Genomic DNA, 56,896 nt, shown 5'->3' with positions numbered 1-56,896 from the left:
TATCCCTACAACCGGAAATATAACGATGCCAAAATCCCTTTCAATTCGATCAAGTTTGTTGGTGTTATTGTCTCTGCTGACGTTTCTTCTGTTGCTGACCGGCAGTATGGGGCTTTATGCCGCCACCCGCGTTATTAACTCTTTGGTTTATCACGGTATTATGAGTGCTGCCATGTTGGCTGCCATTGCGTTGCTGGCGGTCATTTGGTTTATGCTGCGAAATAAGTTTCTTAAACCCCTGGATAACATTATTGAACAGCTGGAACGTCTGGCGACAGGCGATTTGTCGCCTGTTAGCACGTTATCGGCCAGCGCTGAATTCAACCGCCTTAACGCTGCGATGGATGAAATGCGCCATGCGTTGGGTGATTCTGTGCAGCGTGTGCGTGAAGCCAGCTCGCAAATTGATGTTGGCAGTCGTGAATTGAGCGCAGGCAACCAGCATTTGGCGCAACGTACAGAATCCACCGCCACGTCGCTGGAACAGACCGCTGCCAGTATGGAAGAACTCACCGCGACCGTGAAACAGAACGCGGAAAACGCAGAGCAGGCGCATCAGCTGGCAAAATCGGTATCGGATACCGCCGATCGGGGCAGTGAGATGGTGTGCTATGTAATTGAAAAAATGCGCGATATTTCCGGCAGCTCCAGCCGAATTGCCGATATTCTCAGTGTGATTGACGGTATTGCTTTCCAGACCAATATCCTGGCACTCAATGCCTCCGTTGAAGCGGCGCGCGCGGGTGAGCAAGGCCGTGGTTTTGCGGTGGTAGCAGGGGAAGTACGCAATCTTGCCAGCCGTAGCGCCGAGGCGGCAAAAGAGATCCGTACATTGATCAGCGATTCCCATACGCATGTGGGTGAGGGAAGTGAATTGGCGCAACAGGCGGGGGAGACCATGGATGAAATCGCGACCGAGGTTATGCGTATGACCAAGCTGATGCGTGAAATTGCCAGCGCGTCTCAGGAGCAGAGCCGTGGGATTGAGCAGGTGAATATTGCGGTGAGTCAGATGGATGAAACGGCGCAGCAGAACGCGGCGTTGGTACAGCAGTCTTCAGCGGCTACCCGCTCGTTGGAAGAGCAGTCTTCAGCGCTAATCGAAGCCATGGCCGTATTTAAGCTACAGACAGCCTAACCGAACGTAGGATTTTGTAGGCCGGATAAAGGCGTTTACGCCGCCATCCGGCAATATCACCGCATCGTGCCGGATGACGCTTCGCTTATCCGGCCTACAACGCGTTATAGGCCGGGATGTTGCGCTTACGCGTCCGGGAACTCGCGGATAAAGCGCTCTACATCGTCGACCATATGGTCATTACCGACGAAGAAGGAGCGACGCTGGTGTAGGCTTTCTGGGGTGATATCCAGAATACGGTCTTTACCATCGCTTGCCTTGCCGCCCGCTTGCTCGGCCAGGAAGGCCATCGGGTTGCATTCGTACAGTAGACGCAGTTTCCCTTGCGGGTGGCTGGCGGTGCTTGGGTACAGATAGATCCCACCTTTCAGCAGGTTGCGATGGAAATCGGCAACCAGAGAGCCAATGTAGCGCGAGGTATACGGGCGCTGAGTGGCCTTATCTTCTTCCTGGCAGAATTTAATGTATTTCTTCACGCCGTTCGGGAATTTGATGTAGTTGCCTTCGTTAATGGAGTAAGTGCTCCCCTTGGCCGGGAAGCGCATACGTTCCTGGCTGAGGCAAAATACGCCCAGAGAAGGATCGTAGGTGAAGGCGTGTACGCCACAACCGGTGGTGTACACCAGCATGGTGGATGAACCATAAACAACGTAACCTGCAGCAACCTGTTTGTTGCCCGGCTGCAGGAAATCCTCTTCCGTGACCGGTGTGCCGACAGGGGTTACGCGGCGGTAAATAGAGAAAATCGTACCGACAGAGACGTTTACATCGATGTTGGATGAGCCATCCAGTGGATCCATTAGCACAACGTATTTTGCGTGTTCACAGCCTTCAAAGACGACGATTTCATCTTCTTCTTCTGAGGCAATACCCGCCACGATGTCGCGCGCCTTCAGTGCAGCTTTCAGTTTTTCGTTTGCGAACAGATCGAGTTTTTGTTGCACCTCTCCCTGCACGTTCTCTGCACCGCTGGCACCCAGGATATCGACCAGACCGGCCTTATTGATATCGCGGTGGATGATCTTGGCGCCCAGCTTTATTGCCGACAACAAAGCAGTGAGTTCACCGGTAGCATGAGAAAACTCGTGCTGCTTTTCGACAATAAATTCACCTAACGTTTTCATAACACTTTCCCTGCAATTTATGTGGAGTAAAGCGACCGCAACAATATTAACAAATATTTCAGCTATCGCGCTCAGGTGAATCGCGCCAGCAAACTACGGAATATCCTGAAATGCGTTTCTCAGTTGCCAGACATGTGCGTAAAATGGCCCCCAGATTAAAAAAGGATAGTGACGTATGCGCATTCATATTTTGGGAATTTGTGGCACTTTCATGGGCGGTCTGGCGATGCTGGCACGCTCGCTCGGTCATGAAGTAACGGGTTCGGACGCCAATGTGTATCCGCCGATGAGCACCTTACTTGAGAAACAAGGTATTGATCTGATTCAGGGTTATGATGCCAGCCAGCTCGACCCACAACCGGACCTGGTGATCATCGGTAATGCGATGACCCGTGGTAATCCCTGCGTGGAAGCGGTGCTGGAGAAGAACATTCCATACATGTCTGGTCCGCAATGGCTGCATGACTTTGTGTTGCGCGATCGCTGGGTACTGGCGGTAGCGGGGACGCACGGTAAAACGACTACGGCGGGAATGGCAACCTGGATCCTCGAGGCCTGTGGTTATAAACCGGGATTCGTGATCGGCGGCGTGCCGGGTAACTTTGAAGTTTCCGCGCGTCTGGGTGAAAGCAACTTTTTCGTGATTGAAGCGGACGAGTACGACTGCGCCTTCTTTGATAAGCGTTCCAAATTTGTGCATTACTGCCCGCGAACCCTGATCCTCAACAACCTTGAGTTCGATCACGCGGACATCTTTGACGATCTGAAAGCGATTCAGAAACAGTTCCATCACCTGGTGCGCATCGTGCCGGGTCAGGGACGCATCATCTACCCGGAAAACGACATCAATCTGAAACAGACGATGGCGATGGGATGCTGGAGCGAACAGGAGCTGGTGGGCGAGCAGGGTCACTGGCAGGCGAAAAAACTGACCACCGATGCTTCCGAGTGGGAAGTGTGGCTGGACGGTGAAAAAGTGGGTGAAGTTAAGTGGGGCCTGGTAGGCGAACACAACATGCACAATGGCCTGATGGCGATTGCGGCAGCCCGTCACGTGGGGGTGCTGCCAGCCGATGCGGCGAATGCGCTAGGCTCGTTCATTAACGCTCGTCGTCGACTTGAACTGCGTGGTGAAGCGCACGGCGTGACGGTATATGACGATTTTGCCCACCACCCAACCGCAATTCTGGCAACGCTTGCGGCGCTGCGCGGGAAAGTGGGCGGCACGGCACGCATTATTGCGGTGCTGGAACCTCGCTCTAACACCATGAAAATGGGACTGTGCAAAGACGATCTCGCACCATCATTAGGCCGCGCGGACGAAGTATTCCTGCTGCAACCACCGCATATTCCGTGGCAGGTAGCGGAAGTCGCTGAAGCCTGTGTCCAGCCAGCTCACTGGAGTGGTGATGTGGATGCGCTGGCGGATATGGTAGTGAAAACCGCACAACCCGGCGATCATATCCTGGTAATGAGCAACGGTGGTTTTGGCGGTATTCATCAAAAACTGCTGGATGGTCTGGCGAAGAAAGCTCAGGCAGAAGAAGAGTAAAAAAATGCCCGGTGGCGCTACGCTTACCGGGCCTACAACGGATAGTAGGCCGGATAAGGTGTTTGCACCGCCATCCGGCACTTTCGGCGGACGAAGAGGTTAGGCCTCGTTTTCCGCCAGTTCACGCAGATACTGGAAGATCTGACGTGCTGATTTCGGCGGCTTGTTGCCTTCTTTCTCTTTCTTCGCATTACGAACCAGAGAGCGAAGCTGCTGGCGATCGGCGGTTGGCCACAGGTTCAGCACTTCTTCTACGGCATCATCACCTTCGACGATCAGGCGATCGCGCAGTTGCTCAAGCTTGTGAAACAGTACAACCTGTTGGTTGTGGCGGTTTTTCAGCTTGTCCAGTGCCTGGCGGATTGGATCGACATCGCGCTGGCGCAACATCTTACCAATGAGCTGCAGCTGGCGGCGGCGTCCTTCCATCTTAATACGCTGGGCCAACTCAATGGCGGCACGTAAATCCGCATCGAGCGGGATTTTATCCAGCGCGTTTTTCCCCAGTTCGACCAGTTCCACACCCAGGCGTTTTAACTCCTCGGCGTCACGTTTAATTTCACTTTTACTGACCCAGATAATTTCATCGTCTTCGTCTTCGATGTCATCACCGGGAACGTCGTCGAGCCAGTCTTCGGGCTGCTTAGTCATGTCAGGCTCCTTAAAAAAAGAGGCTAATGTTACCAGTTAAGATGCGCACTGAAAAACGGTTCTCTGTTAGACTTCAGAGAAACTCTCTCTACATTATGGCATTTGCGATGAAAGTAATCTCACAAGTTGAAGCGCAGCGTAAGATTCTGGAAGAAGCGGTCTCGACAGCACTGGAATTAGCGTCAGGTCAGTCGGATGGCGCGGAAGTCGCTGTAAGCAAGACCACGGGTATTAGCGTCAGCACCCGTTATGGTGAAGTGGAGAACGTAGAATTCAATAGCGATGGTGCGCTGGGGATTACGGTTTATCACCAGAACCGTAAGGGCAGCGCATCGTCCACCGATTTAAGCCCACAGGCGATTGCGCGCACCGTGCAGGCCGCGCTGGATATCGCCCGTTACACTTCACCGGATCCGTGTGCAGGCGTGGCTGATAAAGACCTGCTGGCCTTTGATGCACCCGATTTAGACCTGTTCCATCCGGCGGAAGTCACGCCTGATGAAGCTATCGAACTGGCGGCGCGCGCTGAACAGGCAGCGTTGCAGGCGGACAAACGCATCACCAATACCGAAGGCGGCAGCTTTAACAGCCACTATGGCATCAAAGTGTTTGGTAACAGCCATGGCATGTTGCAGGGTTACTGCTCTACGCGTCACTCTCTTTCCAGCTGCGTGATCGCTGAAGAAAATGGTGATATGGAACGCGATTATGCCTACACCATTGGCCGTGCGATGGGCGATCTGCAAACGCCGGAATGGGTGGGGGCCGACTGTGCTCGCCGCACGTTATCGCGCCTGTCGCCGCGTAAGCTCTCCACCATGAAAGCACCTGTTATTTTTGCCAACGAAGTGGCGACCGGGCTGTTTGGACACCTCGTTGGCGCCATTGCGGGTGGCTCGGTGTACCGCAAATCCACGTTCCTGCTGGATTCGCTGGGCAAACAAATTCTGCCGGAATGGCTGACCATTGAAGAACATCCGCACCTGCTGAAAGGGTTGGCCTCTTCGCCATTTGACAGCGAAGGCGTGCGTACGGAACGCCGTGACATTATTAAAGATGGCGTGCTGACCCAGTGGCTGCTGACCAACTACTCTGCGCGTAAGCTGGGGCTGAAGAGCACCGGCCATGCGGGCGGAATTCACAACTGGCGAATTCCGGGGCAGGGACTAAGCTTCGAGCAGTTGCTCAAAGAGATGGGCACCGGCCTGGTGGTGACTGAGCTGATGGGGCAGGGCGTGAGCGGTATTACCGGAGATTACTCGCGCGGCGCGGCGGGCTTCTGGGTTGAAAATGGCGAAATTCAGTACCCGGTGAGCGAAATTACCATCGCCGGTAACTTAAAAGATATGTGGCGAAATATCGTCACCGTCGGTAATGATATTGAAACCCGCAGCAATATACAGTGTGGTTCGGTACTGTTGCCGGAGATGAAGATCGCCGGGCAGTAATACCCGTCATACTTCAAGCTGCAGCTCGAATGATTTAGGGTATCTGGCGTTATTTTTTAATAATAAAAAGGAAGTGAGCAATGCGTAAACACCTGTTAGCGATCGTCGCGGCTTCAACGCTGGTTCTTGGTTCTTCTGCCTTTGCAGCCGATCTTGAAGACGACATGGGGATCCTCAACGACAACCTGAAGATCGTTGAAAAAACGGATAACGCGACCGAGTTAAAAGACGCGTTAACGAAAATGCGTACAGCTGCGCTGGATGCACAGAAAGGAACACCACCGAAGCTGGAAAGCAAATCCCCTGATAGCCCGGAGATGAAAGATTTCCGCCACGGTTTTGACACGCTGATCGGCCAGATCGACGGTGCGCTGAAACTGGCGAATGAAGGTAAAGTCTCAGAGGCGAAAGCCGCAGCGGAAGAGCTGAAAACCACCCGCAACGCTTACCACAAGAAGTATCGTTAATTTATGTATCCGGCCTGCGCAACCGTAGGCCGGATAAGACGCGACAGCGTCGCCCTCCGGCACCACTCTCACCCATAAGCAAACGTTATCCCCATCACATTATTTAACTTTTAACGCCAACCCGTTTTTCCTGCTGCTTGCGGTTTCCCTGCTATCTCGTGCGATCTCCATCACGTTATCCAAGGGGAAAATAACCAATCCCGCCCTTTTTGCGGCACAGATCACTGTCGCTGCGTCCGTTTCCACTTCGAAGTGGAAAACAACTCGCTACAAACTTTTAACCTCCACCGCTACTTTACCCTCAGAGCCATTAGTGGGGTAAGACGAGTGATTAACGGAGCTGTAATGAATGACATGGGGGAATCGGTGGAACTGGCCGACCGCATGCTGGCGCAGGTGTATGCCTTGCTGCGTAAACGCCACATTATTCCCAACGCAGTACAGGAACAGATGCTGACATCGCACGTTCGCGCCATGGCGCACCGCTCGGTCACGGGTGAACCGCTACCTGAAGTCGATGCCAGCTTATTTGATGAAATATCTGCCGAATCAATGGCGCTTGCCCGCGACGTCGTCGCCGAGTTTGGCAATCTTCCTGAGGAAGAGGCCTGGCTGCTGTCGGTGCACTTCGAAGTCGCGAAAGACAACCTTTAAGGAGCAAAAGATGGAACAGATTACCGTAGTGATTGGCGATCGTCTGGGTAAAGGCCAGAAAGTGGCAGCAGGTGTTGAGAAAGCAGGCGGCCGTGCGGTTGTGGTACCGGGCGTTGCCGCTGATATGAAGCTGGGCGATGTGATGAAAGCGGAAAATGCCACCTTTGGCATCTCGTTTTGCGGCAGCGGCGGCGCGGGGGCTATCACTGCACAGACCAAATACGGCTACAAGGCGAAATATGGAATGCGCTCAGTTGAAGAGGGCGTGACCGCCATCAACGAAGGTTGCAACGTGCTGGGGTTCGGCTTTATGGACAAAGAAGAGCTCGGCGAGCGCCTGGTACAGGCGTGGCAAAAGAAATACGGCGCTTAAGTATGAAAGAGCAATTCACCACCACGGTGAGAGTCACTGGCAAGGGCGAAGCCAAAGCGCGCGCCTTTGCCGATGCCCTGAACCACGTTCAGGCTGCGGTGATGAAAGCATCGCCGCATATCTTACTGCGTATTGAGCCACAGGATGTGCAGGTCGTTCAAGCGCGTGAAACGGTGCGCAAAGAGGCGTTTTTATTCCTCTTTCTACGCCGGGAAAGACGCACTTTCAGCGTGGAGCTGGATGTGACTGTCAACGTGACTGCCATCAATCTCGACAAGGTGGATTTCGTTACGCAACGCTGATTCTCTATTAAAAGGCATAATTATGTTCCTGATAATATTAATAAAATCGCTCATCATCGGCGCGCTGGTTGGCGTCGGTGTCGGCGCTGGGGCTGCACGCATGTTTCATGCGCCTACCACTCAAGGGATGGGCGCATTTCGTACCCTTGGGGAACTGAATTCCTGTGAAGGGGATCCGGCTTCTCACTTCTCGTTCGGCCTGGGCTTCTTCTTTAACGCCTGGGCTTCTTCCGTTGCGGCGGGGGCGTTCACTCAGGACGTTGACCACCGCATCATCCCCAACTGGGGTGCCGCCGCGCTGATGATCAAAAATCGCAACGTCGGTGAAACGCTGCACGATCCTAAACGCATGGCGATTGCTTGTGGCGTCATTGGCATGATCGTTGTGACGTTCCTGAACCTTACCGCATCATCCGTACCCGAAGCATTGCAGGTTACCGCCGTTAAGGTGCTGGTTCCCGCAGCCAACCTGCTAGTTAACACGGTAATGCCGGTGATCTTCTGGCTGGCGGCGATCGATGCCGGTAAAAAATCTGGCTTCTGGGCGACCGTTTTCGGTGGTGCAGCACAGCTGATTATGGGTAACGCCGTTCCGGGTCTGGTCCTCGGTATCCTGATTGGTAAAGGTGTTGAAGAGAGCGGCTGGAACCACGTCACCAAAGTGATGATGGTGGCTATCGTCGCGCTGTTCGTCCTGAGCGGCTTCTTCCGCGGCTTCGATATGAAGATGATCGAATCTTTCCATCTGACCGTGCCTAACTGGCTGGAACTGATCCACAACTCGCTCAGCGGCAAATAACGGAGGCCATCATGGAACAAAATAAAGGTTTTTGGTTTGCCGACTGGTCGTTCCCGATCTTCGTTGGCCTGCTCTCTTCTGGCGTCTTTGCCGGAACGCACATGTACTACCTGTATGGCATTGGTGCATTCAACGAAGTGGCATTCGTGGCGATGCTTAAAGCGGGAATGGATACCGGCTCCTACGGCGCGGTAGCGGCTTTTGGTGCAAGCTTCCTGTTTGCCCGCATCATTGAAGGGTCTCTGGTGGGGATTCTGGACATCGGCGGGGCGATTCAGACCGGTGTTGGGTTAGGCGTTCCGGCGCTGCTACTGGGGGCGGGCATTATTTTCCCGGTCGCCAATTTTGCCGCCTCACTGGTCACCGGTCTGGTGATTGGTCTGGCGATTGGCTACATCATCATTCTGGCGCGTAAGTTCACCATCAATCAGAGCGACTCGACCTACGGGGCTGACGTGATGATGGGGGCCGGCAACGCCTCCGGCCGCTTCCTTGGGCCGTTGATTATCCTCAGTGCCATGACGGCCTCTATTCCTATCGGGATCGGCTCTCTGGCGGGCGCACTGCTGTTTTACCTGTGGCAGAAACCAATCACCGGCGGTGCGATCCTTGGGGCGATGATCCTCGGTTCCATCTTCCCGATTGCCATTAGTTGATGGTGTGCCGTTGTAGGCCGGATAAGGCGCAGCCGCCATCCGGAAATGACGCCTGATGGCGCTGCGCTTATCAGGCCTACACGACCGCCCCCATTTCAACAGGAGAGAGAGACATGTTTGATTTACTCCTGCGCCATGCGCGTCTGGTTGACGATACGGTGAGTGATATTGCGCTAAAGGACGGCAAAATTGCGGCGCTGGGCGACATTGATAGCCCGGCGGCAAACATCATCGACTTACGCGGCGAGTGCTACGTCAGCGCAGGCTGGATTGATTCCCACGTCCACTGTTATCCCAAATCCCCGATTTATCATGACCAACCCGACAGCGTGGGCATTGCCACCGGCGTCACTACGGTGGTGGATGCGGGCAGTACTGGCGCTGATGATATTGACGATTTTTACACGCTGACGCGCGATGCAGCCACTGAAGTTTATGCACTGCTGAATATCTCCCGCGTTGGGCTTATCGCGCAGAACGAGCTGGCTAACATGGCCAATATCGACGCCGATGCGGTGCAGCAGGCGGTGAAACGCCACCCCGATTTTATCGTGGGTCTGAAGGCGCGCATGAGCAGCAGCGTGGTCGGTGAAAATGGCATTACACCGCTGGATCGGGCTAAAGCGATGCAGGCGCAGAACGGTGACCTGCCGCTGATGGTGCACATCGGCAATAACCCCCCGGATCTGGATGAGATTGCCGAACGCCTGATGGCGGGCGACATCATCACCCACTGCTACAACGGTAAGCCAAACCGCATTCTGACACCGGAAGGTGAGCTGCGTGCATCGGTGACACGGGCGATTTCGCGCGGGGTTCGTCTGGACGTTGGGCACGGTACAGCCAGCCTCAGCTTTGCGGTGGCGAAACGCGCTATTGAGTTGGGTATTCTGCCGCACACCATCAGTTCCGATATTTACTGTCGCAACCGTATCAGCGGCCCGGTGTATTCCCTGGCGAATGTGATGTCGAAGTTTCTCGCTATCGGCATGTCACTGCCGCAGGTTATTGAATGCGTAACCGCCAATGCGGCCGATGGTCTGCGGCTGAAAAACAAGGGCCGACTGCAGGTGGGGCTGGATGCCGATCTGACCCTCTTTGCGTTGAAACGCCAGCCAGGCGTGCTGGTAGATGCCGAAAACGACAGCCTGCAGGCTGAACAACTGCTGGTGCCGCTTGCCGCAATACGTGCGGGTAAGGGCTATATGACCGAACAAGGGAGCGCGGAACATGCCTTCAATTTTTGAGAAGTACCATTTAAAACAGGTGATTAATACATCCGGTCGCATGACGGCACTGGGTGTCTCCACGCCACGACCGGAAGTGGTTCAGGCTGCGATGGCGGGGATGAATCAATACTTCGAAATGAAAGATCTGGTCAATAAGACAGGTGAGTACATTGCGAAGTTACTGGATGTGGAAGGGGCAACCGTCGTTTCCTGTGCCTCGGCAGGGATTGCCCAGTCGGTGGCGGCGGTGTTGGTTAAAGACAGTGACTGGCTATTGGAAAACCTGCACGTGACGCCTGTCGATAACAACGAAATCGTGCTACCCAAAGGCCACAACGTTAACTTCGGCGCTCCGGTTGGCGCGATGGTGGCGCTCGGCGGCGGTAAGTTAGTGGAAGCGGGCTATGCCAACGAATGCTCGGCGGCGCAGCTGGCTGCGGCTATTACACCGCGCACGGCGGCCATTCTGTATATCAAATCTCACCACTGTGTACAGAAAAGCATGCTCAGCGTAGAGCAGGCTGCGGTGGTCGCTCGCACGCATAACCTACCGTTGATCGTCGATGCGGCGGCGGAAGAGGATTTGCAATGTTACTACCGTGTCGGCGCGGACCTGGTCATTTACAGCGGTGCGAAGGCGATCGAAGGGCCAACCAGCGGTCTGGTGATTGGCAAAACGCAGTATGTTGAATGGGTCAAACGCCAGACGGCGGGCATTGGCCGGGCAATGAAGGTCGGCAAAGAAGGCATCCTCGGTTTGACCTGTGCTATCGAACTGTACCTAAGCGCGCAGAAAGAGAGCGGCGCAGAGATGGTAGAAAAAATGACGCCGTTTATAGAGGCGTTGAATGCCCTGAATGGCGTGAGCGCTCGTGTCGTGTGGGACAGTGCAGGGCGTGACATTGCACGTACAGAAATTAAGTTTGACGAAGCGGTAACCGGTATCGCCACGGGCGAACTGGTCGAGGCGCTGAAACAGGGGGAGTATGCGATTTACTTCCGTGGTTACAAAGCCAATGAAGGCATCATTGAGGCGGATGTGCGCAGCGTCGATCGTGCGCAACTGGAGATTGTGGCTCGCCGGATTGCTGAAGTGATTTCGCAGGAGAAAAAAGCATGAAATTAACCCCTAATTTTTACCGCGATCGCGTCTGTCTGAACGTGCTGGCAGGCTCCAAACAGAACGCCCGGGATATTTATGCGGCGGCGGAAGGACACGTGCTGGTTGGCGTGTTGTCAAAAAATTACCCCAACGTCGAAAGCGCGGTTGCGGATATGCGTGAATACGCGGCGCTTATTGACAATGCACTGTCTGTGGGGCTGGGGGCGGGCGATCCGAACCAGTCGGCAATGGTCAGTGAAATTTCCCGCCAGGTGCAGCCTCAGCATGTTAATCAGGTGTTTACCGGTGTGGCAACCAGCCGTGCGTTATTGGGCCAGCAGGATACGGTAGTCAATGGTCTGGTCTCGCCAACGGGGACGCCGGGCAGGGTGAAAATTTCCACCGGTCCGCTAAGCAGCCAGGCACCAGACGGCATTGTGCCGGTTGAAACCGCGATTGCTCTGCTCAAAGATATGGGCGGTAGCTCAATTAAGTACTTTCCGATGGGCGGTCTGAAATGCCGTGATGAATACATCGCGGTCGCGCAGGCCTGCGCCCGTCACGACTTCTGGCTTGAGCCTACCGGCGGTATAGACCTGGAAAATTTCGCGGAAATCCTGCAGATCGCCCTGGATGCCGGCGTGAGCAAAATCATTCCTCACATCTATAGTTCGATTATTGATAAGGTGAGTGGCGATACCCGTCCGCAGGACGTTCGCCAACTGCTGGCGATCACCCGCGCCTGCGTAGGCTAATTAACAGATGAGGAAACTGACGTGAGATTCCCCAACCAACGTTTAGCGCAGCTGTTTGACATGCTGCAAAACGAAGCGCTCCCGCAGGATGAGCTGGCGCAGCGGTTGTCGGTTTCTACACGCACCGTACGTGCGGATATCACCGCGCTAAACGCGCTGCTCACCCAGTATGGTGCGCAGTTTGTCCTCAGCCGGGGTAATGGTTATCAGCTCAAAATTGACGATCTGGCAAGTTTTCATGCCCTGCAGACGCAGCAGCCCGACACGTTGCTGCGTATCCCACGGACCAGCCAGGAGCGGGTTCACTGGCTGGTGGTTCGTTTTCTGACGTCGGCCTTTTCGCTGAAGCTGGAAGATTTGGCAGATGAATGGTTTATCAGTCGCGCGACGCTGCAAAACGATATGGCCGAAGTCCGTGAACACCTGCAACGTTATCATCTGACGCTGGAAACGCGTCCCCGGCATGGCATGAAGCTGTTCGGCAGCGAGATGGCGATCCGTGCCTGTTTGACCGATCTGCTGTGGATGCTGGCGCAGCAGGATCCGCAGCACCCATTGGTAACGGAAGAAGCATTGAACGCCGGGATCCCAGAGCAACTGCAACCCGTTTTGCAGGACATTTTTTCCCGTTTTCATATTCGACTGACCGATGAGGGCGAGCTGTTTCTGCGCTTGTACTGTGCGGTGGCTATCCGGCGGATTAGCGAAGGGTATCCACTGCCTGAATTTGCCGCTGAAGAAACTGAACAGGCGGTGTGCCTGGCGGCAAGAGAGATTGCGGGGATTTTGCACCAACTGGCAGACAAGCCGCTTTCCGTGTATGAAGAAAACTGGCTTCAGGTACACATTGCCGCCCGTCAGGTACAGGAGATTGCGCCCAGCGCCATCAATGCCGATGATGACGAAGCGCTGGTCAATTACATCCTGCGTTTTATCAACACCCAGTACAACTACAACCTGCTGAATGACCAGCAATTGCATGCCGATCTGCTGACACATATTAAGACGATGATCACCCGGGTGCGTTACCAGATAATGATCCCTAATCCGTTGCTGGAAAATATTAAACAGCACTACCCGATGGCATGGGATATGACGCTGGCCGCCGTGTCAGGTTGGGGGAAATACACGCCGTATACCATCAGTGAAAATGAGATCGGCTTTCTGGTTCTGCATATTGGCGTTGGGCTGGAACGTAGTTACAACATCGGTTACCAGCGTCAACCGCGTGTGCTGTTGGTCTGTGATGCGGGAAATGCGATGGTGCGGATGATTGAAGCGGTGCTGGCGCGTAAGTATCCGCAGATAGAGATCGTCGATACCGTAACGCTGCGCGACTACGAACAGCGGGAAAGCATTAGCGAAGATTTTGTCATCTCTACCGCGCGGGTGGGTGAAAAAGATAAGCCTGTGGTCATGATTGCGCCGTTCCCTACCGATTATCAACTGGAACAAATTGGCAAACTGGTGCTGGTCGACAGAACCCGTCCATGGATGCTGAACAAGTTTTTCGATGCCGCCCACTTTCGTATTATCGACGGCACCATGGATCAGCAGATGCTGTTCAAAACGTTATGCCAACAGTTGCAGGATGAAGGTTTTGTCGACGCGGAGTTTCTTGATTCGGTTGTTGAACGTGAGGCCATTGTCAGCACCATGTTGGGCGACAGCATTGCTCTGCCGCATGCGCTCGGCTTGCTGGCAAAGAAAACGGTGGTCTACACCATCCTTGCCCCGCAGGGTATCGCCTGGGGCGATGAAACGGCACACGTGATTTTCTTGCTCGCCATTAGCAAAAGCGAATACGAAGAAGCGATGGCCATTTACGATATTTTCGTCACCTTCCTGCGTGAACGCGCCATGACGCGGCTCTGCGCGTGTCAGAATTTTGCCGAGTTCAAAACGGTTGCGATGGAGTGCGTCAGTCGTTTTTGAGAGGTGTTATCCAGAATTCGATGTAATGCGAATGTAATGCTAGACTGCATTACACATTCGATTCTATTGGAGGCATAATGGCCACGCTGAACGTCCGTCTGGATGACAAACTCAAAAATGAGGCTTATGCCGTGCTGGAAAAACTGAACATTACGCCAACGGAAGCCGTGCGATTACTGTTCCAGTACGTCGCGGAAACGGGGCGCATGCCAGTGAAAACCGTCACTCTTAGCGACAGTGAAGATGCACTGATTCAGACAGTTCGGGAGAGGCTGTCTAGTCCGCAAAAGGGAATCAAGGTTAGTCTGGATGACTTATGAACTGGAATTCGACCCGAGGGCCTTAAAAGAGTGGCATAAGCTGGGCGATACGGTGAAGGCTCAGCTTAAGAAAAAGTTGGCTGATGTGCTATTGAACCCCAGAATTGACTCTGCCCGTTTAAACGGTCTTCCTGACTGCTATAAAATTAAGCTTAAATCGTCCGGCTATCGTCTGGTGTACCAGGTTCGGGATGAAGTTGTGATTGTGTTTGTTGTCGCGGTCGGCAAGCGAGAACATTCAGCCGTCTATCACGATGCAAACAAACGGCTTTAACGATCATCGCAAATGATGCACGACCTGATTGCTGCTACCGCGCCAGATAAGCGCCGGGTCCTTGAGATCCTGCACAAATTTGCCATCGACCAGCACGTTGATGAGATCCACCACCTGCATCTGTGCGGCGTTGAGTTCATCGAGCTTGTAACCGGTCCATACCCAGATGTCTTTCCCCGGACATTCAGCGCGAATACGCTGTACCAGTTTCAGGATATCCGGCACGTTTTGCGGATGCAGCGGATCGCCGCCGGACAGCGAAATACCCTGGCGATGAATGCGCGTGTCGTTAAGATCGGCAACGATCTTGTCTTCCATCTCTTTGGTGAATGGCAGACCGGAGTTTAACCGCCATGTGCTTTTGTTATAGCAGCCAGGGCATTCATGCACGCACCCGGAAACAAACAAGGTGCAGCGGGTGCCGGGGCCGTTAACGATATCGACGGGATAATATTGGTGGTATTGCATAGAAGATGTCCAGAAAGCATGTAGGCCGGATAAGGTGCTTGCACCTCATCCGGCAACATTGTGATGCCTGATGGCGACGCGATTGCGTCTTATCAGGCCTACGGCCTTTGCAAACGGAAATTAACCTATCTGCCCGTTACCTAAGTGCTTAACGCGGCGCTTCACTTCTTCCTGCTTACCAGCGTTAAACGGACGCGCGTCCGGGCTGCCTAAATAACCGCATACGCGGCGGGTGACCGACACGCGGGCCGCGTCGTGGTTACCACATTTCGGGCAGGTGAAGCCTTTGCTGGTGCATTCGAACTCACCAGTAAAGCCACATTCGTAGCACTCATCGATTGGCGTGTTGGTCCCGTAATACGGCACGTGCTGGTAGCTGTAATCCCACACGTCTTCCAGCGCTTTCAGGTTGTGCTGAATATTCGGGTACTCGCCGTAGCAAATGAAGCCTCCGCTTGCCAGCGGCGGGTACGGCGCTTCGAAGTCGATTTTGTCGTATGGGTTCACCTTCTTCTCTACATCAAGGTGGAAGCTGTTGGTGTAGTAACCTTTGTCGGTTACGCCTGGTACCACACCAAATTCGGCGGTATCGAGACGGCAGAAGCGGTCACACAGGTTTTCGCTTGGCGTGCTGTACAGGCTGAAACCGTAGCCGGTTTCGTCTTTCCACTGATCAACAGCCTGACGCAGACGTTCGACAATGGCGATACCTTTGGCGCGCAGCTCTTCGCTGTCGTACAGGTGCTTATCACCAAACAGCGCGTTGATGGTCTCGTGAATGCCGATGTAACCCAGAGAGATGGATGCGCGGCCATTTTTAAAGATTTCAGACACATCATCGTCCGCTTTCAGGCGAACACCGCAGGCACCTTCCATATACAGGATTGGCGCAACGCGGGCTTTCACACCTTCCAGACGCGCGATACGGGTCATCAGCGCTTTACGTGCCAGAATCAGACGGTCGTCGAGCAGTTTCCAGAAGGTGGCTTCGTCACCATGGGCTTCCAGCGCGATGCGTGGCAGGTTCAGGCTAATAACGCCAAGGTTGTTACGTCCGTCGTGAACCTGTTCGCCGTTTTCGTTTTCCCAGACACCGAGGAAGCTACGGCAGCCCATTGGGGTTTTGAACGAACCGGTGACTTTCACTACCTGATCGTAGTTCAGGATATCCGGGTACATACGCTTGCTTGCGCATTCCAGCGCCAGCTGTTTAATGTCGTAGTTTGGATCGCCAAACTTGTGGTTCAGACCGTCACGAATCGCGAATACCAGTTTCGGGAAGACGGCTGTTTTACGGTTTTTACCCAGTCCCGCGATGCGGTTACGCAGAATGGATTGCTGGATCAAGCGGGATTCCCAACTGGTCCCCAGGCCAAAACCAAAGGTGACGAATGGCGTCTGACCATTAGCGGTATGCAGGGTATTCACTTCATACTCAAGGGACTGGAATGCGTCGTAGCACTCTTTCTCGGTACGGGAATGTGCATAACCATCAGCATCCGGGATCTGCCACTCTTCAGCGGTTTTACGGTGTTTATTAAAGCTCTCGGTCACGAATGGCGCGAGGACTTCATCAATACGGTTGATCGTGGTGCCACCATAAATATGGCTGGCAACCTGCGCGATGATTTGTGCAGTGACGGCGGTCGCGGTCGAGATGGATTTTGGCGGCTCAATCTCCGCGTTACCCATCTTAAAGCCCTGTGTCAGCATACCTTTCAGGTCGATCAGCATGCAGTTAAACATCGGGAAGAACGGCGAGTAGTCGAGATCGTGATAGTGAATATCACCACGCTCGTGTGCCTGGACGACATCACGCGGCAGCAGGTGCTGGCGCGCATAATGTTTGGCGACGATACCCGCCAGCAGGTCACGCTGGGTCGGGATCACTTTGCTGTCTTTGTTGGCATTTTCATTCAGCAGAGCAGAGTTGGTTTGCTCAACCAGACCACGAATTTCCTGGTTCAGACGGCCACGTTTTTCACGCTGTATATCACGGTCGTGGCGATATTCGATGTACGCACGGGCGAGTTGTTTGTACGGACCAGACATCAGTTGGTTTTCTACCGCGGTCTGGATCTCGTTGATATCGACCTGGCTGCGCTCATTCATCTGACTGCTAACGACTTCTGCGACGGTGGCACAGTAATCTGCGTCATCGACTCCCGCTGCTTTAGCTGCACGCAGAATGGCTTCTTTGATGCGCTCTGATTTAAACGGCACTTTACAGCCATCTCGTTTCATCACATGCGGTGTCATGATCACTCCATATTTATAAGAACAGGTTATCCACAGAGGTTGGGGAAGCGGCCATGGGTTTATTCATCTATCAGGCCAATGACTTCCCGCAATCCTGACCCACTTTATCCACAATTCCACCGCTAGCCGGGGAAATGTCGTTGTAGCAATTGTAGTCGATTAATACAACATATTGGGTCGGCGTGCATTTTAAGTTCTATATGTAGTGATTTGCATCAAGGATGTTTACGATTTATTTGATGTAGCGCAAAGTAAAAACTGGAGCGTACAGATGACGGGCACTGTAGCCGATTGTAAATTGTGGCAAGAAAAATCTGATTAATTATTCAACAAAAACAGGAAGGTAAGACAGACATCTTCGGTGAAGCCCGGTAGCGCTATACGTACCGGGCTCAAAGCCAATTGCAAGCTATTTTTGCAGCCACCAGATGGCTTCAAAAGGACGTAATGTCATATCGCCTGGCTGGCTGGCGACCTCGGCGTAGTTGTGCATCATCACCTGCCAGTTTCCCTGGGTGTTGGCGGGTTGCCAGGGCTGGAAGGTGTTGCTCAGGTTGGCAATGACCAGAAGCCGTTGCCCTTGCCACTCGCGCTGATAGCACCATATGTGCGGGCTGTCAGGTAGCAGATCCTGGTAATCACCCCAGGTGAGAACCGGCTCTGCTTTACGCAATGCGATCAACTTCTGATAGGTATAGAACACAGAGTCGTCATCATTCAGCGCCGCTGCGACATTGATATCCGCTGCGTTGTCGCACAGATTGATCCATGGTTCACCCTGCGTGAAGCCTGCGTGCTTGCTGGTATCCCATTGCATCGGCGTGCGGCTATTATCACGGGATTTACTGGCCAGAATCGCCAGTAATTCGCCGGCATCGCGTCCCTGCGCATTCAGCTCAGCGAACATGTTATGGCTTTCTACGTCGCGATAATCGGTTATCTGGCGGAAGTGTGGGTTGGTCATGCCAATCTCTTCCCCCTGATAGATATAAGGCGTGCCCTGCATACCGTGCAGCACCATGGCCAGCATTTTAGCGGCAGGAACGCGGTATTTCTCTTCATCGCCGAAACGCGAAACGATACGTGGCTGATCGTGATTACACCAGAACAGCGCGTTCCAGGCGATGTTGTGCATGCCTTGCTGCCAGTGGCGGAACAGGGTTTTTAGCGCCACATAGTCGGGTTTTGCTAGCGTCCATTTCTCTCCATTGGGGTAATCCACTTTCAGATGGTGGAAGTTAAAGGTCATCGACAGCTCACTACCATCCTGGGCGGCGTATTGCTGGCAATGTTCCAGCGTAGTGGATGACATTTCTCCCACCGTCATCAGGTTGCGTGGGGTAAAGACATCGCGGTTCATCTCACGCAAAAATTCATGTGCGCGTGGACCGTCGGTATAAAAACGGCGTCCATCGCCGTCTGGATCGTTCGGGAAGTCCTGATCTTTAGAGATAAGATTCACCACGTCGAGACGCAGACCGTCCACGCCGCGATCGGCCCAGAACTCGCACACTTTTTTTAGCTCAGCGCGAACCGCCGGGTTCTCCCAGTTCAGATCGGCCTGCTCTGGGGCAAAGAGGTGCAGATAATACTGCTCGCTTTCGGCGTGCCAGCTCCAGGCACTGCCGCCAAATTTGGAGCGCCAGTTGTTCGGGCTGGCCTCTGACGTGCCATCGCGCCAGAAATAAAACTGACGATACGGGCTATTTTTATCCAGCGCTTCACGAAACCAGGCGTGCTGGGTTGAAGTATGGTTAAACACCATATCGAGAATAATGCGGATGCCACGTGCCTTCGCCTGCGCGACCAGTTCGTCAAAGTCTGCAAGCGTACCGTAGGCCGGATCGACGGACATATAGTTAGCGACGTCATAGCCGTTATCAACTTGCGGTGAAATGTAGAATGGCGTCAGCCAGATAGCATCGACCCCCAGTTTCTGCAGGTAGTCGAGACGCTGTGTTACACCGCGCAAATCACCGGTACCGCTACCGGTGGTGTCCTGAAAACTCTTGGGATAAATTTGATAGATAACGCCGTTTTGCCACCAGTGTGGAATATTCATTGCTGTTTCCTGGAGATACGATGGGGCGCAACTGCGCCCCGAAGAAAAGTCAGACAATCTGTAAGGTGCCCTGACGGTATTTACGCTGGTAGATGAACGAAGTCAGTACCATCGGGATAACAATTGAAATCACCATCGCCAGACCAAATACCTGCCAGTACGTTGGCTGGATGGAGAGGATGCCCGGCAAGCCGCCGACGCCAATGCCGTTTGCCATCACGCCGTTCAGGCCGCACAACAACCCGGCAAGGCCCGAACCAATCATCGCGCACAGCATCGGGAAGCGATATTTCAGGTTGATGCCGTACATCGCGGGTTCAGTTACCCCCAGATAGGCGGAGATCGCAGCAGGAACAGAGATTTCACGCTCATTGTGTTTACGGCTGGAGATAATGATGCCGACCACCGCAGAGGCCTGAGCGATGTTAGACAGCGCAATCAGCGGCCATACCGGTGTGCCGCCCATGCTCTGGATCATCTGCATATCGATAGCCAGCGTGGTCTGATGTACACCGGTGATCACCAGCGGGGCATACAGGAAGCCGAACAATGCTGCGCCAATCGGGGCAAAGCTGCCGGTCAGCAGATGGCGGACGGCAAACGCGACACCGTCGCCGATCATGCGGCCAAATGGACCGATAAAGGCATGGGCGAGGAATACGGCCAGGATCAGCGAACATACCGGGACGATGACCAGGTACAGATAATCCGGGACGATGCGTTTCATCCGCGTTTCAATAAAGCCGAGCGCCAGGCCCGCCAGCAGCGCCGGAATAACCTGCGCCTGGTAGCCCACTTTCTCGATACTGAACAGGCCGAAGTTCCACACTTCCGGTACCTGCTGGCCGAGCAAATAGGCGTTCATCAGTTGCGGAGAAACCAGCGTGACGCCTAGCACGATGCCGAGGATCGGCGTACCGCCCATTTTCTTCACGGCAGACCAACAAATCCCCACCGGCAGATAGAAGAAGATCGCTTCGCCAATCAGCCACAAGAAGTCGTAGAGCGTTTTGAGCGAGGGATGCATCTGCGCCAGCGTCTGACCGTTGCTCATCGGCACATCGCCGATGACGTTACGAAAACCTAAGATCAAACCACCGCTGATCAGCGCAGGGAGCAGTGGGAAGAAAATCTCCGCGAAGTGAGAAATCAGCTGCTCGTGCCACTTCATGTTCTGCCGCGCCGCTTTCTTTGCCTGCTCTTTGTCGGCACTGGCTTGTCCGGTGGTCGCCAACAGCGCCTTGTAGTAATCACCTACCTCAGTGCCAATCACCACCTGAAACTGCCCGGCGTTGGTGAAGCAGCCTTTGACCATCGGTAGCTGTTCGATCTCTTTGGGTCTAGCATTCGCGGGTTGATTCAACACAAAACGCAGGCGCGTAATGCAGTGACTCACCGTGGCGATATTGTCGCGCCCGCCAACCAGCTCTATCAGCCGGTCGATATCCGCTTGTTTTACTTTGCTCATGATGACGTGTGTTCCCCGTAGATCGGATTAGACGCTTTCGCGACGTCATCCGGCAGCTGTCTCGTTGTTGGTGCCAGAGTATATCGTCGGTGAATATTTAAAAATGGGAACGTTCCCGAAACGCAGCGAAGATCACAAATTAGTGCTCAGAAAGCGATCAGGAGAGGGTGGCAGGAATGACGATTTGCCGCAGTTCGCTGCGGCCGTTGATCTGTTCGATCAGCTGTAACGCCGCTTGCCGCCCGGCTTCAGCGTAGCCGGGATCGACGGTGATGATCTCCGGATGGAGGAATTTCATCAGCGGCGTATTACCGACGCTTGCCAGTTGCAGGTTGTCGATTCGCTGTTCCTGCAGGTATTTACTGACGCCAAGGGCAAGCGTGTCCGTTGCACAGACTAACGCGGTGGTTTCCGGCGTAATAACATCGGCGGCATGCTCATAGCCCTGCTTCATGGCAAGACCAGGCAGAGCAGCGACAGGATGCAGCTTATGTTTCTTGCAGAAGGTCAGGTAGGCCTCATGACGGCGCTTACCGGTGGTGACATCGCTATGGGGGACGCCAAGGAAACTGATATGACGATGTTCGCGATCGTACAGACGCTGCATCAGGGTATGAATGGCACCTTCGTCGTCATAACAGACGGAGGCAAAGCCTTTGGCATCCCTGGCCAGCAGTACCAGAGAGTCCTGCCAGGAGGTGAGCATGGTTTCCGTTACGCCGGTAAAACCAAACAGCACGACCCCATCAATGTTGCGACGTTTAAGCATTCCCAGATGTTCTTCTACCAGCTCAGGTGAGAACTGGCTTTCCATCATAATCGGATCGTAACCCTGCTCATAAAAGGCGGGCAGCATGGTCTGTACTGCGAGGTTTTCTGAAAGTGAGTCCAGACGTGTGACGATAATCGCCACGACTTTGTCGCTTTGCCCACGCATGGCACGTGCGGAGCGGGAAGGGGAGAAACCGTGCTGATTCATCACTGCTTCAACACGTTCACGGGTGCGTTCGCTAACGCCGCTTTCGTTGTTGAGCACGCGGGAAACCGTTGATTTCCCCACGCCGCTTAAGCGGGCGATGTCTTTAATAGTCAGCCGATTTTGCATCCTGTTTTCCCGTTGCGCACTTTTTCAGTTATACCAAAGAGAGTAACTTTACTCATGTGGAGTGCAATGGGCAAAGTCTGCTTTAAACCGTTCACCCTTCAGGCGATGTGTATACGTTTGGTTTAGTTTCCGTGCTGTATCATACCGCCATAATTGTCACAAACCTTATGGTTTTCTGCGTATAATCCGCAGCGCTTATCATTCACTTACCGGAGGCTATATGGATCCCGATCCCACCCCTCTCCCGAAATGGAGAACCCCCCTTCTCCGGTAAGCCTGTCTTCACTGTCTTACCGGAGCTGTAAGACAGTGACGTTCTGACGTCCCTGTTGTGATTTTAAAATTGCCACCAGGCAAGGCTTTGCCACGCCTGAAGGATTTACTGCGCCCGTTTATACTGGTGCAGAGGGACTGCCTATGTTCAAAAATATAACCCGCCAGCTGTTTGCCCAGCTTAACCGCCATTTGCCGCATCGTTTGGTGCATCGCGATCCGTTGCCTAATGCCCAGACCGTTGCCAGCACGCCGATCCCACCGTCACTCAGTGAACATTGCCTGAAGATGGCGCTGATGGATGAAGAGGCGCTGTGGAAAACGTTTGATGCGCATCCGGAAGGATTGAATGCCGCAGAAGTGGAGAGCGCCCGCGAAAATCATGGTGAAAACCAATTGCCGACGCAAAAGCCATCGCCGTGGTGGGTTCATCTGTGGGTCTGCTACCGCAACCCGTTTAATATTCTGCTGACTATTCTGGGCGGCATTTCTTATGCCACCGAAGATCTGTTTGCTGCGGGCGTCATCGCCTTGATGGTGTGTATCTCAACGCTGCTGAATTTTGTGCAGGAGGCGCGTTCCACCAAAGCGGCGGACGCGCTGAAAGCGATGGTCAGCAATACCGCAACCGTCCTGCGTGTCATCAACGAAAAAGGGGAGAACGGCTGGGTTGAACTGCCGATCGACCAGCTGGTTCCTGGCGATATTATTAAGCTGGCAGCCGGCGATATGATCCCGGCCGATTTACGTATCGTCCAGGCGCGCGATCTGTTTGTGGCGCAGGCTTCGCTGACCGGTGAGTCTTTGCCGGTTGAGAAAGTGGCGACAAGCCGTGACCCGCAGCAAAGCAACCCGCTGGAGTGCGATACCCTGTGTTTTATGGGCACTAATGTGGTGAGCGGAACGGCACAGGCCATTGTCATTGCCACCGGGGCGAACACCTGGTTTGGACAACTGGCAGGCCGCGTCAGCGAGCAGGAAAGCGAGCAAAATGCCTTCCAGAAAGGGATCAGCCGCGTCAGCATGTTGTTGATCCGTTTTATGCTGGTGATGGCGCCCATTGTCCTCATCATCAACGGCTACACCAAAGGTGACTGGTGGGAAGCGGCGCTGTTTGCGCTGTCTGTCGCGGTGGGGCTGACCCCGGAAATGCTGCCAATGATCGTCACCTCAACGCTGGCGCGCGGGGCGGTGAAGCTGTCCAAACAGAAGGTTATCGTCAAACACCTCGATGCCATCCAGAACTTTGGCGCGATGGATATTCTGTGCACCGATAAAACCGGTACTCTGACTCAGGATAAAATAGTGCTGGAGAATCATACCGATATCTCCGGTAAGCCCAGCGAACACGTCCTGTATTCCGCGTGGCTGAACAGCCATTATCAGACCGGGCTGAAGAATCTGCTGGATACGGCGGTTCTCGAAGGTGTGGATGAAGAATCTGCCCGTCAGCTCTCTACCCGCTGGCAGAAAATTGATGAGATCCCGTTTGATTTTGAGCGTCGTCGGATGTCGGTGGTGGTCGCTGAAGAAACCGATGTGCATCAACTGGTGTGCAAAGGCGCGTTGCAGGAGATCCTCAGTGTTTGCACCCAGGTGCGCCATAACGGGGAAATTGTCCCGCTGGATGAGAACATGCTGCGCCGGGTGAAACGCGTTACCGATACGCTGAACCGCCAGGGGCTGCGCGTGGTGGCGGTGGCGACGAAATACCTGCCTGCGCGTGAGGGCGATTACCAACGTATTGATGAGTCAGACCTGATCCTTGAAGGCTATATCGCCTTCCTCGATCCACCGAAAGAAACGACCGCACCGGCGCTGAAAGCCCTGAAAGCCAGCGGTATTACGGTGAAAATTCTCACCGGTGACAGCGAGCTGGTGGCGGCGAAAGTGTGTCATGAAGTGGGTCTGGATGCAGGTGATGTGGTTATCGGCAGCAGCATTGAAGGGTTAAGCGACGACGAGCTGGCAAAACTGGCTCAGCGTACCACGCTGTTTGCCCGCCTGACGCCAATGCACAAAGAGCGCATTGTCACACTGCTCAAGCGTGAAGGTCACGTAGTGGGTTTTATGGGCGATGGTATCAACGATGCCCCGGCGTTGCGCGCGGCAGACATTGGTATTTCTGTTGATGGTGCGGTTGATATTGCGCGTGAAGCGGCAGACATCATCCTGCTGGAAAAGAGCCTGATGGTGCTGGAAGAAGGGGTGATCGAAGGGCGTCGTACCTTCTCGAACATGTTGAAGTACATCAAAATGACGGCCAGTTCCAACTTTGGCAACGTGTTTAGCGTGCTGGTGGCGAGCGCATTTCTGCCGTTCCTGCCGATGTTGCCGCTGCACTTACTGATTCAGAACCTGCTGTATGATGTATCCCAGGTGGCGATCCCGTTTGATAACGTTGATGAAGAGCAGATTAAAAAGCCGCAGCGCTGGAACCCTGCCGAGCTGGGACGCTTTATGATTTTCTTTGGACCGATCAGCTCTATCTTCGACATTCTGACATTTTGCCTGATGTGGTTCGTTTTCCATGCCAATACGCCAGAACATCAGACGTTGTTCCAGTCAGGCTGGTTCGTGGTCGGTCTGTTGTCGCAAACGCTGATTGTGCATATGATCCGTACCCGTCGTGTGCCGTTCATCCAGAGCCGCGCCGCATGGCCGTTGATGCTGATGACGCTGGTCGTGATGGTGGTGGGCATTGCGTTACCGTTCTCGCCATTGGCCAGCTACCTGCAATTGCAGGCATTGCCGCTGAGCTACTTCCCGTGGCTGATTGCGATTCTGGCAGGCTACATGACATTGACCCAGTTAGTGAAAGGTTTTTATAGCCGTCGTTACGGCTGGCAATAACCGCTAAACGTCTCAACAGGATGGTGTTAACACCATCCTGCATTTCTCTTCTTCATTCGAAGATATTCCTCCGTAATATTGTTGTTTTATTTTTATTGAAATACTAACGCGGCTAATTAGTCTAAAACCGCGTCCTTTGCGTTGCTTTTCTATCAGGAAAACGATCTGCGTTGCAAAAATGAAACAGCGTGCTAAAAATTATAGAGCTTAGTTTTTTTTTGTGAAGGCAGTCATCGAAATAAATTGTTACACCAGTTAGTCTGCACCGGTAACGTCGTTAAGAAAGTTTCTCGCTGCCCATTTTTAATTCCGGCAGTCATTTGCTCTGCAAGCTATTCCTGTTAATGGATATTATGAACTTCTGGAGAAGGACAAATGAAACTGACAAAAAACCTGATAAGTCTGTGTATTGGTGCTTCGGTATTACTGGCCAGCCATTCAACGTTGGCACAAACCTTCCGCGCCGCAGACGTGCATCCGGCTGATTACCCGAACGTGGTGGCAGTGAAACACATGGGGGAAAAGCTCAGCGCGGCGACCGATGGTCGTCTGGAGATTAAAACATTTCCAGGTGGCGTGTTAGGTGATGAAAAACAGATGATTGAACAGGCACAATTAGGCGCTATTGATATTATTCGCGTCTCGATGACACCTGTCGCTGCTATCCTCCCTGAAATTAACGTATTTACCCTGCCGTATATTTTCCGTGATGAAGACCATCTGCATAAGGTTCTCGACGGTATGATCGGCCAGGAAATTGGCGACCGTCTGACGGCCAATACCAAATCACGGCTGGTGTTTTTGGGCTGGATGGATGCGGGGACGCGTAACCTGATCACTAAAAATCCGGTGGTGAAACCGGAAGATTTACACGGTATGAAGATCCGCGTTCAAGGGAGTCCGATAGCGCTGGATACCCTGAAAGCGATGGGCGCTAACTCCGTTGTAATGGGCGTCAGTGAAGTCTTTAGCGGCATGCAGACAGGGGTTATTGATGGAACGGAAAATAACCCACCGACGTTTGTCGCGCACAACTATTTACCTGTCGTTAAAAACTACACCTGGAGCAAACATTTTATTATTCCTGAATTATTTCTTTTCTCGAAAGCGAAATGGGATAAATTGAAAAAAGAAGATCAGGATCTCATTATTAAGCTCGCTAAAGAAGCCCAGGTAGAGCAACGCAAACTTTGGCAGGATTATAATGCGAAATCACTGGAAACGATGAAAGCCAACGGCGTTCAGTTCCACGATATTGATACGGACTATTTCTATAAAGCCACTCAGTCAGTGCGGGATAATTACGGTAAAGAACACCAGGATTTGATCAAGCGTATTCAGGATGTGCAGTAGTTCATCGGGCGGATGATATCCGCCTGAATCATTTGATTAATTCGAGGTGATGATTATGGGTGAATGCTATTCATCGGTAATGGATTTTCTTTATCGGGTCTCAATGTGGATTGCCGGTGTGGCATTATTGGTGATGGTTGCCATTATACCGATTGGGATATTCGCACGTTATGTCCTGAACAATGCCCTGTCATGGCCTGAACCCGTCGCTATTCTCTGCATGGTGACATTCACCTTTATTGGTGCTGCGGTAAGTTATCGCGCAGGCTCGCATATCGCAGTCAGTATGGTCACTGATCGCCTGGGTGAAAGCGCCCGTCGTTATTGCTTTATTGTCGCGGATATCATGCTGGCGGCAATAAGCCTGTTTATCCTCTGGTACGGAACCAATCTTTGTCTTGAACTGTGGGATCAACCCGTTGCGGAATTCCCGATTTTAAGCGCCGGGCAAAACTATCTTCCGCTGCCAATTGGCTCTGCTATCACGCTGCTCTTTATTGTTGAGAAGATCTGCCGTGGCCCGCAGTACCAGCGTCCTGTTGTCATGCTGGGTTCGACCAGCTAATTACCGCCCCCATTTCATTAAGGAAAGCAGATGGATGCATTTATTCTCGTCTTTACGCTTGGCATCATGCTGGCGATTGGGGTACCGGTAGCGTACGCGGTAGGGATTAGCGCCATCATTGGTGCCTGGTACATTGATATCCCACTGGAAGCGGTGATGATCCAACTGACCAGTGGCGTGAACAAGTTCTCCCTGCTGGCGATCCCGTTCTTTATTCTGGCTGGCGCGATCATGGCCGAAGGCGGAATTGCGCGTCGGTTAGTGAATTTTGCCTACATTTTTGTTGGTTTTATTCGCGGAGGCTTGTCACTGGTCAACATCGTAGCATCGACCTTTTTTGGCGCAATTTCAGGATCGTCGGTGGCAGACACCGCTTCCATCGGTTCGGTGATGATCCCGGAGATGGATAAAAAAGGTTACCCTCGCGACTTTGCCGCGGCGGTGACCGCCAGCGGTTCGGTGCAGGCAATCCTTACGCCGCCCAGCCATAACTCGGTTATCTACTCGCTGGCAACGGGTGGGACGGTGTCGATTGCCGCGCTATTTATCGCCGGGATCCTGCCGGGCCTGCTGTTAAGCTTGAGCCTGATGGTGATGTGCGTGGCGTTTGCCCATAAACGCGGCTATCCAAAAGGCGAGCGCGTGCCGTTTCGCCAGGCGCTGAAGATTTTCGTCGATACGCTGTGGGGATTGATGACGGTGGTGATCATCATGGGGGGGATCCTGTCGGGCATCTTTACCGCGACGGAATCCGCGGCGATTGCCTGCCTGTGGGCCTTCTTCGTCACCATGTTTATCTATCGCGACTATAAATGGTCTGAACTGCCGAAGCTGATGTTCCGCACGGTGAAAACAGTCACCATCGTGATGATCCTGATTGGTTTTGCTGCCGCGTTTGGCGCTGTCATGACCTACATGCAGTTGCCGATGCGCATCACCGACGCATTCACCAGTATCTCGGATAACAAATACGTCATCCTGATGTGCATTAACATTATGCTGCTGCTGATTGGTACGTTGATGGATATGGCGCCGCTGATCCTGATCCTGACACCAGTCCTGCTGCCAGTGACCAACGCGCTCGGCATTGATCCGGTTCATTTCGGCATGATCATGTTGGTGAACTTAGGGATCGGGTTGATTACGCCGCCGGTAGGGTCGGTGCTGTTTGTCGCCAGCGCGGTGAGTAAGCAGAAGATTGAACAAGTGGTGAAGGCGATGCTGCCGTTCTACCTCGTCCTGTTCCTGGTGCTGATGTTGGTAACCTACATTCCGGCGATTTCGTTGTTCCTGCCGAAACTGTTTGGTGTGCTGTGATAAATGCCCGGTGGCGCTCGCGCTTACCGGGCCTACAAATTACGCTTCCGTCGGCCGGATAAGGCGAAACCGCCATCCGGCACAAGGAAACTTAGCGACGTACGGCGATCGCTTCAATCTCGATTTTCACGTCTTTCGGCAGACGGGCAACTTCCACGCAAGAGCGTGCCGGGAAAGTCGCGTTGTGCTCAGTGAAGAACGCTTCGTAGGTGGCGTTGACGGTTGCGAAATCGTTCAGGTCTTTTACAAAAACGGTCGTTTTTACGATATCGCCCACTTTCAGGCCTGCTGCTTCAACGATAGCTTTTACGTTTTCCAGCGACTGACGCGCCTGAGCGGACACGTCTTCCGCTACGGCACCGGTTTTCGGATCGACCGGAATCTGACCTGAAGTGATTACCATGCTACCCAGGTCAACGCCCTGAACGTATGGGCCGATAGCGGCTGGTGCATTTTCCGTCGCAATAGTTTTGCTCATGATATCTCCAGATGAACTGCAGTATTAAGGTGTTAGCCATTATAGAGAGGCAACATTTCAATACCAACCGCAATTAGTTGGCCAGCACCACATAATGCGAAAACTCTTTTTCACAGTATTTGCATTTGAGCGCGATATCATCAGCGCGTTTTTTCACTGAAAAGCTGGAGGAAACCGGTTCAGCATGGCTGATGCAGTTGCTGTTCGGGCAGACCAGCACGTTGTCGATTCGTTCCGGCAGGCTCGGACGTGATTTACCCACCACGTCATAATCGTCAATGCGGTTCACCGTCGCCTGTGGCGCGTACAGAGAAAGCTGGTTAACTTGCTCATCGGTCAGGAAGGTGTTTTCAATTTTAATCAGGTCTTTACGACCCATTTCGCCTGACGGCAGGTTCAGACCGATGGTGATACGCTGATCGGTTTCTGTCAGCTTGAACAGCGTCAGCAGTTTAAAACCAACCTGTGCGGGAATATGGTCAATCACGGTGCCGCGTTTGATGGCTTCAACCTGCAGTTTGTTATCGTGTGTCATCTCTTTTTCTCCCTTACAGTGCCAGTTCGCTATTCAGTACCAGTGCCAGTAACGCCTGGCGGGCGAAGATGCCGTTGCCAGCCTGCTGGAAATACCAGGCGTGCGGCGTCTTATCGACATCGGTGGTGATCTCATCGATACGCGGCAGTGGGTGCAACACTTTCATGTTCGCTCTGGCACCATTCAGGTCGCTGGCACGCAGGACGAACTGTGCTTTCACGTTGGCGTATTCGGAAGGGTCCAGACGTTCTTTTTGCACGCGGGTCATGTAGAGAATATCAACCTCTGCCATAACCTCTTCGATGGTGCCGTGCAGGCTCCAGGCGATACCTTTTTCATTTAGCATGTCCAGAATGTATTGCGGCATGGCCAACGCATCCGGGGCGATGAAGTAGAAGCGGTTGCCTTCGAATTTCGCCAGTGCCTGGGTCAGGGAGTGGACGGTACGACCATACTTCAGGTCACCCACCATGGCGATTTGCAGATTGTCCAGGCGGCCCTGGGTTTCCTGAATGGTGAACAGGTCCAGCAGCGTTTGGGTGGGATGCTGGTTCGACCCATCGCCTGCGTTCAGTACCGGCACGTTGCCGGAGAACTCTGTGGCCAGACGGGCAGCACCTTCCTGCGGATGACGCATCACAATGGCGTCAACATAGGTACTGATGACGGAAATGGTATCAGCCAGCGTTTCACCTTTTTTGCCCAGTGATGTGTTGCTGCTGTCAGAGAAACCCACCACGCTGGCACCCAGGCGGTGCATCGAGGTTTCAAAGGATAAACGGGTGCGCGTCGATGCCTCAAAGAAGCAGCTGGCTATCACCTTATGCTTTAGCAGCTCCGGCTGTGGGTTGGCTTTCAGTTTCGCCGCTGTCGCGAGAACCAGATTGAGGTCATCGCGGCTGAGGTCATTTATGGAAATGATGTGTTTTTGATAGAGCGGGTTAGCCATGTTTATCTCCTGACACCTGGGCAAAAAAAAGCCCCTCAATTGAGGGGCTTGGAATGGATGATCAACGGAAAGAAAAACGGCAGGCCAGCGTCCTTTTTCAGACGCGGTAAGACAAAATGTCGTACACACTGAACCATACATCCTCCCGGCAAATTGTCCGCGATTATACTCAGCTCCGTTATGGGATCAAGCGAAAAATGCACAATTTATTCATCGCAAACGATTCTCATGAATATTCATGCACCCTGCCGGGTGATCGGCTACGTTGAGATAAACATGCGTTGACGCAAAATATCAGCAAATAGCAGTGGTATGGCAGACGGTTTTTTCGTATAACAACTAAAATGAAACATTGTTTTAATTAAGGGGTTTGAGATGATTGTCGGCAATATTCACAACCTGGATGTCTGGCTGCCAGAAGAGCTGCGTCAGGCGATTGAACACATCAAGGCGCACGTGACGGATGCGACGGAAAAGGGTAAGCATGACATCGACGGTGATCGTCTGTTTTATCTGATTGCAGAAGATATGACGGAGCCGTTTGCCCAGCGTCGCGCTGAGTATCACGCCCGTTATCTGGATATTCAGATCCTGCTCAAAGGCCAGGAAGGCATGACCTTCAGTACACAGCCTGCGGGCGCGCCGGAAACCGACTGGCTGGCGGATAAAGATATCGCCTTCGTGGCGGAAGGGGTACAGGAGAAAACGGTCGTGCTGAACGAAGGTGACTTCGTGGTGTTCTATCCGGGTGAAGTGCATAAACCGCTGTGCGCAGTCGGTGCTCCGGCACTGGTGCGCAAAGCCGTGGTGAAAATGCGGGTGGCATAAGCGTGATTGCCGGGTGCGGCTTCGCCTTGCCCGGCCAACGGGAGCGCGGTTGTAGGCCGGATAAGATGCTTAGCATCGCCATCCGGCATATGCCTTCACTTCGCTAATGTCGCCACCATCACCGCTTTGATGGTGTGCATCCGGTTTTCCGCCTGAGAGAATACGATACTGGCGGGGGATTCAAAGACCTCATCGGTCACTTCCATACCGCCGTGCAAACCATACTCTTGTGCCATTTGTTTACCCAGCACGGTCTGATCGTCATGAAACGCGGGCAGACAGTGCAGGAACTTCACCTGTGGATTACCCGTCAGCGCCATCATCGCGCTATTAACCTGATAGTTACGCAGCAGCGCAATACGCTCTGCCCACTTCTCTTTTGCTTCGCCCATCGAGACCCAGACGTCGGTGTAGATAAAGTCCGCACCTTTTACACCTGTGGCAACGTCTTCGGTCAGCGTAATATTGCCGCCATTTTTCTGTGCCAGCGCTTTGCACTCCGCCACCAGGCTCTCTTCAGGCCAGCACGCTTGTGGTGCAACCAGGCGTAGATCCAGCCCGGTTAACGCGGCGGCTTCCAGCATGGAATTACCCATATTGTTGCGGGCATCACCGGTATAGACCAGCGTCATCTCATTAAACGCTTTACCCGGCAGGTGTTCCTGCATAGTTAACAGATCCGCCAGCAACTGAGTGGGGTGAAACTCGTCGGTTAATCCGTTCCATACCGGAACTCCGGCATATTCCGCCAGCGTCTCGACAATCTCCTGACCGTGACCCCGATACTGAATACCGTCGTACATACGACCGAGCACGCGGGCGGTGTCTTTGATCGACTCTTTATGACCAATCTGGCTGCCGCTTGGCCCGAGATACGTCACGCGAGCACCCTGATCGTATGCGGCAACTTCGAAAGAGCAACGGGTACGAGTCGAGTCTTTTTCGAAGATGAGCGCAATGTTTTTACCGGTGAGCTTAGCGACCTCAGTACCGTTTTTCTTATCTGCCTTGAGCTGTGCGGCGAGCTGTAGCAGTGACGTGAGTTCAGCAGAGGTGAAATCAAGCAATTTCAAAAAGTGCTTCTGATAAAACGCAGACATGGTTCCCTCACATGGCCTAAGCCATTTATTGAATTAAAATTCAATTTATATGGGTGTTTATTCATTTGCAACCTTGTTTAACAAATCTTTCCTGGAAAGGTGGAGGCAATGTCAGCGGTATGTGACAATAAGAGTATCGGCAGGACATTATGAGGAACGAGCCATGGCAAACCCGGAACTACTGGAAGAGCAGCGTGAAGAAACACGCTTGATTATTGAAGAGTTACTCGAAGATGGCAGCGACCCTGATGCGCTGTACACCATCGAACATCACCTTTCCGCGGATGACTTTGAAACCCTGGAAAAAGCGGCAGTAGAAGCCTTCAAACTGGGTTATGAAGTGACCGAGCCTGAAGAGTTGGAAGTGGAAGAAGGCGACACAGTTATTTGCTGTGACATTCTCAGCGAATGCGCCCTGAATGCCGAACTGATCGACGCTCAGGTAGAGCAACTGATGAATCTGGCTGAAAAATTTGAAGTGGAATACGACGGGTGGGGTACCTATTTCGAAGACCCTAACGGCGAAGAAGGTGAAGACGGCGACGATGAAGACTTCGTCGACGAAGATGATGACGGCGTGCGTCACTAAGTCATCTGATGACCTACGGCAGTGTTTGCTGCCGTAGGGCAAGGACAATGTATGGATTACCCGCAAATACTCTCCCCAATCCTCAATTTTCTGCACTGCAAAACACCCCAGGCATGGCTTGATAAAGCGCAGGACCCGGCAAATCTTCCCCTGCTGCTGACCGATCACCTCGTCTGCGAGCTGAAAGCGGCACAAACAGCGATGCTGTTGGTGCGTAAATATGTCGCTGACAAAGCTGGTTCACAGGCGTTGCTGGACTGGCTGAAACCCTATGAGGCTTTTGCGTTCAGAGAGGGAGAGGAGCCTGACTTCATTGCACTGAATAAACAGATCAGCAAAAGTGTGATGCCGCAGACCGACGATCCGTGGGGGCGCAAGCTTATCGACAGCATGGTTTTGCTGATCAAAGAAGAGCTGCATCACTTCTGGCAGGTGCGCGAGGCGATGATGAGCCGCAACATCCCCTACATCAAAATTACCGCCAGTCGTTACGCCAAAGGCATGCTTAAAGAGGTTCGCACCCACGAGCCATTAACGCTAATTGATAAGCTCATTTGCGGCGCATACATTGAGGCGCGCTCCTGTGAACGGTTCGCGGCGCTGGCACCGTATCTGGATGATGATTTACAGGCGTTTTATCTGTCGCTACTACGATCAGAGGCGCGCCATTATCAGGATTACCTGGCGTTGGCACAGCAGATTTCAACCGATGACATCAGCGCCCGGGTGCGTTTCTTTGGTGAAGTGGAAGCGTCGCTGATCCTGTCTCCAGATGATGAATTCCGCTTTCACAGCGGCGTACCCGCGTAATACACCTTCCCGGCGCGGCTCGCCATGGTTGCCGCGCCATCTCTCCTCTTCCTGATACCTGCAGATAAATTCTGGTGGCTGGAAAACCATCGCCTCTACCGTAATAATCAGAACACACAACGGGGAAATATATCCCCGACATACGTATCGATTTGAATAAGGATGGTTAATGAACTGGGCACACGTAGTGTTGGCGGGCTATATCGGGGCGGTGATTGCTATCGTCGTCGGCATGTTTCGCAAAAAAGGCTGGGTAGGCAAGATCTCCGGCGCGGTGATTTTTGTGGTCGCGATTATTGCATGGAATATTTTTGACGTGCACTACCTTATCCCGCGTGAAAGTCCGGAATATGGTATGACCGAAGAGCAGAAGTTTGACAATGCGATGCGCGCCAATCCGGTGTTTCAGGTGATTAGAGAGCAGGAGCCAGCGCTAACACAAAAAATCATCACCCAGGCCGTGCAGATGAAGAACGAGGGCAAAAGTGAGCAGCAGGTTATCGATGCCATACAGCCGCAAATCCTTCAGCTACAAATGGCACGTCTGCAGCAAGCACCTGATGCTAACGTCATTGAGTATATGAAGATTAACCTCGAGCAGATTGCTGCGGTGGAAAAGGTGGGTGATGACGAATGTTTCCGTTTCCTGTTTCCGGCGGTGAAAGGGGGCATTAACCCGGTACATCTTGTCCCGCGTGAGATTATGAATCGGCGGATGGTGGGCGATATGGGCATGATGCGCGCCGCCTATGGCCCGGGTAAACATACGGTGACGGCCGAGGAAAAACAGCTGGCGCTGCAGGATTTACAAGCGATCAGCCCCGGACTGGTACAGCGCTATGGGGATGATATTCAGATTATGGCCGACCCGAATAAAGGGATTGGCAAAGAGAAGATCGCCTGTGAGATTGTGCAGGATCTCTGGACTCAGGTGCTGAAGCTGCCCACCGCTCGTGCGGCTGGCGTAATTCGCCTGATGCTTTCAGCTGAGATGCAGTAAGGCCGACACGGCCCCTCGGCGTGAAGTCAGAGGGGCTTTAACATCCGTACTTCGCAATCGACGTGGCCGGTGCAGCCAAGCGCTTCGCTGATATGCTCAAACCCTAAATGTTCATACAGACGAATAGCCTCAGTCAGGAATGCAGTTGTTTCCAGATAGCACTGCTTAAAACCCTGCTCGCGGGCATGATCCAGCGCCATCAGCGCCAGCTTTTTCGCCAGCCCCTGACCGCGTGCGCTCGACAGGAAGTACATCTTTTGCAGCTCGCAAATGTCCGGCTCGCTACAGCCTAACGGCGCAACGCCGCCGCCGCCCACGACTTCACCGTTTTGCTCAACCACCCAATAGGCCGCGCCCGGCTGGCTGTAAACCTGGAACAGTTCGTCCAGATTGGGGTCGGCAACGGTATAGCCTTTATCGGCAGTCAGGCCGTATTCGGCGGAGACCTGGCGGATCACACAGGCAATGGCGGGGTTATCGTCGGCAGCAATGCGACGCAGCGTAGCCGAGACAGGCGTAATGACACTCATAGCGAACTCATGACATAAAAGTGAGACATATGCAGTTAATACCACTGCAGAGAGGGGAAGTGCAAGCGAGGATAATTCAACACAGGTCGGATGCGCTACGCTTATCCGACCTGTGTTGACGGTGCCTGTAGGCCAGATAAGCGTAGCGCCATCCGGCAAACGTACAGGCACGATTTTTACAGCGCGGCGATGACCGCCTGCTGCTCAATCAGCTTCGCTTTGGCTTCTGCGTAACCGTCCAGTTTCTCACGCTCTTTGGCGATCACGGCTTCCGGTGCGCGAGCAACGAAACCTTCGTTGGAGAGCTTGCCTTCGATACGGGCAATCTCGCCTTCGATTTTCGCCACTTCTTTTGCCAGACGCGCCAGCTCATCTTCTTTGTTGATGAGGCCAGCCATCGGGATCAGCAGTTCGGCACCGTCGATGATTTTAGTCACGGAAACCGGACCTTTGTCATCGGCTGGCAGCACGGTGATGCTTTCCAGTCGTGCCAGGTTCAGCAGGAAGCTACGGTTGTCGTTCACACGACGCATCGCGTCAGTACTGCAACCACGCAGCAGCAGTTCCAGCGGTTTGCCTGGGGCAATGTTCATTTCCGCACGGATGTTACGTACGGCAACGATCGCCTGCTTCAACCATTCAGTGTCAGCCAGTGCCGCTTCGTCAACCTGCGCCGCGTTATATTCCGGGAACGGCTGCAGCATGATGGTATCTGCGGTGTTGCCGCAAATGACTTTCACACGCTGCCAGATGGTTTCGGTGATGAACGGAATGATCGGGTGCGCCAGACGCAGCAGACCTTCCAGCACGGTAACCAGCGTATTGCGGGTGCCGCGCAGTTCAGACTCAGAACCGCCGTTCATAACCGGCTTGGTCAGCTCCAGATACCAGTCACAGAACTGGTTCCAGGTGAATTCGTACAGAATGCCCGCAGCGATATCGAAGCGGAAGTTATCCAGCGCTTCACGGTACGCTTTGATGGTCTGGTTGAATTCAGCCAGGATCCAACGATCCGCCAGAGACAGCGTCATTTCGCCGCCATTGAAGCCGCAATCCTGGTCTTCGGTGTTCATCAGCACGAAGCGGCTGGCGTTCCACAGCTTGTTACAGAAGTTACGGTAACCTTCCAGACGTTTCATATCCCAGTTGATGTCGCGGCCGGTAGAGGCCAGCGCTGCCAGGGTGAAACGCAGGGCGTCGGTACCGTGCGGCTCAATGCCGTCCGGGAACTGCTTCTCGGTGCGCTTGGCAATCTTCTCGGCCAGCTGCGGCTGCATCATGTTGCCGGTACGTTTTTCAAGTAGTTCTGCCAGAGAAATACCATCAACCATATCCAGCGGGTCGATGACGTTACCCTTGGATTTGGACATCTTCTGGCCTTCGTCGTCACGAATCAGACCGGTCATGTAGACGGTCTTAAACGGAACCTGCGGCTTGCCGTTTTCATCTTTGATGAAGTGCATGGTCATCATGATCATGCGGGCAATCCAGAAGAAGATGATGTCAAAACCGGAGACCATCACGCTGGTTGGGTGGAACTGACGCAGCGCATCGGTGTTTTCCGGCCAGCCGAGGGTAGAGAAGGTCCACAGCGCGGAGGAGAACCAGGTATCCAGAACGTCTTCGTCCTGACGCAGGGCAACGTCGGCACCGAGGTTGTTTTCCTGACGCACCTCAGCTTCGGTACGGCCAACGTAGACGTTGCCGTCGTTGTCATACCATGCCGGGATACGGTGGCCCCACCACAGCTGACGGGAGATACACCAGTCCTGAATATCACGCATCCAGGAGAAGTACATGTTTTCATACTGCTTAGGTACGAACTGGATGTCGCCGTTCTCAACCGCTTCAACTGCCGGTTTCGCCAGCACATCTGCGCGGACGTACCACTGGTCAGTCAGCATCGGTTCGATAACCACGCCGCCACGGTCACCGTACGGCACGGTCAGATCGTGGGGTTTGATTTCTTCCAGCAGACCCAGAGCGTCAACGGCCGCAACCACGGCTTTACGCGCGGCAAAGCGTTCCAGTTTCTGGAATTCAGCCGGGATCTCGTTCGAGTAGACGTCGGATTCTTCACCTTTGGTGTCGTACACTTCCGCGGTTTCGCGGATATCACCGTCAAAGGTCAAAATGTTGATCATCGGCAGGCCGTGACGTTTACCGACTTCATAGTCGTTAAAGTCGTGTGCCGGGGTGATCTTCACGCAGCCGGTGCCTTTTTCCATATCCGCATGTTCGTCACCGACGATTGGAATGCGGCGGTTAACCAGCGGCAGAATGACGAATTTGCCGATCAGGTCTTTATAACGCGGATCTTCCGGGTTTACGGCAACGCCGGTATCGCCCAGTACGGTTTCTGGACGAGTAGTAGCAACGACCAGGTAATCTTTACCGTCTGCGGTTTTCGCGCCATCGGCCAGCGGATAGCGGATGTGCCACATCGAGCCTTTGGACTCACGGTTTTCCACTTCCAGGTCAGAGATAGCAGTGCGCAGTTTCGGGTCCCAGTTTACCAGGCGCTTGCCACGGTAAATCAGGTCTTCTTTGTACAGGCGAACAAAGACTTCTTTCACGGCATTGGAAAGACCTTCGTCCATAGTGAAGCGCTCGCGCTCCCAGTCAACAGAGTTGCCCAGGCGGCGCATCTGACGGGTAATGGTGCCGCCGGATTCCGCTTTCCACTGCCAAATTTTATCGATAAACGCTTCGCGACCGTAATCGTGACGGGTTTTACCTTCTTCAGCGGCAATCTTACGCTCAACCACCATCTGGGTGGCGATACCCGCGTGGTCGGTACCCGCCTGCCACAGAGTGTTTTTACCCTGCATGCGCTGGTAGCGGATCATGGTGTCCATGATGGTTTGCTGGAAAGCATGACCCATATGCAAACTGCCGGTGACGTTCGGCGGCGGGATCATGATGCAGAAGGACTCTTTGCTTTCATCGCCGTTAGGTTTGAAATAGCCCTGCTTTTCCCAGTGCTCGTAAAGCGGCTGTTCGATATCTTGTGGGTTGTATGTCTTTTCCATTATTTCCAGGTTGCCGTATTCAGGTTAAAACCAGCCACGCGGTAAGCTTTGTAGCGATCGCGTGCCGATTGTTTCAAAGAATCTTCGTAAGGGACGAAGTCTATCACTTCTGTGAAAGCGGTGGCAAAATCTGCAAAGCCAACGCGCAAACTGATGAGCAGGTCGCGCGGGCTGCTGTTGCGTTTCTCCGGCCAGGCTATTTCTACCGGCGCGCCGCCTCTGGGGCCTTCACCCGCCAGATTATGCGGCACAAAACTCTCTGCCGGTCTTGCCCACAATGCTTCATCCAGGCGTATGGCCTGTTTTTCATCTTCGCAGGCGATCAATACGCGCTTGCCCGCGCGCCAACGTTCTGCGGCAATTTCACACACCAGTTGCTCGACGGCGCTTAAGCCATCTTGCTGTGTGTCGTTGTCCAGAAGGTAGAACGTTGCATTCTTCATATATGGGGTTTCTTGTGGTGGATTTAAATGCGTTGCCATGATGCACCCCGTAGGCCGGATGGCGCTGCGCTTATCCGGCCTACGGGGCAATCTCAAACTTACTCTTCGCCGTTAAAACCCGCGCGATTGAGCAGGAACTGCGACAGCAACGCGACCGGACGACCGGTTGCGCCTTTGGCTTTCCCTGAACGCCATGCGGTACCGGCGATGTCCAGGTGCGCCCAGTTGTACTTACGGGTAAAGCGTGACAGGAAGCAGCCTGCGGTAATCGCGCCGCCAGGACGTCCACCGATATTCGCCATATCCGCAAAGTTTGACTCTAACTGTTCCTGATACTCATCACCCAACGGCAGGCGCCACGCGCGGTCACCCGCTTGTTCGGACGCGCCGATCAGCTCGTGCGCCAGTGGGTTATGGTTCGACATCAGGCCGGTGATGTGATGACCCAGGGCAATCACGCACGCGCCGGTCAGGGTGGCGACGTCAATGACGGCTTCGGGTTCAAAGCGCTCGACGTAGGTTAACACGTCGCACAGCACCAGACGGCCTTCAGCATCAGTATTGAGCACTTCAACAGTCTGACCAGACATAGTGGTGAGCACATCACCCGGACGATACGCGCGACCGCCAGGCATGTTTTCACAACCCGCCAGTACGCCGACGACGTTGATCGGCAGTTGGAGTTCCGCCACCATGCGCATCACACCGTACACTGCCGCAGCACCGCACATGTCGTATTTCATCTCATCCATGCCTTCGGCTGGTTTGATGGAAATACCGCCGGAGTCAAAGGTCAGCCCTTTGCCGACCAGCACAATCGGACGCGCATCTTCAGAAGGATTGCCCTTGTATTCGATGACCGACATCAGCGACTCGTTCTGCGAACCGTGGCCGACCGCAAGATAAGAGTGCATACCCAGCTCTTTCATTTGCTGCTCGCCAATGACGCGCGTCACAACATTTTTGCTGTAGCTGTCTGCCAACTGACGTGCCTGAGACGCCAGGTACGCGGCATTACAGATGTTCGGCGGCATGTTGCCGAGGTCTTTCGCCGCTTTAATCCCGGCGGCAATGGCCAGACCGTGCTGAATAGCACGTTCACCGCTGGTCAGCTCACGGCGGGTCGGTACGTTGAACACCATCTTACGCAGCGGACGACGCGGCTCGCTTTTGTTGGTCTTCAACTGATCAAAGCTGTACAGCGTTTCTTGCGCTGTTTCGACAGCCTGACGTACTTTCCAGTAGTTATTGCGGCCTTTGACGTGCAGCTCGGTCAGGAAGCAAACGGCTTCCATCGAACCGGTATCATTCAGCGTATTGATAGTTTTCTGAATGACCTGCTTGTACTGGCGCTCATCAAGCTCACGCTCTTTGCCACAACCAATGAGGAGAATTCGCTCAGACAGGACGTTAGGAACATGGTGCAGCAACAGGGTTTGACCCGGTTTACCTTCCAGTTCGCCACGACGCAGCAGTGCGCTGATGTACCCGTCGCTGATCTTGTCGAGCTGCTCTGCAATCGGAGAGAGGCGGCGTGGTTCAAAGACGCCCACGACGATGCAGGCACTCCGCTGTTTCTCCGGGCTACCGCTTTTTACACTGAACTCCATGCACTACGCTCCTGAATCTTAAAGACAACGGCGGTGGCTACGGATAGAATTGCAAGCTTTCGTAACTCATACCCGCTGTTGCGGTGACTTCGTGTTAATCTTAACGTTATTACGGCATTGGCACGTCAGAACAATTTCTGAGAGGTGGATCCGTTGAGTATAATAATCTTAGCGACGATTTCGACGACTCAAGAGAATAAATGACGTTTAAGCCATGAAACAAGCTATTTTCCTGCAAAAAGACGGGTTTTTACGGGCGTATTTAAAGTGATAATCATAAGATATCTGGTACGGGAAACGCTCAAAAGCCAACTTGCGATCCTTTTCATCCTACTTTTGATCTTCTTTTGTCAAAAGTTAGTCAGGATCCTGGGTGCGGCGGTTGACGGTGATATCCCGGCAAATCTGGTGCTCTCGCTGCTGGGGCTGGGCGTGCCAGAAATGGCGCAACTTATCTTGCCCTTAAGCCTGTTCCTTGGGCTGCTAATGACGCTGGGCAAACTGTATACCGAAAGTGAAATTACGGTTATGCACGCCTGCGGGCTGAGCAAGGCTGTGCTGGTAAAAGCGGCGATGGTGTTGGCGTTGTTTACCAGTATCGTTGCGGCAGTCAACGTAATGTGGGCAGGGCCTTGGTCCTCCAGACATCAGGACGAAGTGCTGGCGGAAGCGAAAGCGAACCCCGGCATGGCGGCGCTTGCTCAAGGGCAATTCCAGCAGGCAACGAACGGCAGTTCGGTGTTGTTTATCGAAAGTGTTGACGGTAGCAGCTTCAAAGATGTGTTCCTCGCGCAAATCCGCCCGAAAGGTAACGCCCGTCCTTCGGTGGTGGTGGCTGATTCCGGACATCTGACTCAGTTGCGTGACGGCTCTCAGGTCGTGGTGCTGAACAAAGGTACGCGTTTTGAAGGGACCGCGCTGCTGCGCGATTTCCGCATTACCGATTTCCAGGACTATCAGGCAATTATTGGCCATCAGGCCGTGGCGCTGGACCCCAACGATACCGACCAGATGGATATGCGCACGCTGTGGAATACCGACAACGATCGGGCCCGTGCGGAGCTGCACTGGCGTATCACATTGGTATTCACCGTATTTATGATGGCGCTGATGGTTGTCCCGCTGAGCGTGGTTAACCCGCGTCAGGGTCGCGTACTGTCCATGCTGCCAGCCATGCTGCTCTATTTACTGTTCTTCCTGGTGCAGACGTCGCTGAAGTCGAACGGCGGGAAAGGTAAGCTGGACCCGGTGTTCTGGATGTGGGTGGTTAACCTTGCCTATCTGGCACTGGCGATTGTGCTTAACCTTTGGGATACGGTGCCGATGCGCCGCTTGCGTGCCCGTTTTATGCGTAAAGGAGCGGTATAATGCAGCCCTTTGGTGTACTTGACCGCTATATCGGTAAAACCATTTTTACCACCATCATGATGACGTTGTTCATGCTGGTGTCACTCTCCGGGATCATCAAGTTTGTCGACCAGCTGAAAAAAGCCGGGCAGGGGAGCTACGATGCAATGGGCGCCGGGCTGTATACCCTGCTTAGCGCTCCGAAAGATATCCAAATCTTCTTCCCGATGGCGGCACTGCTCGGCGCGTTGCTGGGGCTGGGCATGCTGGCTCAGCGTAGTGAACTGGTGGTGATGCAGGCGTCCGGTTTTACCCGTATGCAGGTGGCGCTGTCCGTGATGAAAACCGCGATTCCGCTGGTGCTGCTGACGATGGCCATCGGTGAATGGGTTGCGCCGCAGGGCGAACAGATGGCGCGTAACTATCGTGCGCAGCAGATGTACGGTGGCTCGCTGCTGTCTACCCAGCAAGGGCTGTGGGCGAAAGATGGCGACAGCTTTGTTTACATCGAGCGAGTGAAAGGGGACGCCGAATTAGGCGGGATTAGCATTTACTCCTTTAACGATAAGCGTCGTCTGCAGTCGGTACGTTATGCTGCCAGCGCAACATTTGACCCGGAACAGAAAGTCTGGCGTTTGTCGCAGGTGGATGAGTCTAACCTGACTGATCCAAAACAGATCACGGGTTCGCAAACGGTGAGCGGGACGTGGAAAACCAACCTTACGCCGGACAAGCTCGGTGTGGTGGCACTGGACCCGGATGCACTGTCGATTAGCGGTCTGCATAACTACGTGAAGTACCTGAAGTCGAGCGGCCAGGACGCCGGGCGCTACCAGCTCAATATGTGGAGCAAAGTCTTCCAGCCGCTGTCTGTCGCGGTCATGATGCTGATGGCGCTGTCGTTTATCTTCGGTCCGCTGCGTAGCGTGCCGATGGGCGTGCGTGTGGTGACGGGGATTAGCTTTGGCTTTGTGTTCTATGTGCTGGACCAAATCTTTGGCCCGCTGACGCTGGTGTATGGTATTCCGCCGATTATCGGCGCGCTGCTGCCAAGTGCCAGTTTCCTGCTGATTAGTTTGTGGCTGATGCTGCGTAGGTCGTAATCACAGTAAAGCGCAGTGCCTGATGGCGCTGCGCTTATCAGGCCTACCAGGGCCCGTAGGCCGGATAGGGCGTTTACGCCGCCATCCGGCACAGTACCACGGGTGCTAGCGTTTTCTCCCGCCCATCAAACTCCCCAACATCCCGCGGATTATCTGATTGGTGACTTGCCGCGCCGCGCTTTTCGCCACGCTCTGTACCACGCCATCGCGTTTGCCGCCACGTGGTCCGGTGCTGCCAAACAGAATATCCTTCAACCCACCGAGAATACCGCTGTCCACCTCGACTGCTTTACCGTTGGCGGGAGGTGTATTTTGCTGCCCGGTGCTGGCCTGCACGCCTTGCTGCAAACGTTCATAGGCTGACTCTCGGTCGATCTCTTCTTCGTATTTGCCGTACAGGGACGAGTGATTAATCAGCCCGTTGCGCTCATCGTCCGTCACCGGCCCCATCCGCGAGCACGGCGCAATGACCATCGCTCGCTCAACCACCGACGGGCTGCCTTTGGCGTCCAGAAACGAGATTAGCGCCTCGCCGGTGCCCAGCTCCTGAATGGCTTTTTCGGTATCAAATGCCGGGTTGGCGCGCATGGTTTGTGCTGCTGTTTTCACTGCTTTCTGATCTTTCGGCGTGAACGCGCGCAGGGCGTGTTGCACGCGGTTGCCCAACTGGCCGAGTACGTTGTCTGGAATGTCCGACGGGTTTTGCGACACAAACCACACGCCGACGCCTTTCGAGCGGATCAGGCGGATGACCTGTTCGATTTTATCCAGCAGCACTTGCGGGGCGTCGTTGAACAACAGATGGGCTTCGTCAAAGAAGAACACCAGTTTAGGTTTTTCCAGATCGCCGGCTTCTGGCAGTTGTTCGTACAGTTCGGAGAGCATCCACAGCAGGCTGGCGGCATACAGTTTGGGCATCTGGTAGAGCTTCTCGGCGCTGAGGATATTAATCACCCCTTTGCCATTGGCATCGGTACGCATCCAGTCTTTGATGTCCAGCATCGGTTCGCCAAAGAAGTGCGCCGCACCCTGTTGCTCCAGTGACAGCAGCCCGCGCTGGATAGCCCCGACCGAGGCGCTGCTGATGTTGCCGTACTGGTTCTGGAAGGATTTAGCGTTATCGCCAATGTACTGGGTGATGGCCCGCAGGTCTTTGAAATCGAGCAGCAGCAGACCCTGGTCATCGGCAATGCGGAAGATAATATCCAGCACGCCGGACTGTACGTCGTTGAGGTTCAGCAAACGGGCCAGCAGCAGCGGCCCAAGGTCAGAAACTGTGGCGCGAACGGGGTGACCTTTTTCGCCGAAAATATCCCACACCGTGACCGGATTAACATGTGGCTGCCAGTCGGTAATGCCGATGTTTTTCAGGCGGGTGAGTAGCTTTTCAGAGGCTTGACCTTCCTCGGCTACGCCGGTTAAGTCACCTTTCACATCGGCCATAAAGACCGGTACGCCAATCTCAGACAACGATTCGGCCAGCTTCTGTAGCGTGACGGTTTTGCCGGTCCCGGTTGCGCCGGTAATCAGCCCGTGACGGTTGGCCATACCTGGCAATAAAAACAGTTCGGTGTCCGGCGTGCGGGCAATTAGCAGGGGTGCGCTCATTGAGATTTCCTCCATTTATCCTGCCTGGAGTATAGGCAATGTCGATGAAAGAAAGTATGCGCGGGTGTGAGAAAAGGCGTTAAAGCGTATTGCCGTGATAAATCTGATACCCCAAATCGACAGTATTGTGGTTGTGGTCGTTGTTCTTGATTTTGCTCAGTAACATCTGTGCCGCCATACGACCGATTTCAAAACGTGGGGTAATGACGCTGGCAAGGCTTGGGATCATCTGCCGACCCATTTCCAGGCCGTGAAAACCGGCAATCGAGATCTGCTCCGGGACGGCAAGCTCGCGCTCGCGACACAGCAGCAGTGCGCCCATCGCGATGTCGTCGTTGGTGCAAAACACGCCGTCTAAATCCGGATGCGCAGTGAGCGCATCACGCATCATTTGTGTGCCCAGATGGATGGATGAGATGGCGCGTGGGTTAACGCGCAGCGGTTCCAGACCCCGGCGGGTCATGGCGTCGCAGTAGCCACGATAGCGTTGTTCATCGCGGACATCATCTTTCGAACCCAGGTAGAGGATCTTATGTCGCAGGCGTTTATCCAACATGGTGCTGACCATATCAAATGCCGCCTGACGGTTATCAAAGCCTACCTCCATGTCCAGACGATCGCCCTGGATATCCATCAGCTCGACCACCGGAATGTTGGCAGAGCGCAGAAATTTAACGGTGCGCAGGGTGTGGTATTTCTCGGAAAGAATAATGCCGTCGATATTGTACGACAGCAGGTTGATTACCGATTCTTCTTCGGATTCCCGGTCGTAGTTATAGTTGGCGATCAGCGTCTGATAGTTATGGTCGGAGGTGACAGATTCAATACCGGCCAGAATGTCAGCGAACAGCTGGTTTTGAAACGAGGGGATCAGTACGCCGAGCGTATAGCTTTGCGCATTCAACAGCATCGCGGGTGCACGGTTGGGGATGTAATTAATCTCCTCCATAATTTGCGCGATGCGTTCACCGGTTTCCTTTGCGACCTTTTTCGGTGAACGGATGTAGCGACTCACTGTCATTTTGGTCACACCCGCCAGCGTGGCGATGTCTTGCAAAGAAATTCTGTGGTTCCTCATTTTCTCTCCTGAGCCGGGGAGCGCGGACTGATGCTCCCCGGTAATACCGTATTAATGCAGGATGGCGTTCAGCGCCAGAACCCCCAACAGACCCATAATGGAAATCAGCGTTTCCATCACCGTCCAGGTACGCAACGTTTCGCCCACGCTGAGATTAAAATAGCCTTTAAACAGCCAGAATCCCGGATCGTTAACGTGTGAGGCAATCACGCTACCCGCACCGGTTGCCAGCACCATCAGCGCCGGGTCAGCATGGGTGACGTTAATAATCGGCAGTACCACGCCTGCGGTGGTGATCGCTGCGACAGTCGCAGAACCGAGCGCGATGCGCAACAACGCGGCGACCGTCCAGCACATCAGCAACGGAGAGAGCGACGTACCGGTCATCAGGTGCGAGATATATTGCCCCACGCCGCTGTCGACCAGAACCTGCTTAAATGCACCGCCCCCGGCGATGATAAACACAATCATTGCAATCGCGCCGATAGAGTCGCCAATGATATCCATAATTTGCTCGATCGTCCGTCCGTTGCGCCGTCCAAGGGTAAAAATGGCGAGAACGATAGCGATAAACAACGCGACCGCAGGGTTACCGATAAACTCAAAGAACACCCGCACGCTGTTAGTCTTCGGTAGCGTAATCTCACACACCGCGGCGACCGCCATCAGTATGACCGGGATAACCGCCGCAAAGATACTGTTCCAGAACGACGGCATCTCTTCCTCGGTGAACAGATGCGGGTTGAATAACCCTTCCGGCGGTGCTTTCTCAAAGCGGGTCAGCAGCTTAGAAAACAGCGGCCCGGCGACAATCACCGTCGGGATCGTAATAATAAATCCGTACAGCAGGGTGGTACCGAGATTGGCCTCGAAAATGGTGGCAATCGCGGTAGGCCCCGGATGCGGCGGCAGGAAGCAGTGGGTCACGGACAGCGCCGCGACCATCGGCACGCCAACATACAGCAGCGGCAGACCGGAAGAGGCCACCACCGTAAACACCAGCGGCAGCAGCAGAACAAAACCGACTTCGAAGAACATCGCCAGACCGACAACCAGACCGGTGATCACCAGCGCCCATTGCACACGTTTCTTACCGAACGTGCCAATCAGCGTGGTGGCAATGCGCTGGGCCGCGCCGGTATCGGAAATCAGCTTACCGAGCATCGCGCCGAACCCGAGGATCATCGCCAGCCCACCGAGCGTCCCGCCGATCCCATTTTGTATAGAGTGTAAAACGGCCTGTGCATCCATCCCTTCGGCAAAACCGACGACCGCCGCAACCAGTACCAGGGCAATAAAGCCGTTAACTTTAAAGCCAATCATCAGGACCAGAAGCAGCGCGACGCCTGCCGCAATTATTATTAATGGCATAATCTTTTCTCTTTTATCCCCGTCATCCTGCAACTCGAATGATTTAGGGGGGGTGCCAAAAATGCAGCGCCGGAGCGCTGCGCGGTGTCGCTAAACGTCAGACGGCGACCAGCATGCCGCCATCGACAAACAGCAGGTGCCCGTTAACAAAATCGGATGCTTTGGACGAGAGGAATACCGCTGCGCCAATCAGCTCCTGCGGATCGCCCCAGCGGGCGGCTGGCGTACGTTTACACAGCCAGGAGGTGAAGGCTTCATCTTCGACCAGCGCTTTGGTCATTTCGGTTTTGAAGTAGCCCGGCGCGATGCCGTTGACCTGGATATTGTGGCGTGCCAGTTCTACGCACATTCCACGGGTGAGCATTTTCACTGCGCCTTTCGAGGCGGCATACGGCGTGATGGTATCGCGGCCCAGTTCGCTCTGCATGGAGCAGATGTTGATGACCTTCCCGGCCTGACGTTCCACCATGCGACGCGTGACTGCCTGCGAGACCAGGAACACCGCTGTCTGGTTAACAGCAATTACATCGTTCCAGTCCTGTTCCGGGAACTCGGTAAACGGATGGCGGCGCTGAATACCCGCGTTATTCACCAGCACATCAATTTGGCCAATGTCTTTTTCGATATGGTCAATGGCGGCATCGATGTCTTGTTTATGCGTAACATTAAAAGGTGCAGCAACGGCACGAATCCCTTCCTGCTGCAGTTTGGCGACGGCGGCTTCAGCACGCTCTGGCGTAATATCATTGACGATAATCTGAGCGCCATATTTACCCAACCCGGTCGCCAGTAAATAACCAATACCCTGAGCCGAACCGGTGATCAGAATGTTTTTGCCGTCCAGTGAAAAAAGATCGTTCATCATGTTATTCCTTATTTTGTTTCTGCAAAAACGAGCTGGACTTTCGCCGCCTGGGTTTTATCCCCGGCGAAGATCAGCGCCTGTTCAAGCTCGGTAAACGGGTATTCGGCGCTGAGTAACGGCAGCGGATCGATAACGTTATTCGCCAGCCACGACACTGCGGTGTTGAACTCGGTGGTAAAGCGGAATGAGCCTTTGAGCGCGATCTCTTTGCCGATCAGCATCATCATCGGGAAGTCCGGTACCGCGCCGCCCATGCCGACCTGCACCATCACGCCTTTCGCGCGGGTGACTTCCAGGCAGGTGGTGATTGAGGACGGATGACCGGAGACTTCGAAGCTGACGTCGAAGTAGCCTTTTTCTTTTTTCCACTCATCGAGTGAGTCCTGCTGCGGGTTAATCAGCGTATCGGCACCCATCTGCTGGGCAAGCGACAGCGAACGCGGGCTGATATCAGCACAGACAATCTCTGCCGCGCCGAGCGTTTTCACCGCGCTGACAATCAGGCAGCCGATAGGCCCAACGCCGGAGATAAACACGCGCTTGCCCTGCAGGTCGCCCGCTTCATGCGCGGCGTGGATCGCGACCGCCAGCGGTTCGGCAAAGGCCATCACTTTTTCATCGGCCTCTTGCGGGTACGGGATACACTGCGCGGTATCGACGGTTTTAAACCGGGTAAAGCCGCCGTCGACATGGGGAAAATACATGGCGCTGCCAAAAAAGCGCATTTCCGTGCACTGGTTTTCTTCGTGCTGCAAACAGTATTTACAGTGGCCACAGGGTTTCGACGGATTAATCGCCACCGACTGACCTTCCTGTAATTCTTTTGAATCGCTATGCACCACTTTACCAATAACTTCATGGCCTAAAATCATCGGCGCTTTAACGGTAAAATTACCGACTTTTCCTTCCTGATAATAATGTAAATCGGAACCGCAAATTCCCCCGCGGGTAATTTGTACCAGTGTTCCTTTATTATTCCATTCAATATTTTGGTCGGTAATGGCAACAGTTTTCTTACCCGCGACAACGCAGGATTGGGTTTTGACTTGCATAAATGCCTCACTGGTCAGGTAGTAACCTCGGCAGCATTTAAACGGTTTTGAGTGTTATTATTTGTGATGTAGATCACGCTGGAAAATTGTTACACTACAATGTTACGCATAACGTGATGCGCCTTGTAATTCTCATCAGCAGCGCTGAAAAAGCGTGAAATCCCCAATGTGGAAAGCGTAGTATCGCGCCATGGAATATGAATCTGGAGTTTTTTCGATGGCCGGGGAAAGTTATATTTTGATGGGTGTTTCAGGTAGCGGTAAATCTTTAATTGGCAGTAAAATTGCCGCAGTATTATCGGCAAAATTCATTGATGGTGACGATCTCCATCCCGCTAAAAATATTGATAAAATGTCTGAAGGCATTCCATTAACTGATGAAGATCGACTGCCGTGGTTAGCACGATTAAATGACGCCTCATACAGTTTATATAAAAAGAATGAGACCGGGTTTATTGTCTGCTCGTCATTAAAAAAACAGTACCGCGATATATTGCGTCAGGGCAGTCCGAATGTGCATTTTCTGTGGCTGGACGGCGACTACGAGACCATTCTGGCGCGCATGCAGCACCGGGCAGGGCATTTTATGCCGGTGGGCTTGTTAAAAAGTCAATTTGACGCGCTGGAGTGTCCGCAGGAAGATGAACGCGATATTGCCCGCATCGACGTGAACCACGACATCGAGCATGTGACGGAACAGTGCCGCCAGGCGGTGCTCGCGTTTCGTCACGGGCAATAGGCTCAGCCCCTTGCGGGACTGAGCCTGGCATCAGAAGTCGGCTTTCAGCACCACACGGTAGCGGGCCTTGCCGTCACGCACGTGCTGGATAGCGTCGTTAATTTGCGACATCGGGTACAGCTCGGTGGTAGGCGACACCTTGCTGCGCCCGGCAAACTTCATCAGCTTGCGCAGTTCGAACGGTGTGCCGGTCGCCGAACCGGAGATGCTGCGATCGCCGGCAATTAAGGTGAATGCCGGCACCGGCAGTGGTTTCATCACCGCGCCGACGGTATGGAAGTTACCGCCGTAGGCCAGCGCTTCAAAATAGGGTTGCCAGTCAAGATCGACATTAACCGTATTAATAATGAGATCGAACTGCCCCGCCAGCGCTTTCAGCGCATCCGGATCGCGGCTGTTGACCACCTTATCCGCTCCCATCGCCAGCACTTCCTGCTCTTTTGCCGGGTTGGAACTGAACGCGGTGACTTCACAACCCATCGCGTGTAACAGCTTAATGGCGATATGACCCAGGCCGCCGATGCCGATCACCCCGACGCGGCTGGTGGCGGTGATATGATGCATCAGCAGCGGTTTGAACACCGTGATGCCGCCGCACAACAAGGGACCGGCTGCCGCCAGATCGATGCTCTCCGGCAATGGGATCACCCACTGCCAGTCGGCCCGTAGCTTCTCGGCAAAGCCGCCGCGATTGAGAATAGTGGGAACAGACCCTTCCAGGCAGTTAATCTGATTACCGCTGATACAGGCATCGCAATGCCCGCAGCTGCGTGCCGTCCAGCCAATCCCAACGCGCTGGCCAACCTTCAGACCTTTATCCTGCGCCGCGCTGCCGAGTGCCGCCACGCGACCAATCACCTCATGCCCAGCAACGAGCGGATACTGAGAGAACCCCCATTCGTTGTCGATCATCGACAAATCAGAATGGCAGATACCGCAGTAATCGACCTGCACTTCGACATCTTCCGGCTTAAGCTCGCCCGCATCATATTCATAGAGTTCGAGTTCGCTGCCCGCCGCTTTTGCGGCGTAGCTTTTTATCATCGACATCGTGTTTCCCTCAGTGTGGTGTTGAACTGGAAGTGTAGAGCATGGGGAAACGGGACGCTTCGCAGAAGGGGGGATTAAGGCCTTTTCTGCAGCAGCGCGTTAAGCCACATTTCGTCACGGTCGGGGCGCTTATCGCGCGTCGTCCAACTGCTGATTAGCGTGATATCCGTCAGCGGTGCGATCAGCTTTTCCAGCCCTTGTTCGGTGAGATCGGTAAAGTGTCGACCGTCTTTTACTCGTTCAGTTTCACCGTATTTGAACGACACATACCAGGTACCGCCATTTTTAAGTGCATGGGCGAGTTTGCTCATTACGCTCGGTAACTCTTCGGCACCTACATGCAGCAACGACGCGCAGCACCAGATACCATCATAGTGTTCAATATCGGCGATATCGTTAAATGTCATCTGTCTGACGCGCAGCCCGGCATGCTGGCTGGCAAGGTTAACCATTTCCGATGAGGCGTCGAAAGCCTCGACCCTATACCCTTTCTCAAGAAATGCTTTGCTATCGCGCCCCGAGCCGCAACCCGCATCCATGATGCACCCGCCTTCTGTGATGCGTTGCAGAAAAGGTTGATAAAGCGACTCCATATCGACATTAACCGTCGAGCTGAAAAAATCTTGCGCATGGCGCTGGTAATATTCAAGGGTCATCAGAATGTATCCGTTCCTTGTGCTATGGGTTCCCACTGGTGAAAGAGTATTTTAATAGCTTCGTTCCAGCTGTCGTTCAAAAATGTGTTTCTCAGCGCCTGGGTTGTGCCCGTCTGGCGTATCAACGTTTCACGCAGCGGAAGATGGCTGTTAATGAAGTATTCATTTCGGTCCCGTAGCCGCTGGAGTAGCCTGGTCGAAGGAAGTTGGGCAAATTTACCTTTCCCACCACGGTTACACTCCTTGCAGGCGAGTACCAAATTCCAGACGCCATCGATATTCGCCACCTGTCCCCGCGCTTTCCACGGGATAAAATGATCAACATCAGCGAAGGTGTCGTCGCCAGCTTGCAGGCTGATGGGGGCAAAACAGTAGAAGCAGCGCCCCTTCTGATAGCCGTTAAGGCTGTCCCGACAGCTGGAGATTGCCACCCGCCGGTCACTTTTCCTGCTAAACAACATTTGGTCATCGTCGTCATATTCAATGTTAATCAGGTGGCTGGATATATTCATTGCCCAGCCCTGCTCGACCAGGTTCCAGCGTGCGTCAGTTTCAAAACTGAAGTTTCGGTATTGCAGGTGTTCACCCAGATTGTAAAAGTTATCCGTCATCCGGATGCCTTTATGCGTTTTGCGCTCATCGATAAAAAAGCGTATCTCAATCTCACCCTGATTCACATTGTGAAAGGCATCAATCACGTTGTTAAACCCCTGGCGAACGGTGATGGCGGTGAGTTCATCCCGAGTGATCTCGCCGTTATTGAATTGAGTACAGGCGGTAATAAACTGGCTGCTGCGTGAGGTAATCTGCTTTGGTGCGTGTTTTAGATGACGGCATAAATGGGCGCTGAATGGTACGGCCAGATCCTCAAGCGCGATCAGATCGCTGCCGTCAGGTTTGAGATCGTACAACGCGTGGGCGAGGGCAAACTTGTAGGAAGCCACATTTTTGCCGAAAAGGATAATCCCGCGCCAGTAGTTCTCCAGCGTGGGTTCAACCTGATAGAAACGCATAACGGTGTCCTGAGCGCGGTGAGTGACCGCTATTACGGAATTCAGTAACGACATCTCATAGTAAACGGCAGCAAATGTAAACCGAGCGGGTCAAGTTGCATTTTTTTGCGAGGCAAATTCCGGAAAAATTCAGGTGAAAGATGAGAATAGCTGGAGCAAGAAGGCAGCGTGGGCGATCGAAGCGCAATGACGCTGTTTTTTTCGACACTTAGCGCGACTATCGCGTGCTGGCGCTTGCATGGTGGCGTGCGACAGGTATAATCCACAACGTTTTCCGCATCCCTTCCGTGCCGGAGTGGCGAAATCGGTAGACGCAGTTGATTCAAAATCAACCGTAGAAATACGTGCCGGTTCGAGTCCGGCCTTCGGCACCAATCAAGTCTTTTTTTTCGTCTACTAAAGTCTATTTACGTATACAAAATCAATAAGTTAGATATTCTGCCTCCTGTTTCAGGTCTATTAAAGTCTACTGTCATATATCAACATCTACCAACAGATGATGGTATAACTGTTGGTAGCTTCGGTTCGATTGAAATTGATACCAACAAGGGGAGGGGGATCTATGGCTCTTACTGATATCAAAGTCAGAACAGTTAAGCCTGCAGACAAACCTTTCAAACTTACCGATGGTGAGGGGATGCACCTGTTGGTTAACCCCAATGGCTCAAAATACTGGCGTCTTCAATATCGTTTTAGTGGCAAACAGAAGATGCTGGCGTTAGGGGTTTATCCAATGGTTTCATTGGCAGAGGCTCGTAAGAGGCGCGATGCCGCAAAGAAACTGGTATCTGATGGTATCGATCCCTCTCAAAAGAAAAAAGAGGACAAGATTGAAGAAAGCGGAGCACTAACCTTTGAGGCTGTAGCAAGAGATTGGCATGCATCCTGTAGCAAAAAATGGTCTGAGTCCCATAGTGAGCGGGTGCTTAAAAGCTTAGTGGATAATCTTTTCTCTGCGTTAGGTAAACGTAAGATTTCGGAACTGAAGACTCGGGATCTACTCGCTCCAATTAAGGTAGTAGAGGCGAGTGGGCGATATGAAGTAGCTTCGCGTCTTCAACAGCGAACGACCGCAATCCTACGTTTTGCCGTACAAAATGGTCTACTTGATTATAATCCAGCTCAAGATATGGCTGGCGCAATAGCTGTAGCTAAACGAGTGCACCGCCCAGCGCTTGATTTCGAACGCCTTCCCGAGTTGCTTGATCGTATCGAATGCTTTAAAGGTCGAAAGTTGACTAAATTAGCAGTGAAACTAACACTGTTGGTATTCATACGTTCAAGTGAACTGCGTTTTGCAAGATGGGAAGAAATCGATTTTAAAAATGCGCTTTGGACGATACCTGCACAACGAGAACCTCTGAAGGGCGTAAAGCACTAACATCGTGGTTCTAAAATGCGTAGCCCTCATCTTGTACCTCTAAGTCGTCAGGCACTGAAAATATTAGAAGAGATAAAACAAATCAGTGGGGATTACGAGTTGGTCTTCATTGGTGATCACCAGCCGGATAGGCCAATGAGTGAGAACACTGTTAACAAGGCCCTGCGCTCAATGGGTTACGACACTAAAACGGAAGTTTGCGGACACGGGTTTAGGGCGATGGCCTGTAGTGCGTTGATCGAATCAGGTTTATGGTCAAGGGATGCTGTTGAGCGACAAATGAGCCATCAGGAGCGTAACAATGTCCGCGCTGCTTACATCCATCTTGCTGAGCATCTTGATGAGCGGAGGCTAATGCTTCAGTGGTGGGCTGATTTCTTAGAGCAAAACATCATTAAAAGCATCAAACCATTTGAATATAAAAAATGGGCAGTGAAGTTGAATGCCTCCTAACAGACCATCGATTTCACATCTTCTAAATGATACCGATACTGTTTTTATATACAGTTCATAGCTACGCAATCGTAACGATGGTATCATCTAAAACATTTGACTAGTTTAAAGTAGGCATCAGTAAGCAATGGCACTGAAAATGAAAGGTAAAAACAAAAAGTTTACAATGAACTCCTTCTTTGCAGGGATTGGAGGATTTGATTTAGCGTTTGAAAATGCCGGTTTTACTACCAATTTTCAGTGTGAGTTGAATAAATTCTGTGTGCGCATACTCGAAGAGCATTGGCCAGATGTTCCTCGCTACGGTGATATCCAGTCACTTGATGCAAAGGATATACCAGATGCCTCAGTTTGGTGTGGTGGTTTTCCATGCCAAGATGTATCCGTCGCAAGAGGCTCAAAGGGGCGATTGGGTCTTAAGGGGAAAAACTCTGGACTGTTTTTCCCATTTATCAATCTGATTGAAGCTAAAAGGCCACAAGTTGTTCTGCTAGAAAATGTTACGGGGTTGTTGTCGTCGCATAATGGGCAAGATTTTCGTGTTATTTTGGAACGACTAACATCATTAGGCTATGTAGTCAGTTGGCGGGTGATGAATAGTCGATTTTTTGGTGCACCACAATCTCGTCCAAGGGTTTTTATTTGTGCGGCCTTGAACAATAGTTCAGTCGCGATTAGTTCTTTATATGAAAAAGATAAAGGCAAACACTTAAAAAATATTAGAGAAGGTTTCCTGAATATAAGTGCCTGTGAAGTAAGCGGTGCCAGAGTCGCTGATGTAGCATATTGCCTTGCTGCTACATCTGGTAGACATACAGGAACTGACTGGAGTAGAACTTATATATCCTATGAATCCTCTGTGAGAAGGATGACTCCAAAGGAGTGTGAAGGCGTCCAAGGTTTCCCTATCAACTGGACTCTACCTTTATATTCTACAAGCAAGTCTGAAGATATTGATAGCGAAAGATATCACGCATTAGGTAATGCAGTAGCAGTTCCCGTTGTTGAGTGGATAGCTAAAAGGCTATTCACTGCATTGAAGAATAACGATATTGTCGAAAATGAAGTGGCTAGATCCGAAAGCATTGAAAATGTAATGAATAATCATCCTGATATAAAAGTAGAGAATGGAAGAAAGCAAGCGCTATCAGAATTACATTTTGACACTTTGGACAAAAACAAAAAACTTCGCTGGCTTTCAGGTGGAATTGCTTTCGGAAATATTTGTTATGATTTCAAAGTGCCTGATGCACCCTCTAAGCCTAAGCTGGAAAAATTGATTTCAGTAATTGAGAAGGTGAGCGTGGATGATAAATATTTTATTAGCGCAAACGCCGCTGAGGGTATATTGCGTAGAGTAGACAGTCAGAATCGTAAGTTATTCCCTCCATTACATGAAGCTCTTTTGAAACTAAGTAAAAAGAAAAGTGTTGCTTAAGAGTGGATCAAATATTAACTGGAGTTAGAGATGGAATTTTTAGTTATCAGACTTGGAAAAGATAGTGTTTCTGATATAAAAAAATTGGATAGCATAAAAAATGGGTTAGAACAACCATTTTCTTTTTCCTTCAAATGCAAACAAGTTGAAGAGAAGATCTTTACCTCATTCAAGAATAATATCAGTTTATATTGTTTTATTTATCTTGGCTCTGATAACAACAAAGGAATTGCGACAAATTGGGTTAAGGGAATTAGGGCAATCGCAAAACTTGAAGCGCTGGATGGCTGGTATGATTTTCAGTCGGAATGTATCTTAACGCTCAGGGTTTTATCTGTATTTCCGGAGAGCTATGATAAATTTAAATTTTTAGAAGATAGCCCGGAACAATATAAAAAATTTAGTAATTATCCAGTTATTGGACTTAATAGCTCAAGAAATAACTCAGTCCAACTTGTTCATGAAGGGTACAGGGAAAATACAGGTGCCTTAATTAATGCGATTTTAGAGTTATATCCCAATTTTAGGCTAGATGTAGTCAGAAATGCTCCTGAATTGCTTTATCTCTTTGATCAGGAATCACATGATGTTGTGGAGGGATATGACGATGAAAGCAGAGATAACTCTAAAAGCGTTGGCTGGGGTGAAGACTACCCTTTAAATACAGTTTTGGTTAGGAACGAAATAAGAACAATTGCAGAAGTCATTAAACGTATTGAAAATAATAGATATAAATTGGATCCTGATTTTCAAAGGGATTTTATATGGTCAGAGGAAAAACAGTCCAAACTGATTGAGTCATGCTTGATGCGGATTCCTCTGCCTGTTTTTTATGTTGCTGAGGATAAAGATGGGAAAATCATCGTCGTTGATGGTTTGCAGAGGCTCACAACTTTCAAAAACTATTTAAGTGATAAGTTTTCTTTAAGCTATTCAAACTCAAATGGGCTTAATGAACATGCAACATTTTTAGGTAAAAAATTCAGTGAATTACCTATTAAATTGCAAGAGCGAATTGAAGATACTCAGCTAATTTTTTATATCCTAGATGAGAAAGCCCCTGAACGGGCAAAACTAGATATTTTTGAACGGGTTAATGGCGGCGAGCCTATAAGTCGTCAGCAAATGAGAAATTGTCTTTTTAGTGGGCCCGGAACGATTCTGCTGAAAAAAATTGCTGCTAGTGAGGATTTTATCCGAGTAACAGGGAAGGGTCTAGATTCGAAAACAATGCGTGATCGAGAAGTTATTAACAGATTTTATGCTTTTTATCTTCTGGGATATGAGTCGTATAATGGTGATATGGATGATTTCCTAGCTAAAGCATTATTAATAA

At 52.6% G+C, this 56,896-nt stretch carries 54 protein-coding genes, 1 tRNA gene and 2 pseudogenes; 32 read left to right on the top strand and 25 right to left on the bottom strand.

All coding sequences use genetic code 11. The features are described from left to right. Positions 1–25 precede the first annotated feature (25 nt). Positions 26–1,138 (top strand): methyl-accepting chemotaxis protein, encoded by a 1,113-nt coding sequence (locus NNO02_RS01040; protein WP_271454057.1) that lies wholly within the window; start codon positions 26–28, stop codon positions 1,136–1,138. A 125-nt stretch (positions 1,139–1,263) separates the two neighbouring features. Here NNO02_RS01040 and fbp read toward each other — a convergent pair whose 3' ends face one another. Next, positions 1,264–2,262, bottom strand: a complete 999-nt coding sequence (gene fbp, locus NNO02_RS01035) for a class 1 fructose-bisphosphatase (protein ID WP_271440309.1) — start codon at positions 2,260–2,262, stop codon at positions 1,264–1,266. 175 nt (positions 2,263–2,437) lie between these two features. Here fbp and mpl point away from each other — a divergent pair, with 175 nt between their 5' ends. Continuing rightward, positions 2,438–3,814 carry a UDP-N-acetylmuramate:L-alanyl-gamma-D-glutamyl-meso-diaminopimelate ligase gene (gene mpl / locus NNO02_RS01030; protein WP_271449173.1) on the top strand — a complete coding sequence of 459 codons (1,377 nt, stop codon included), beginning with the start codon at positions 2,438–2,440 and terminating at the stop codon, positions 3,812–3,814. A 99-nt stretch (positions 3,815–3,913) separates the two neighbouring features. On the opposite strand, the gene yjgA is transcribed toward mpl, so the two are convergent. Beyond that, entirely contained in the window at positions 3,914–4,465 is a 552-nt protein-coding gene (gene yjgA, locus NNO02_RS01025; RefSeq protein WP_137378430.1) for a ribosome biogenesis factor YjgA, read from the bottom strand. 95 nt (positions 4,466–4,560) lie between these two features. On the opposite strand from yjgA, the gene pmbA reads away from it, so the two are divergent. The 13 genes from pmbA to NNO02_RS00960 all read left to right on the top strand — a co-directional run bounded on the left by pmbA (position 4,561) and on the right by NNO02_RS00960 (position 14,779). Then, positions 4,561–5,913 carry a metalloprotease PmbA gene (gene pmbA, locus NNO02_RS01020; protein ID WP_271440312.1) on the top strand — a complete coding sequence of 451 codons (1,353 nt, stop codon included), beginning with the start codon at positions 4,561–4,563 and terminating at the stop codon, positions 5,911–5,913. A gap of 80 nt (positions 5,914–5,993) precedes the next feature. Continuing rightward, complete coding sequence (gene cybC, locus NNO02_RS01015; RefSeq protein WP_005134218.1) at positions 5,994–6,380, top strand: cytochrome b562; 387 nt, start codon at positions 5,994–5,996, stop codon at positions 6,378–6,380. A gap of 345 nt (positions 6,381–6,725) precedes the next feature. Then, on the top strand, positions 6,726–7,034 hold the full coding sequence (locus NNO02_RS01010; protein ID WP_271454056.1) for a glycine dehydrogenase: 309 nt from the start codon (positions 6,726–6,728) through the stop codon (positions 7,032–7,034). Between the two features lie 10 nt (positions 7,035–7,044). Beyond that, positions 7,045–7,407 carry an SFCGS family glycine-rich protein gene (locus tag NNO02_RS01005; protein ID WP_137383954.1) on the top strand — a complete coding sequence of 121 codons (363 nt, stop codon included), beginning with the start codon at positions 7,045–7,047 and terminating at the stop codon, positions 7,405–7,407. A gap of 2 nt (positions 7,408–7,409) precedes the next feature. Continuing rightward, positions 7,410–7,709 (top strand): DUF4312 family protein, encoded by a 300-nt coding sequence (locus NNO02_RS01000; protein WP_038636649.1) that lies wholly within the window; start codon positions 7,410–7,412, stop codon positions 7,707–7,709. Positions 7,710–7,731: 22 nt separating this feature from the next. Further along, positions 7,732–8,508 (top strand): DUF4311 domain-containing protein, encoded by a 777-nt coding sequence (locus NNO02_RS00995; protein WP_003025764.1) that lies wholly within the window; start codon positions 7,732–7,734, stop codon positions 8,506–8,508. Between the two features lie 11 nt (positions 8,509–8,519). Next, positions 8,520–9,164: a DUF4310 family protein gene (locus tag NNO02_RS00990; protein WP_003830379.1), complete on the top strand. Its 645-nt coding sequence runs from the start codon at positions 8,520–8,522 to the stop codon at positions 9,162–9,164. A 113-nt stretch (positions 9,165–9,277) separates the two neighbouring features. Further along, on the top strand, positions 9,278–10,411 hold the full coding sequence (locus NNO02_RS00985) for an amidohydrolase/deacetylase family metallohydrolase (RefSeq protein WP_271454055.1): 1,134 nt from the start codon (positions 9,278–9,280) through the stop codon (positions 10,409–10,411). Next, a complete protein-coding gene (locus NNO02_RS00980; protein ID WP_271454054.1) occupies positions 10,395–11,513 on the top strand; it encodes a DgaE family pyridoxal phosphate-dependent ammonia lyase in 1,119 nt (372 codons plus the stop codon). Before NNO02_RS00985 ends, NNO02_RS00980 begins: the two co-directional genes overlap by 17 nt. Next, positions 11,510–12,250: a 2-dehydro-3-deoxy-phosphogluconate aldolase gene (dagF, locus tag NNO02_RS00975; protein WP_271440315.1), complete on the top strand. Its 741-nt coding sequence runs from the start codon at positions 11,510–11,512 to the stop codon at positions 12,248–12,250. Before NNO02_RS00980 ends, dagF begins: the two co-directional genes overlap by 4 nt. A gap of 21 nt (positions 12,251–12,271) precedes the next feature. Continuing rightward, on the top strand, positions 12,272–14,185 hold the full coding sequence (locus NNO02_RS00970; protein ID WP_271454053.1) for a BglG family transcription antiterminator: 1,914 nt from the start codon (positions 12,272–12,274) through the stop codon (positions 14,183–14,185). 77 nt (positions 14,186–14,262) lie between these two features. Beyond that, on the top strand, positions 14,263–14,505 hold the full coding sequence (locus NNO02_RS00965) for a type II toxin-antitoxin system RelB/DinJ family antitoxin (protein WP_000212724.1): 243 nt from the start codon (positions 14,263–14,265) through the stop codon (positions 14,503–14,505). Next, a complete protein-coding gene (locus tag NNO02_RS00960; RefSeq protein WP_000220581.1) occupies positions 14,495–14,779 on the top strand; it encodes a type II toxin-antitoxin system RelE family toxin in 285 nt (94 codons plus the stop codon). The genes NNO02_RS00965 and NNO02_RS00960 overlap by 11 nt, the downstream gene beginning before the upstream one ends. 3 nt (positions 14,780–14,782) lie before the next feature. Here NNO02_RS00960 and nrdG read toward each other — a convergent pair whose 3' ends face one another. The 5 genes from nrdG to treR form a co-directional block, all read right to left on the bottom strand. Next, a complete protein-coding gene (gene nrdG, locus NNO02_RS00955; protein ID WP_271440317.1) occupies positions 14,783–15,247 on the bottom strand; it encodes an anaerobic ribonucleoside-triphosphate reductase-activating protein in 465 nt (154 codons plus the stop codon). A gap of 120 nt (positions 15,248–15,367) precedes the next feature. Next, a complete protein-coding gene (gene nrdD / locus NNO02_RS00950) occupies positions 15,368–17,506 on the bottom strand; it encodes an anaerobic ribonucleoside-triphosphate reductase (RefSeq protein WP_137383946.1) in 2,139 nt (712 codons plus the stop codon). 409 nt (positions 17,507–17,915) lie between these two features. Further along, complete coding sequence (gene treC / locus NNO02_RS00945; protein ID WP_271454052.1) at positions 17,916–19,568, bottom strand: alpha,alpha-phosphotrehalase; 1,653 nt, start codon at positions 19,566–19,568, stop codon at positions 17,916–17,918. A 49-nt stretch (positions 19,569–19,617) separates the two neighbouring features. Further along, positions 19,618–21,036, bottom strand: coding sequence for a PTS trehalose transporter subunit IIBC (gene treB, locus NNO02_RS00940; protein ID WP_271449179.1), 1,419 nt, complete (start codon positions 21,034–21,036; stop codon positions 19,618–19,620). Between the two features lie 157 nt (positions 21,037–21,193). Then, positions 21,194–22,141, bottom strand: coding sequence for a trehalose operon repressor TreR (treR, locus tag NNO02_RS00935; protein ID WP_137383943.1), 948 nt, complete (start codon positions 22,139–22,141; stop codon positions 21,194–21,196). A gap of 417 nt (positions 22,142–22,558) precedes the next feature. On the opposite strand from treR, the gene mgtA reads away from it, so the two are divergent. From mgtA to NNO02_RS00915, 4 genes are all read left to right on the top strand, one after another. Continuing rightward, on the top strand, positions 22,559–25,267 hold the full coding sequence (gene mgtA / locus NNO02_RS00930; protein WP_271454051.1) for a magnesium-translocating P-type ATPase: 2,709 nt from the start codon (positions 22,559–22,561) through the stop codon (positions 25,265–25,267). A 375-nt stretch (positions 25,268–25,642) separates the two neighbouring features. Next, positions 25,643–26,620, top strand: a complete 978-nt coding sequence (locus tag NNO02_RS00925; RefSeq protein WP_271440321.1) for a TRAP transporter substrate-binding protein — start codon at positions 25,643–25,645, stop codon at positions 26,618–26,620. A 55-nt stretch (positions 26,621–26,675) separates the two neighbouring features. Continuing rightward, positions 26,676–27,185, top strand: a complete 510-nt coding sequence (locus tag NNO02_RS00920; protein WP_202039766.1) for a TRAP transporter small permease — start codon at positions 26,676–26,678, stop codon at positions 27,183–27,185. A 30-nt stretch (positions 27,186–27,215) separates the two neighbouring features. Then, positions 27,216–28,502: a TRAP transporter large permease gene (locus NNO02_RS00915; RefSeq protein ID WP_271440322.1), complete on the top strand. Its 1,287-nt coding sequence runs from the start codon at positions 27,216–27,218 to the stop codon at positions 28,500–28,502. A 91-nt stretch (positions 28,503–28,593) separates the two neighbouring features. Here NNO02_RS00915 and ridA read toward each other — a convergent pair whose 3' ends face one another. From ridA to pyrL, 4 genes are all read right to left on the bottom strand, one after another. Next, the gene (gene ridA, locus NNO02_RS00910; RefSeq protein WP_000047544.1) at positions 28,594–28,980 is read right to left on the bottom strand and encodes a 2-iminobutanoate/2-iminopropanoate deaminase; all 387 of its coding nucleotides are present in this window, start codon (positions 28,978–28,980) and stop codon (positions 28,594–28,596) included. A 73-nt stretch (positions 28,981–29,053) separates the two neighbouring features. Beyond that, positions 29,054–29,515: an aspartate carbamoyltransferase regulatory subunit gene (pyrI, locus tag NNO02_RS00905; RefSeq protein WP_016151492.1), complete on the bottom strand. Its 462-nt coding sequence runs from the start codon at positions 29,513–29,515 to the stop codon at positions 29,054–29,056. Positions 29,516–29,528: 13 nt separating this feature from the next. Further along, positions 29,529–30,464 carry an aspartate carbamoyltransferase gene (gene pyrB, locus NNO02_RS00900; protein WP_016151493.1) on the bottom strand — a complete coding sequence of 312 codons (936 nt, stop codon included), beginning with the start codon at positions 30,462–30,464 and terminating at the stop codon, positions 29,529–29,531. 35 nt (positions 30,465–30,499) lie between these two features. Next, on the bottom strand, positions 30,500–30,601 hold the full coding sequence (gene pyrL / locus NNO02_RS00895) for a pyr operon leader peptide (protein WP_202039763.1): 102 nt from the start codon (positions 30,599–30,601) through the stop codon (positions 30,500–30,502). Between the two features lie 238 nt (positions 30,602–30,839). Between pyrL and NNO02_RS00885 the strand changes: the two genes are divergently transcribed. Next, a complete protein-coding gene (locus tag NNO02_RS00885; protein WP_271454049.1) occupies positions 30,840–31,292 on the top strand; it encodes a YhcH/YjgK/YiaL family protein in 453 nt (150 codons plus the stop codon). Positions 31,293–31,387: 95 nt separating this feature from the next. Here NNO02_RS00885 and argF read toward each other — a convergent pair whose 3' ends face one another. Next, positions 31,388–32,392: an ornithine carbamoyltransferase gene (gene argF / locus NNO02_RS00880; RefSeq protein ID WP_271440325.1), complete on the bottom strand. Its 1,005-nt coding sequence runs from the start codon at positions 32,390–32,392 to the stop codon at positions 31,388–31,390. Next, on the bottom strand, positions 32,362–32,457 hold the full coding sequence (gene argL / locus NNO02_RS23810) for a putative translational regulatory protein ArgL (RefSeq protein WP_417027749.1): 96 nt from the start codon (positions 32,455–32,457) through the stop codon (positions 32,362–32,364). Before argL ends, argF begins: the two co-directional genes overlap by 31 nt. Positions 32,458–32,555: 98 nt before the next feature. On the opposite strand from argL, the gene rraB reads away from it, so the two are divergent. The 3 genes from rraB to NNO02_RS00865 all read left to right on the top strand — a co-directional run bounded on the left by rraB (position 32,556) and on the right by NNO02_RS00865 (position 34,791). Then, positions 32,556–32,981, top strand: a complete 426-nt coding sequence (rraB, locus tag NNO02_RS00875) for a ribonuclease E inhibitor RraB (protein WP_005134179.1) — start codon at positions 32,556–32,558, stop codon at positions 32,979–32,981. Positions 32,982–33,032: 51 nt separating this feature from the next. Further along, positions 33,033–33,791 (top strand): tRNA isopentenyl-2-thiomethyl-A-37 hydroxylase MiaE, encoded by a 759-nt coding sequence (miaE, locus tag NNO02_RS00870; protein ID WP_271440326.1) that lies wholly within the window; start codon positions 33,033–33,035, stop codon positions 33,789–33,791. A gap of 169 nt (positions 33,792–33,960) precedes the next feature. Beyond that, positions 33,961–34,791 (top strand): topoisomerase II, encoded by an 831-nt coding sequence (locus NNO02_RS00865; RefSeq protein WP_271454048.1) that lies wholly within the window; start codon positions 33,961–33,963, stop codon positions 34,789–34,791. Positions 34,792–34,817: 26 nt separating this feature from the next. Here the strand turns inward: NNO02_RS00865 and NNO02_RS00860 are convergent, their stop codons facing one another. From NNO02_RS00860 to pepA, 4 genes are all read right to left on the bottom strand, one after another. After that, on the bottom strand, positions 34,818–35,321 hold the full coding sequence (locus NNO02_RS00860) for a GNAT family N-acetyltransferase (RefSeq protein ID WP_271440328.1): 504 nt from the start codon (positions 35,319–35,321) through the stop codon (positions 34,818–34,820). A gap of 176 nt (positions 35,322–35,497) precedes the next feature. Beyond that, positions 35,498–38,353 (bottom strand): valine--tRNA ligase, encoded by a 2,856-nt coding sequence (locus NNO02_RS00855; RefSeq protein WP_271454047.1) that lies wholly within the window; start codon positions 38,351–38,353, stop codon positions 35,498–35,500. Beyond that, entirely contained in the window at positions 38,353–38,796 is a 444-nt protein-coding gene (holC, locus tag NNO02_RS00850) for a DNA polymerase III subunit chi (RefSeq protein ID WP_271440343.1), read from the bottom strand. The genes NNO02_RS00855 and holC overlap by 1 nt, the downstream gene beginning before the upstream one ends. A gap of 98 nt (positions 38,797–38,894) precedes the next feature. Beyond that, positions 38,895–40,406: a leucyl aminopeptidase gene (gene pepA, locus NNO02_RS00845; RefSeq protein ID WP_003025870.1), complete on the bottom strand. Its 1,512-nt coding sequence runs from the start codon at positions 40,404–40,406 to the stop codon at positions 38,895–38,897. Positions 40,407–40,559: 153 nt separating this feature from the next. Between pepA and ytgA the strand changes: the two genes are divergently transcribed. The 4 genes and pseudogenes from ytgA to NNO02_RS23805 form a co-directional block, all read left to right on the top strand. Beyond that, the gene (gene ytgA / locus NNO02_RS00840; protein ID WP_211180521.1) at positions 40,560–40,610 is read left to right on the top strand and encodes a protein YtgA; all 51 of its coding nucleotides are present in this window, start codon (positions 40,560–40,562) and stop codon (positions 40,608–40,610) included. A 63-nt stretch (positions 40,611–40,673) separates the two neighbouring features. Further along, positions 40,674–41,774, top strand: coding sequence for an LPS export ABC transporter permease LptF (gene lptF, locus NNO02_RS00835; protein WP_271440330.1), 1,101 nt, complete (start codon positions 40,674–40,676; stop codon positions 41,772–41,774). Next, positions 41,774–42,856, top strand: a complete 1,083-nt coding sequence (gene lptG, locus NNO02_RS00830; RefSeq protein ID WP_137383924.1) for an LPS export ABC transporter permease LptG — start codon at positions 41,774–41,776, stop codon at positions 42,854–42,856. Before lptF ends, lptG begins: the two co-directional genes overlap by 1 nt. A 15-nt stretch (positions 42,857–42,871) precedes the next feature. Beyond that, positions 42,872–42,967: pseudogene (locus NNO02_RS23805) on the top strand (hypothetical protein); the annotation flags it as partial. On the opposite strand, the gene NNO02_RS00825 reads toward NNO02_RS23805, so the two are convergent. The 5 genes from NNO02_RS00825 to idnD form a co-directional block, all read right to left on the bottom strand. After that, complete coding sequence (locus NNO02_RS00825) at positions 42,962–44,464, bottom strand: helicase HerA-like C-terminal domain-containing protein (RefSeq protein ID WP_271454046.1); 1,503 nt, start codon at positions 44,462–44,464, stop codon at positions 42,962–42,964. The pseudogene NNO02_RS23805 and the gene NNO02_RS00825 sit on opposite strands and share 6 nt — an antisense overlap. Positions 44,465–44,543: 79 nt before the next feature. Then, the gene (idnR, locus tag NNO02_RS00820; protein ID WP_271454045.1) at positions 44,544–45,542 is read right to left on the bottom strand and encodes a DNA-binding transcriptional regulator IdnR; all 999 of its coding nucleotides are present in this window, start codon (positions 45,540–45,542) and stop codon (positions 44,544–44,546) included. A 51-nt stretch (positions 45,543–45,593) separates the two neighbouring features. Continuing rightward, on the bottom strand, positions 45,594–46,913 hold the full coding sequence (idnT, locus tag NNO02_RS00815) for a gnt-II system L-idonate transporter (RefSeq protein ID WP_016155581.1): 1,320 nt from the start codon (positions 46,911–46,913) through the stop codon (positions 45,594–45,596). Positions 46,914–47,010: 97 nt separating this feature from the next. Further along, on the bottom strand, positions 47,011–47,775 hold the full coding sequence (gene idnO, locus NNO02_RS00810) for a gluconate 5-dehydrogenase (RefSeq protein WP_048212822.1): 765 nt from the start codon (positions 47,773–47,775) through the stop codon (positions 47,011–47,013). 11 nt (positions 47,776–47,786) lie between these two features. Beyond that, positions 47,787–48,830: an L-idonate 5-dehydrogenase gene (gene idnD, locus NNO02_RS00805; RefSeq protein ID WP_271440333.1), complete on the bottom strand. Its 1,044-nt coding sequence runs from the start codon at positions 48,828–48,830 to the stop codon at positions 47,787–47,789. Between the two features lie 217 nt (positions 48,831–49,047). On the opposite strand from idnD, the gene idnK reads away from it, so the two are divergent. Further along, a complete protein-coding gene (gene idnK, locus NNO02_RS00800) occupies positions 49,048–49,569 on the top strand; it encodes a gluconokinase (protein ID WP_271454044.1) in 522 nt (173 codons plus the stop codon). A gap of 30 nt (positions 49,570–49,599) precedes the next feature. On the opposite strand, the gene ahr is transcribed toward idnK, so the two are convergent. The 3 genes from ahr to NNO02_RS00785 form a co-directional block, all read right to left on the bottom strand. Beyond that, on the bottom strand, positions 49,600–50,619 hold the full coding sequence (ahr, locus tag NNO02_RS00795; RefSeq protein WP_103768575.1) for an NADPH-dependent aldehyde reductase Ahr: 1,020 nt from the start codon (positions 50,617–50,619) through the stop codon (positions 49,600–49,602). Between the two features lie 74 nt (positions 50,620–50,693). After that, the gene (locus NNO02_RS00790; RefSeq protein WP_271454043.1) at positions 50,694–51,275 is read right to left on the bottom strand and encodes a class I SAM-dependent methyltransferase; all 582 of its coding nucleotides are present in this window, start codon (positions 51,273–51,275) and stop codon (positions 50,694–50,696) included. After that, positions 51,275–52,288, bottom strand: coding sequence for an HNH endonuclease (locus tag NNO02_RS00785; protein ID WP_271454042.1), 1,014 nt, complete (start codon positions 52,286–52,288; stop codon positions 51,275–51,277). The genes NNO02_RS00790 and NNO02_RS00785 overlap by 1 nt, the downstream gene beginning before the upstream one ends. 289 nt (positions 52,289–52,577) lie before the next feature. On the opposite strand from NNO02_RS00785, the gene NNO02_RS00780 reads away from it, so the two are divergent. The 4 genes and pseudogenes from NNO02_RS00780 to NNO02_RS00765 all read left to right on the top strand — a co-directional run. After that, positions 52,578–52,662 (top strand) — tRNA-Leu (locus NNO02_RS00780). Positions 52,663–52,850: 188 nt separating this feature from the next. Further along, positions 52,851–54,122, top strand: a pseudogene (locus NNO02_RS00775) (tyrosine-type recombinase/integrase). Between the two features lie 139 nt (positions 54,123–54,261). Beyond that, positions 54,262–55,560 (top strand): DNA cytosine methyltransferase, encoded by a 1,299-nt coding sequence (locus NNO02_RS00770; protein ID WP_000676850.1) that lies wholly within the window; start codon positions 54,262–54,264, stop codon positions 55,558–55,560. Positions 55,561–55,590: 30 nt separating this feature from the next. Then, positions 55,591–56,896 (top strand): DUF262 domain-containing protein (locus NNO02_RS00765; RefSeq protein ID WP_271454041.1); only part of this gene is annotated, 1,306 nt, incomplete at its 3' end.

Source organism: Citrobacter sp. Awk 2 (assembly GCF_028069815.1).
In the GTDB taxonomy this organism is placed as follows: Bacteria; Pseudomonadota; Gammaproteobacteria; order Enterobacterales; family Enterobacteriaceae; genus Citrobacter.
This window is presented reverse-complemented; position numbering and strand designations above follow the sequence as displayed.

What these genes read in the sequence shown, in the direction of transcription:
- idnR (WP_271454045.1), bottom strand. Translation starts at nt 45,542, where the DNA reads ATGAGGAACCACAGAATTTCTTTGCAAGACATCGCCACGCTGGCGGGT.
- mpl (WP_271449173.1), top strand. Translation starts at nt 2,438, where the DNA reads ATGCGCATTCATATTTTGGGAATTTGTGGCACTTTCATGGGCGGTCTG.
- ridA (WP_000047544.1), bottom strand. Translation starts at nt 28,980, where the DNA reads ATGAGCAAAACTATTGCGACGGAAAATGCACCAGCCGCTATCGGCCCA.
- nrdD (WP_137383946.1), bottom strand. Translation starts at nt 17,506, where the DNA reads ATGACACCGCATGTGATGAAACGAGATGGCTGTAAAGTGCCGTTTAAA.
- rraB (WP_005134179.1), top strand. Translation starts at nt 32,556, where the DNA reads ATGGCAAACCCGGAACTACTGGAAGAGCAGCGTGAAGAAACACGCTTG.
- NNO02_RS00985 (WP_271454055.1), top strand. Translation starts at nt 9,278, where the DNA reads ATGTTTGATTTACTCCTGCGCCATGCGCGTCTGGTTGACGATACGGTG.
- pyrI (WP_016151492.1), bottom strand. Translation starts at nt 29,515, where the DNA reads ATGACACACGATAACAAACTGCAGGTTGAAGCCATCAAACGCGGCACC.
- argL (WP_417027749.1), bottom strand. Translation starts at nt 32,457, where the DNA reads ATGAATAAACACCCATATAAATTGAATTTTAATTCAATAAATGGCTTA.
- idnO (WP_048212822.1), bottom strand. Translation starts at nt 47,775, where the DNA reads ATGAACGATCTTTTTTCACTGGACGGCAAAAACATTCTGATCACCGGT.
- ahr (WP_103768575.1), bottom strand. Translation starts at nt 50,619, where the DNA reads ATGTCGATGATAAAAAGCTACGCCGCAAAAGCGGCGGGCAGCGAACTC.
- NNO02_RS00915 (WP_271440322.1), top strand. Translation starts at nt 27,216, where the DNA reads ATGGATGCATTTATTCTCGTCTTTACGCTTGGCATCATGCTGGCGATT.
- NNO02_RS00960 (WP_000220581.1), top strand. Translation starts at nt 14,495, where the DNA reads ATGACTTATGAACTGGAATTCGACCCGAGGGCCTTAAAAGAGTGGCAT.
- pyrL (WP_202039763.1), bottom strand. Translation starts at nt 30,601, where the DNA reads ATGGTTCAGTGTGTACGACATTTTGTCTTACCGCGTCTGAAAAAGGAC.
- NNO02_RS00785 (WP_271454042.1), bottom strand. Translation starts at nt 52,288, where the DNA reads ATGCGTTTCTATCAGGTTGAACCCACGCTGGAGAACTACTGGCGCGGG.
- dagF (WP_271440315.1), top strand. Translation starts at nt 11,510, where the DNA reads ATGAAATTAACCCCTAATTTTTACCGCGATCGCGTCTGTCTGAACGTG.
- NNO02_RS00995 (WP_003025764.1), top strand. Translation starts at nt 7,732, where the DNA reads ATGTTCCTGATAATATTAATAAAATCGCTCATCATCGGCGCGCTGGTT.
- idnT (WP_016155581.1), bottom strand. Translation starts at nt 46,913, where the DNA reads ATGCCATTAATAATAATTGCGGCAGGCGTCGCGCTGCTTCTGGTCCTG.
- NNO02_RS00825 (WP_271454046.1), bottom strand. Translation starts at nt 44,464, where the DNA reads ATGAGCGCACCCCTGCTAATTGCCCGCACGCCGGACACCGAACTGTTT.
- treB (WP_271449179.1), bottom strand. Translation starts at nt 21,036, where the DNA reads ATGAGCAAAGTAAAACAAGCGGATATCGACCGGCTGATAGAGCTGGTT.
- pmbA (WP_271440312.1), top strand. Translation starts at nt 4,561, where the DNA reads ATGGCATTTGCGATGAAAGTAATCTCACAAGTTGAAGCGCAGCGTAAG.
- idnK (WP_271454044.1), top strand. Translation starts at nt 49,048, where the DNA reads ATGGCCGGGGAAAGTTATATTTTGATGGGTGTTTCAGGTAGCGGTAAA.
- fbp (WP_271440309.1), bottom strand. Translation starts at nt 2,262, where the DNA reads ATGAAAACGTTAGGTGAATTTATTGTCGAAAAGCAGCACGAGTTTTCT.
- NNO02_RS00925 (WP_271440321.1), top strand. Translation starts at nt 25,643, where the DNA reads ATGAAACTGACAAAAAACCTGATAAGTCTGTGTATTGGTGCTTCGGTA.
- NNO02_RS00980 (WP_271454054.1), top strand. Translation starts at nt 10,395, where the DNA reads ATGCCTTCAATTTTTGAGAAGTACCATTTAAAACAGGTGATTAATACA.
- pepA (WP_003025870.1), bottom strand. Translation starts at nt 40,406, where the DNA reads ATGGAGTTCAGTGTAAAAAGCGGTAGCCCGGAGAAACAGCGGAGTGCC.
- miaE (WP_271440326.1), top strand. Translation starts at nt 33,033, where the DNA reads ATGGATTACCCGCAAATACTCTCCCCAATCCTCAATTTTCTGCACTGC.
- NNO02_RS00920 (WP_202039766.1), top strand. Translation starts at nt 26,676, where the DNA reads ATGGGTGAATGCTATTCATCGGTAATGGATTTTCTTTATCGGGTCTCA.
- NNO02_RS00990 (WP_003830379.1), top strand. Translation starts at nt 8,520, where the DNA reads ATGGAACAAAATAAAGGTTTTTGGTTTGCCGACTGGTCGTTCCCGATC.
- NNO02_RS00770 (WP_000676850.1), top strand. Translation starts at nt 54,262, where the DNA reads ATGAAAGGTAAAAACAAAAAGTTTACAATGAACTCCTTCTTTGCAGGG.
- argF (WP_271440325.1), bottom strand. Translation starts at nt 32,392, where the DNA reads ATGTCTGCGTTTTATCAGAAGCACTTTTTGAAATTGCTTGATTTCACC.
- NNO02_RS01005 (WP_137383954.1), top strand. Translation starts at nt 7,045, where the DNA reads ATGGAACAGATTACCGTAGTGATTGGCGATCGTCTGGGTAAAGGCCAG.
- nrdG (WP_271440317.1), bottom strand. Translation starts at nt 15,247, where the DNA reads ATGCAATACCACCAATATTATCCCGTCGATATCGTTAACGGCCCCGGC.
- NNO02_RS01000 (WP_038636649.1), top strand. Translation starts at nt 7,410, where the DNA reads ATGAAAGAGCAATTCACCACCACGGTGAGAGTCACTGGCAAGGGCGAA.
- cybC (WP_005134218.1), top strand. Translation starts at nt 5,994, where the DNA reads ATGCGTAAACACCTGTTAGCGATCGTCGCGGCTTCAACGCTGGTTCTT.
- lptG (WP_137383924.1), top strand. Translation starts at nt 41,774, where the DNA reads ATGCAGCCCTTTGGTGTACTTGACCGCTATATCGGTAAAACCATTTTT.
- NNO02_RS01010 (WP_271454056.1), top strand. Translation starts at nt 6,726, where the DNA reads ATGAATGACATGGGGGAATCGGTGGAACTGGCCGACCGCATGCTGGCG.
- treC (WP_271454052.1), bottom strand. Translation starts at nt 19,568, where the DNA reads ATGAATATTCCACACTGGTGGCAAAACGGCGTTATCTATCAAATTTAT.
- treR (WP_137383943.1), bottom strand. Translation starts at nt 22,141, where the DNA reads ATGCAAAATCGGCTGACTATTAAAGACATCGCCCGCTTAAGCGGCGTG.
- holC (WP_271440343.1), bottom strand. Translation starts at nt 38,796, where the DNA reads ATGAAGAATGCAACGTTCTACCTTCTGGACAACGACACACAGCAAGAT.
- NNO02_RS01040 (WP_271454057.1), top strand. Translation starts at nt 26, where the DNA reads ATGCCAAAATCCCTTTCAATTCGATCAAGTTTGTTGGTGTTATTGTCT.
- pyrB (WP_016151493.1), bottom strand. Translation starts at nt 30,464, where the DNA reads ATGGCTAACCCGCTCTATCAAAAACACATCATTTCCATAAATGACCTC.
- idnD (WP_271440333.1), bottom strand. Translation starts at nt 48,830, where the DNA reads ATGCAAGTCAAAACCCAATCCTGCGTTGTCGCGGGTAAGAAAACTGTT.
- NNO02_RS00885 (WP_271454049.1), top strand. Translation starts at nt 30,840, where the DNA reads ATGATTGTCGGCAATATTCACAACCTGGATGTCTGGCTGCCAGAAGAG.
- NNO02_RS00855 (WP_271454047.1), bottom strand. Translation starts at nt 38,353, where the DNA reads ATGGAAAAGACATACAACCCACAAGATATCGAACAGCCGCTTTACGAG.
- NNO02_RS00965 (WP_000212724.1), top strand. Translation starts at nt 14,263, where the DNA reads ATGGCCACGCTGAACGTCCGTCTGGATGACAAACTCAAAAATGAGGCT.
- NNO02_RS00790 (WP_271454043.1), bottom strand. Translation starts at nt 51,275, where the DNA reads ATGACCCTTGAATATTACCAGCGCCATGCGCAAGATTTTTTCAGCTCG.
- NNO02_RS00865 (WP_271454048.1), top strand. Translation starts at nt 33,961, where the DNA reads ATGAACTGGGCACACGTAGTGTTGGCGGGCTATATCGGGGCGGTGATT.
- yjgA (WP_137378430.1), bottom strand. Translation starts at nt 4,465, where the DNA reads ATGACTAAGCAGCCCGAAGACTGGCTCGACGACGTTCCCGGTGATGAC.
- mgtA (WP_271454051.1), top strand. Translation starts at nt 22,559, where the DNA reads ATGTTCAAAAATATAACCCGCCAGCTGTTTGCCCAGCTTAACCGCCAT.
- NNO02_RS00860 (WP_271440328.1), bottom strand. Translation starts at nt 35,321, where the DNA reads ATGAGTGTCATTACGCCTGTCTCGGCTACGCTGCGTCGCATTGCTGCC.